Raw genomic sequence first — 56,864 nt, 5'->3', positions numbered from 1 at the left:
GACCGAGAGATTTTTCGGGAACGTCACTGCACCGAGTTCGGCGACAAAAAACCGACCACCTTACCGGCCAGCGCCACAAGGTCAGGCAGTTCCAGTGCGGCGACCTCCTGCTCGGTCAGCATCGGTGCCGTCATGCGCGGCAGCACTTTAATCAGTGCATCGACTTCGGAGTTTGCGACCGCAGCCAGACTGACACCGCGCAGCGTCCCGGCATTAGGTTTCATCAGCGTGACCTGTTCGATAACCTGCTCACCACGCTTGACCGGATTGTCCAGGGTAATCACATTTTCTTTGTTCATGGTTTTCTCACTTCTGAATCGGGGTTAACCGGTCAGCCAGGCTGACCGGATGAAAATCACAGGCCGATATTGCGGCGGTGTTGCTCCAGCCGGTCGACGCCGTTCACCTTCTCAATCATGTTGATGGTGTCGATTTCGACCAGCTCCTTACCGTCCATCGTCAGCCGGAAATAGGTGCAGACCACGGAGATTTTCGACTCGGTGTCTTCTCCCTGTTTGCCCTCGCCGGTGTCGATTTCTTTCTGACGTCCACGCATGACCACCTCGACGGCCACCGTTTCGCCGGTATCGTCGCGCTGGTAAGAGCCTGCAAAACGAATCGGTACGGCATCCACACCGGTTGCGGCGTAAAGCTCCCAGATAACCGAATCCGGGAAGCCACCGAGCGACCACTCCATTGACAGCGCATCGTCATCAAGGCCGAGGTCTACCGGTGCGCTGCCGTTCATCCCCGCACCGCGATAGTTTTCAAGCTTACGGGTCAGTTTTGGTAGCGTGACGGACTTCGCGACGCCCTGATAGCTGTAGCCGTTCAGAAAGACGTTCATTAACTTGAGTTTGCGCGGCATTGCCATCGGTCAGGCTCCTTAATTGCTGTTAACCGAAGTGACCAGACTTGCCAGGTATCTGGAAGTAATACGCTGGCGCAGGGTCAGATTTTCAAGAGGAGGCACCGGGGTATAGTCGTAGTCGATATACAGTTTTCCGGCCTTGAGGGTTTCCGCATCGTTGGATTCTTCGCTGAACCAGCATGTGCCATCCACGATATAACCGTTGTTTTTCAGCTCACGGAATTTGGCATTGATGCCGTCAATGATGTCGCGAATCAGCGTTGCGGTGATGGGCTTATCAATAGCCCACATGTGCGCCTCAGCCATAGTGTCGGCCAGTACCTGCGCGGTGCGGGTGTAGCTTTCAAAGAGGAACAGCGGGTCATCGGAGCAGGTACGGTTACCCCAGAATCGGAAACCGTCGCGGCGAACCAGCGTTGTGACGCCTGCCTCGTTCAACAGGTCAGCATCAGTGCCGGACTTCTGCAAATCCCAGAATACAGATGCGCTGATGCCGGTAACACCGTTTACCCCGACGTTGGACAGCGTTTTATGCCAGCCCTGCTCCTGGTCGATTTTAGCGCGCAGACCCAGCGCACGGGCGGTGGCATACGCGGTGGCGGTGGTACTGGTGACCGTATCCCATGCGAGGAAATCCGGCCAGATGACCATCAGCTCACGCTGGCTGAAATTCTGGCGGTAGGCTTTCACCTCGGAAATGGTTTTACAGCCCCATGCGCTGATATACCCGAATGCATTCAGTTCCTGGCATACCGATGCCAGTGCAACAGCCACCTCTTTGGTGTCCAGCCCCGGCACACCAAGAATGCGCGGTTTAACGCCGGTAACCGACTCAGCCCCCATCAGGGCTTTCAGTCCGGTGTACTGACCGTTTTCGTCGGTGGTGCCGATGATATTGGAAACGGTCTGCGCGAGTTTCGTTTCCTCGTCGTCGCCGGTGCCGTCTTCCACACGCACGACAACGGTGACCGGTTTTGACTGGTCGGCGATGGCCTGCAACGATGCCGCCAGCGTGCCTTTTTTACCAGCCTTTGCAATTGCGCTCTGCACATTGGTAATCAGCACCGGTTTATTGAGGGGGAAGGTTTCCGCATCCGCATCGCTGGCCGTGCAGACCATGCCGACAATGGCAGTGGATACGGTGGAAATGACGCGGGTGCCGTCGTTAATCTCCAGCACCTGCACGCCGTGATGATAGTCACTCATCCGTTTAACTCCGTGGTTAATGGGTGCAACTATTGTCTGTTGGGCAGTGCATGAGACGCTATTTGACCTGACTGGTCAGTGGATGAAACAACAGATAAAGAAAAGGCGGGCAATCAGCCCGCCTGCCTTGATTTGTACTCACTCAGTTTCCAACTGACAAATTACGTAACCAAAACCCTGTCAAATCTGACAGTCTGCTTTGAGCAAGAAGCGGAAGTTGGCAGTTTTGTGGACTGTCCCCACAAAAGTGACTACAGAAATAGTTGCAATTCATAATTGATCATGGGTTGTCAGTTAAACTCGTGGCGATGTAAATAGACTAATTGGGAGTGCGTCCATTACTTATATCTTGTAATGTTAACTATCAGAAATGATACAAAGATAATATGTCTTTAAAGAAAAGGCTGATGGCGAAAAGTGGCCCGATGAGGGCCACAATACGGCTGTCACTTAGACGTAAATATCAATGGTGCCAGCGGTATTTGTATCGTCTTTTTTCTCTTCTTTTTTATCAGGCTGAACTGTCGCGTCTTTATTCTTTTTCTCTGCCTGCTGCCTTAACAACTGCTCCAGTTGAGCCCTGAGGCTTTCAATTTGCTTCTGTACCAATGCAGCCATTTCTTTTTTCTGCTGTGTCGTCATCCCCTCTTCCGATGAGATTTTCCCAAGCTTTTCAGTCAGCACCTGAATTTGTCTTGTGATTTTGGCTATTTCTGATGTTCCTTCCGGGGCGGAGTTGTTTGAAATAACGGTTGAGGTATTCCCCTGAATTGTGACAGACATAGATTTCTCCTTTTAAAAAAGCACTATCGGCATGCACAAAAAAATCTTTAATCGTATTTCTTGTGTCATTAATTGTTTGATGTTCAGATTGTTTTCCTCGCGGGCTGGCGCGCCTCAGAAAGTAAAGCTTGTTGACAGGGGTAAACGTTCGGCAATAATTTTCTGCCGCATGCGGGTGTTGCATAAAACGTGCTACGTTCCTTTATCGACAGGTCAGGTCACCGCTCACCCGCCGACGAGAAAGCAACACTGACATGCTAAAGCAAAAAATAGATGAATAAGTTGAGTTGTGCATATGTAGCCTGACCGTCACAAAGTATATGGTGTCTGTACCAGTAAGATGATGGCCGGACTCTTTAAAAACGAGCTGACCTGCACAATACAGGATGGGCTTAGCAATGGCTGCTCCTGGCACAGAGCGGACTGTCAGATTAGTTTTTACTCTGTGCCATAGATGAGTAATCTCACACCAGATCTAATACGATTTATTGTGGCATTTCAGGCCATTCTATATCCGGAGCATCTTCCGGCTGAACGCGATTCAGTAGCACACGGTATTTTTTCCAGTGTGTCAGACTTAACTTTTCTTCCTCGGTAGCCATATCTAAATCGACAGCATCCTGCAGCGTGGCAATAATTTCACCGGCATATGCAATCTGCTCTTTCTTCTGAGACTCCGCCGCTCTGACAAGTGCATCACGCTCTGCATTCTCATCATTCACCCACGCATTTCCGTTCCATTTCTGATAATCCCCATCCGGGGAAATGGCTGTCACGTCAGGTGATAATGCACCAAGTTCAGAAATATATATGGCTGCTCCTGTTTTTGTTTCATAGACAGTTTTCCCACGATGATCCTCTATCAAATGCCATTTCATTTCGTCTGCATTGAAAACGGCAGCATAGCCAGCCGGAATATCTGGAGGTGCAATGTCTGTACTATTTGCAGGCAGACCAGTATGCGGCGGAATATATGCATCGCTTTCGCCAATAAATTCATTGCTTCCATCCAGTAAATTAAATACACGAATAGTTTGTGCCTCTGCACTCATTCTGAAAGTCATTATGCAAGCCTCACAATATAGTTAAATGCGATGTTTTTGACGGTGTTTTCCGCATTACCCGTGGCGTTAACCGTGATGGTATGTCCGTGCGCCCCCAATGCCACAGTGTGTGCATGGGCACCAATGCCAACCGTGTGGTTATGTTGACCAATGTCAACAGTATGAGCATGGTTCCCTGCTGCACTTGATGTTCCATTAAATGATGGATTATCAAAACCCGTATAACCGGTTTCACTGTTGGTTCTGGCATTACCCCTGTAAATAGTATGAGTATGGTTACCTGTTGTATTGGTGGTTTTGGTGCCATGGTTAAACGTACTGACTGTCTTCGTGCCGTAATCAAACGAACTGGTTGTTTTCGTCCCCAAATCCGTACTGGATGCACTGGCACTGTGGGTGTGAGATTTAATACCGTCCTGCTCCTGTGACAATACGGCGCGACCACTGGCGGGTTTGCCCTTGATTGTCCAGCCACGCATATCGGGAATCACTCCTGACGGATAAGCTCCTGCAAGCAGGGGATAGGCTGCCTTGTCAAAAGTCTGCCCCTGCATAATGGCATAGCCTGTAGGTACTGAATCAGAAGGCCACGGAATCGCCGCACCTACCGGAAATGAATCCTGCGGCGTCCATGGTGTCCAGCCACCCGTTGAGTACTGGCTGCGGATATAGCTTCTGGATGTGTTATACACATAGTAAATTTGTGTTATTCCGGCATTTTTAAGCACAACCAGAGTACCTGAAAGATTCTCCGGGTATTTCAGCACTGCGCTTGTATTGGCATTCAGTGGCTGATGGTACAGCCCCGGTGTTTTGTAATTATCCAGATTCTGGTTTGCACCAATCTCAATACTCTGACCGTTAAAAATATCCTGCGATGTAACATTGACATCATTGTTCAGTGGTTTGCCATTAACCTTACGTCCTGAAGGCACACGCCCGTTTGCATTGTCATTAGCAGCTTTCACTGCTTTCGGAGTCGCGGCAAGCGTTTCAGAATCGCTGTTGGTGGCACTACTTAGCTGGACAAGACCTTTTCGCGCTGTGGTGGCGTCCTGTGCGGTGTATTTGCCATTAGCAAGATCATATGCTGTCTTAACCGCCTTTGGCGTTGCTGCGAGCGTCTCAGATTCGCTGTTGATGGCACTACTTAGCTGAACAAGACCTTTGCGCCCCGTGCTCGCGTCCTGAGCGGTATATTTTCCGTTAGCAAGGTCATACGCTGCCTTAACCGCCTTCGGCGTTGCGGCCAGCGTTTCAGATTCACTATTGGTCGCGCTGCTTAACTGAGTAAAACCTTTTGCAGTCAGTGAGGCGTCCGGGTGGCGTCGTGACTGTTCGTGCTCTGCAATTTTGTCATCAACGTAATCCTGCGTCGCCATCACCGTTGTGGTGTCGATGGTCAGATCCACTGAGGCCACACTGCTGACGATGATGACCATGCGGCAGGTCTGCGAACGCCCTGAGCCTTCGGCAAGAGCGGGTTTATAACTTTCGGCCATGTTCGCCACGGCAATTAACGCACCGGTATCATCGTACAGACCAAGTTCACGCATCCAGAAACCGCCCACCTCCGGCGGGATGACCAGCTCTGCGATAATATAATTACTGTGTCGATTGTCCTGACTGATTTTATTCAGGGCATGTCGCCAGACCTCATTAACAAGTTTTGTCTGTCCGGCATCCGGCACCGGCAATTGACCGCCACCGTCCCCGACTGCCATCGTGGTAATGTTGACCTTCCTGCCTCCCGGTGCAGTCGCCGCTGCCAGCTTTGCTGCACCGGCAGTAGTGATAACGGTTTGGAACTTTGCGCTCATTATTCCTCACTTATCCTGGGTAAACCGTAATAACATCGCCGTCATAAGCCACACCACCGGCAAACAGATAACCGGGGATGTCCTGGGTAATATTCAGACCAATAAGGTGACGACTTGCAGGTTTGGCATCGGCAATCAGCCGTTCCATTTCCAGATACATCTCCTCCGTGATGCCGCTTTCCAGTACGCCGATATCAAGCCGGAAGGTGCCGGGCGGGTCGCTGTTTTCCCACCACTCCGTCACGTTGATGAGATAGCCCAGCGGCTCCACCACACGCCGGATTGCACCTATAGTGCCTTTATGACAGTGGATGAAATAGGCATCGCGAATAACGGCGCGTTTGGTCGCTTCCGGCCACTTTTCATCCCATCTGTCGACCGAAAACGCCCACGCCAGCCACGGCAGCAGATTTGCCGGGCAGGTGTCCGGGTTCCACAGCTCACGAATACTGACCGGCGTTTTTTCAATTTCCGCACAGGCTTTTGCAGCGGCGACTTCAAGCGGTGATGAGCCGGTCGGCAGCAGGCGCGAATCACTCATCCGAGCCTCCGGTCACGACGCGGTATTCGGTACAGAAAGACGCCTGCGTACTGTTGAGCACGATGTCGGCCAGCGGTGAAGCCAGTTCGACACGCTGCACGCCTTCCACATGCAAAGCGGCATAAATGGCAGACAGTCGGATGTCGCGCCCCAGCCGGTGCTGTGCCGTGATATACGCTTCCAGTTTTTTCACGGCGGCAGCGCGAATGGGTTCGCTTTCGGGGCCAGGGTAAAGGTAAAGCGTGGCATTTATCTGGTATTCAACAATGGCGGCAGACTGCACGGTCACACGGTCGGCCACCGGTCTGACGTCCTCGCCATTCAGGGCGTTGCGCACCACAGCCAGCAGGTCTTCAGATGCCACACCGTTATTTTCACGTGACAGCACAGAGATGGTGACACAGGCCGGAGACGGACTGGTGACAGAGATATCCGCGACACGCCCGTCGGCACTGCGACCATGATACTGATAGGCTCCCACCGACCCGGCGACGCTTAAGCCTTCAAACGCCTGCTGAATACGCAGACGATAATCGGTGTCAGACTCCATCACTGCCGGTGTCGGCGGGATAGTCGAATCATCTGCCGGGGTGATAGTCAGGCGCGTGGTGTTGTAATTGGCACCAATCACATCAAGGTCATTACCGGCTGCACAGGCCAGCATCACCGCCCGTGCAGCCTCATTCACACGCTGACGCCAGATAAGCTCGCGATACGCATTTTCCTCCAGCAGTTTGACGAGAGGCTCGGATTCCAGCGTCAGGGTACGGGCGACCGCCTCCTGCTGGTCTTCCGGGTAAAGGGAAATCAGTGTCGCCTTGCGTTCGGCAAGAATGGTTTCAAAATCCAGCTCCTCGACCACATCCGGTGCGGGTAGCTGGTTCAGGTCGATAATCGGCATGGTTTCAACTCACAGGGATGGTTAACGAAAGTGGCTGGCCGGTGTCGTTGTGCTGGCCGGTTAACGTAACTGTCATTCGCCCGTCAAAGCTGCGCGCCGTGGTAACGGATGACAGGGTGACGCGGGGTTCCCATTTCAGCACCGCCATGTAAGAGGCGACCTTAATCTGCAACTCAAGCGCCGGGGTCTGCGGCTGGTCAATCATTGATGCCAGCAACGAGCCGTAATCACGACGCATCGCCCGTGAGCCGACCGGTGTGCGCAGGATATCGCCGATACTCTGGCTGATATGCTCAAGGTCAGTGACAGTCAGGCCATCACTGCGATTCATTCCGAGATAACGCGCTGTCATAGAGGACTCCCGGTTGTGCCGCCGCTGTCGCCGGGGTGTTTATGGGTATGCAGTACCTTACCGTTTGATGAGAGTTCACCGCCGGTGTGTTCAATGTTGCCGCGCATCGTCCCGCCCTTCTGCACTTCCAGCGTGCCGGTAGTCAGTTTGTTAGTGCAGACCACTTCCGGTGTGTCCAGGGTGACACGGGTTGACGCTTTCACCGTGACCACCGGTACCGTGGCAGTAACAGAATCAGAAGCCGTCACGCTGGCCGTTTTAATTCCGCTTACCGTGAGTGCACTGGTTTCGGGTTCATACTCAATCACCGCCCCGTCAGGGAAACGGATGTACAGGGCATCCGCCGACGCAGACGGCGCGGGGTTATCACCGGAATAAATCCCCGGCAGAACAAACGCCGTGTCGAGTTCGCCGCCCACGGACAGAATCAGCACCTGTTCCCCCACGGAAGGTGCCCACCATGTGCGCGAACGCCCGGCACGATGTGTCAGCCACTGAAGCCAGTCGGTGCACATGCCGCCGGTCTGCACACGGCAACGACCGGCGTTAAGGTCGGTTTCGACGATAATGCCGGTGCGGATCATGTTGCGCAGTGCGCGCGCGAGTTCCTGAATATTTGCGAGAGTGTTCATAACGGGAAGGATGCCGCCGGGTCATACCGACGGCAATGTAACGATGAGGTGTCGGGAATGGCACAACTAACGGTCGAGGTGAGCCAGGATAATCTCTTCAATCATCTGCACATCCTCACCGGTAAAGCCGAGCAGAGGACGCGCCGGATAATCAATTTTCTTACCGTCTTTCCGGGTTTCTTCCGACAGACCGAACTGATGCACACTGGCTATTTTCGGTGACTTCCCGCCGTAAAACTCCATTGATGCCTGTTCAGGGCTGGCGCGGATATGCAAAAAACGACTGGTGATAAGTTTCGCAAACATTTTTCGCTTAACGCGACCGGTCTTTTTTCTGGCGCTCTGCTGCTGGCGTGGCGCGTAGGGGGTGCCGTCCGGGGCTTTCTGTGCCATCACACGATGCTGCTGACTCTGCCGCAGACGTTTCGCCAGTTCGGCACTCAGTCGCCGACGCCCTGATGGTGACAGCGACTCAATCAGTCCGGTCAGCCGGTCTTCAAAACGCTTAAACTCATTCATCCCACTTGCTCACCAGTTCGCCATTGATATACAGCTCCACCGGGCGGGTGACCGGCTCCGGCGGCGGGGGTTCCGGGATATTCTTCACATGCAGTGCGCCGTCCACCTCGCTGACCAGCGTGCGCTCGGTCAGCATCAGACTGATGCTGATATCAAAGCTGCTGTCATTGTTGATGTCTGCATAAAACGTGAAGCCCTTTTTCTGACCTTCATCAGTGGTCATGATGTCGGGCTGATTTTCCCGCAGCCACGCCAGCACCGGCACAATGAGCAGGTCAAAATCACCGGTAAAGTCGGTCACAATGACATTGAGCGTGTAACGCTTTTCGAACGACAGCGACGTCGCCAGCGTGGAGGCAATACTCCCGTTATCCACGAATATCCGCAGCATCTCTGGACTGGTTTTCAGCACCGTGACGGCATCAGTCAGCGCCCTGCGCAGGCTGTCGGGTTTGAGCATCGTTTTCGTCCTGACAGTGTTTAATCATTTTTACCTGGCTGGCACAGCGTGCCAGCGCGTTCTCAAGCTGCCGGATATCGGCACTTAAATCGCCGTTCTTCTGCGGGTCACTGCCCGGCATCGGGCAAAGACTCACTTTCGGGCAGGCGTTGTGGACAATCACTGGCGTCTGCGCAGGCCGGGCGCTGGTGCAACCGGCGCACAGCATCAGGCAGGTCAGCACCGTACCAGCGGCGAAAATCTTCGTTTTCATTGAGTAACCTCGTGATGGTTTTCTCGCGCTGTGCTTCACGCTTCGCGGCGTTCTCCAGTTCCTGACGCAGTGCCACCTGCGCCAGCTCGTTTTTTTCTGCCCTGGTGAGCGCAACATGAAGCTGATTTTTCAGCATGGTGATGGTCGTCTGCTGCCCGCTGGCGACGCTGTTCGCCCTGTCCAGTGAGGTGCGCAGGCTGGCGTTTTCATGCTTCGCCAGAAACAGACCGGCCACCGCCAGTGATAACAACACAACCAGCACAATCATCAGCTTTGACATGGTTCCCGCCCCTCAAAACGCTGACGACAGGCCGTACGTATCAGCCGGAAGAACACCGACGCCACGAGGTAAATCAGCGCAGTAAAAATCCACCCGGCAGCGACCAGCGAGATAAACGTCGCCACCATCACCACCAGAGCCGCCGCCCGTCTGCGCCACGGCACCGGCTGCAAAAACAGCGACGCGACAATCTTCACGGCCAGCGATTCCGGCGGCAGCTCCCGCCCGTAGCGTTCCAGCACATACTCAGTGGCATACACGCCGACACCACCGGCAACCACACAGATAACCGTCGCCAGAATCGCCCAGGCGGCGACAAAATTGACGGCCACGCTCTGCGGGTAAATCAGGGACAGTGCCAGCATCAGCGCCAGCGACACGTTCAGCATCAGTGAAAGGGATAATTTCTTCATGGTGTTTACTCCGTTTAAGCCGGTACGCCGCCAGCGGTACACCAGACGGTGACCAGTTTTTCCAGTGAATGCTCACGCTGACCGTAACCGGCACCCGGCAGGGACGCCCAGATATTGCGACAGCGTGAAATGGCTCGCTCAATGCGTCCCGCCCGGATGTCATCCAGTGCACCGCGTTCGCGGATCAACTGAATGGCGAGTCTGTCCTGTGACAACGGACTGAAATCAGGCAGGGCAAGCTGTTTACGGTAGTGCGGCCAGAACAGGTAAAGCTGCTGATAGCGACCGGAGGCCGTGGATTTTTCACCGCGACGGTTAAACACCTTCGCTGGTCGGCCATGTGCGAACGGGTGGTCACTGTAGTCGGTGAAAATTTCCGGCTTTCCGTCCAGTCCGGTGACTATCACGTCATAGCCCCGGTTTTTCGTCAGCGGATGATTCGCCGTCCCTTCGGACACGGCCAGCATGTCGAGAAAGGCGGCGATATTCTGATGCGTGTTAATTACCGGCATTACGGTTTCCCCCTGCCCTTAAAACGGCGCTGAATGGCAATCTCAATCACCTGATAGCCGGCGATGCCCAGCATGGAGCCGATGCCGCACACCGCAGGCAGTGACAGGTCAGGAAACTGCACCAGAACAACACCGGCAACCATCGAGACAAAACCACCGAGCAACATGCGCCCGATAAACAGACGCGGGGTGATGGGTTCACCACCGGCAAGCACCTTGCCGACAACAATCAGCACCCCAATCATGAAAAGCGACAGGACGCTTTTTTCTTCTGCTGTCATGCGTTACTCCCACAGATTGACAGTTTCAGCCACGGGCGCGGTCTGAACGTCGGGCAGTTCGACGGCGGTGCCGTGTGGCAGCACCGCACCCAGTTCAGCCAGTCCCGGATTTGCGGCGAGCACGGTCTCAACCACGCCCTCAGTGCGCCCGTAATACCGGACACAAATGGCGTCGAGCGTGTCGCCCTGTAGCGCAAAGGTCTTCATCAGATTTGACTCACGATGCAGCGCGGCTTGTCCTGGATACGCGCCACCGCCCAGCGCATATCCCGCCACAGTTCATCAATGGTGCTGTCAATGCTGTCAGCCTTCTTGTCGCCTTTCGCACTGGCATCCACGCCGCGATAACGCTCATAAAGCGACGCGGTCGCCATCGCGCACACGGCGCGCTCGTAGTAAAAAACTTTGATGCTTTCACCGTCGATGTCGTCCGCCGGGACTTCCGCCAGACGCGTAAAACCGGCGGCAATTTTCTGTTCGCGGTACTCGTACAGCTCCGCATTCGTCTCCGCCATGCCTGACTTGATGGCCTCACGCAGACGGGCGGGGGCGACGGTCTGCTCAAGGCGCATACGTTCCCGGACGCGCTTCGGGTCGATATCGGGAAAAAAGAACGTGTTTTTAATCACCGGCTCGTCGCCTGCCGGTTGCGGGATGACCACCGTACCCTCACCGGACACGGGAGCCTCCTTTCGCGGAATAATCAGCGTCATCATGACTACCTCTGAAAAGTCGGGCGGTGGACGCCGGTGCAGTGTCAGGTGATTCACCCTCACTGACCGGCGTGCCGCCCTGGCGCGGGGCGCATTCGGTTGTTAACTGGCTTTCTTTTTCGGGCGTCCACGTTTTGCCGGTGTCACGCTCCGGGTCTTACGCGGGGTGCGGGTGACCGCTTTGGGCTGCGGCTCCGGCTTCGGTTTCAGCTCCCGCTCCAGTCGTTCAATCTCTTTTTTAACGCCTGCCTGACAGTCGAGCTGTGTCGCACGTTGCAGGTGCGCCAGCGCACCGGCGGCATCACCAGCGTCACGCAGAAACAGACCGGTGATTTTGTGCAGCTTTGCGCGCACTTCATCAGGCATGTCAGCCGTGGCGGTCAGTTCAAGGGTGTCCGTCAGCAGGCGGGTATCCACGGATTCACCGGCAGCGTGGGCGCGCATGGCCGCAAGCGCCACCTCCTCGGTGAACATGTACGGCGGGGGGCGGCGGTGTTTGCCCGGCATGGTCAGACCGTACTTCAGGGCGTAACGGGCAATCTCCAGCGCACCGGCAATATCGCCGGTATCCAGACGCCACAGCATGACCGTCATCAGAATGTCATCCTGTGCACCTTTGCCCTGCTCCAGCACGCCGTTCACCCACGGCAACCAGAACGGCAGCAGTTCGCGTTTTTTCGCGGCCTTCAGCTCTTTTGAATAAATCGCTTTCAGTGTGCGCTGGTCTGCGGCGAGCTTAACCAGCATCTGCTCATAGACAGTTGCATGTCGCAGCGGGGCGGCTTCCCGCTGCGCGGTCATCGCTGCCGAGACCCGCATCATGTGGCGCTGTGCGGGACTCGTCATCGGTTACGCTCCCGGCTCTGCAGTCGCCTTAGCCGGTGTGGAAAAATCACCGACCTTAATTTTTTCCACCAGACAACCGGCGGCGTAGTCTTCCACCACGTAATCAATGTTCATTGACTCGTAGTTCTCCACGCGGTCGAGTTTCGGGTTTTCCTCAATCACGCGGCGATGGCTGTCATCCATGTAGTAGATGGACAGGTTTTCCAGCTTCGTGATGAGCATCGCATCCGCCGGGAAGTACGGGACGCGTACCGCCGGCAGGTTACCGATGCGTTTCTGGCTGATGATGACGTCAGCGGCCAGCATTTCGCTGTTGTCCTGCTCCTTGTTGACGATGGGGAAATATTTGTCTGCCAGTAGCTGACGCCCCACAATCACCACAAGGTCAGGGTCTTCCTGATACCACGGCTCAATCAGGTTGTTGGTCGCATCCATCACCAGTGCATCAAGGCTGGCATAATCACCGCCCTTACCCACGCGGATAACCTCAGAGGTGGTGCGGCCTTCCTCGTCAGTGACCTTGCTCATCACACGCGCCGGGGCTTCATTGCGGTATTTCTGCAGCCAGCCAACCGCCACATCCTGCAGCATCGGATTGCTGCTACGGTCAGAGGTTTCGGCACGCTTCACGCCGTTAAAACCGGCCATGATGAAATCAAGGGACTGACGTTTGATAATGGCGTTACGGATACGGAGCTGGAAATCCTGATAACGCGCCCACAGGTCAAGCGTTTTGTAGCGGATATAAAAATCGAAGTTAATCTGGTCGCATTCGTACTTGTTTGACGCCAGCTTCGAGAAGTCCTTCGGCTGACGCTCGGTGCCACCGGCGGTGTCGGTGGTGCTGGCGATGGAGCCGGTGACACCGATACCAATTTTTTCCCCTTTCATTTCGCTGACCGGCACAATATTGATGCGGGTCAGAAAGTCAGAGGACTCCTGCATGGTGTTCATCAGGGTCTGGGTGACCGACGGTTCAACGGTGAATTTTTTCGACACATCACCGGCGTCGATGCCGTTCAGTTCGGCAACACGGGACAGGTAGGCATTAAATTTAAAACGGGTTTCCTGGCGCATATTTGTTCCTGAAATTAAGGGTTAATCGTGAAGGTTTTCCCGGACTGACTGACGCCGGTCAGCAGTTCGTCATCAGGGCGTCTCCGCCACCGCCGGTGGCCTTGCTGCGGCGCTGCTGGGTCAGACTTTCGGTGTTGTCGAGACTGTTTTTCAGGCGGGTGAATGCCTGGCTGGTTTCATCCGCCCTGTCAGTCACCTCCTGCTTAAGTGCGGAAAAGGCGTTTTCCATCTCAGCGAGGCGCTGCTCAGTGGCGCTCAGTTTTTCCTGCACATGTTCAGCAACAGCGGTCACCGCTTCATGCACGTCATTCAGACGGGCGTCATCGCTGGCCTGTTTGCGGCCAAAAATGGATTTCACCTTTTCGGTCAGGGCGGTGAACACGGTTTCAGGCAGGTCTTCAAATTCCAGCTCAACGGGCGTTGCCACTGAAATCAGGTTTTCAGGGCTTAATTTGAAGCGGTTCAGGGGGTTGTGTTTTGCCGTGCGGCAGAATTCCAGGTATTCCGTGCCGAGGCTTGCCGGGTCATCGGTGACGGCCAGACCCACCAGATAACATTTGCCGGTATTGGCAAAGTTCGGCTGAATTTCCATTGAGGTGTAGACCTTCTGCGCGGCCTTGTTCATCGCGATAAGGTCATCGGTCGGGGTGATTTTCGCAAACAGCGCCCATTTGCCTTTCAGCGCCGAATCATCGTCAATCTTTTCGGCCTTCAGTTCGACCACATCGCCATAACGCTTAAAAATACCGTCAGGCAGGATGCCGCGCAGATGTTCCAGGTTAATGCGGCAACCATAGACTCGCGGGTCAAAGGTTTCGGCCATTTCCTGAATATCCTGCGCACTGATGACACGCCCGTCACAGGTGTCACCCTCAACGCCGATACGAAAGAATTTTGAGACTTTTTTTGCCATTGTCAGGAGTCCTGAATAGTGATTAGAGGAGTCACATGTCGGCATCAGTTTCCCGACGATGCGCATCCTCCGCCATCAGTCCCGGATGGCTTATCACTGACACAACAGCACCTTAGCGAATCGCGGGGCGCGACTCAGTAGCCTTGCCGTGTATTCATCACGGCGAGGTATTCATGACCATCACCACAGACACCACTCTTTTACACGACCCGCGTCGTCAGGCGGCGCTGCTGTACTGGCAGGGGTTTTCCGTGCCGCAGATTGCCGCCATGTTGCAGATGAAACGCCCGACGGTGCAGAGCTGGAAACAGCGCGACGGCTGGGACAGCGTTGCCCCCATCAGCCGTGTCGAAATGAGTCTGGAAGCGCGGCTGACCCAGCTCATCATCAAACCGCAGAAAACCGGCGGTGACTTCAAGGAAATTGACCTGCTGGGACGCCAGATTGAACGACTGGCACGGGTCAACCGCTACAGTCAGACCGGCAACGAGGCAGACCTTAATCCGAACGTCGCTAACCGCAACAAAGGCGGGCGCCGCAAACCGAAAAAGAATTTTTTCAGTGACGAGGCCATCGAAAAGCTGGAGCAGATTTTCTTTGAGCAGTCTTTCGACTATCAGTTGCACTGGTATCGCGCCGGGCTTGAGCACCGCATCCGCGATATCCTGAAATCCCGCCAGATTGGCGCGACGTTTTATTTTTCCCGCGAGGCGCTGCTGCGCGCCCTGAAAACCGGTCATAACCAGATTTTTCTGTCGGCCAGTAAAACGCAGGCGTATGTGTTCCGCGAATACATCATCGCCTTTGCCCGGCTGGTTGACGTTGACCTGACCGGTGACCCGATTGTCCTGGGCAATAACGGCGCAAAACTGATTTTTCTCGGCACCAACTCCAACACCGCGCAGAGCCATAACGGCGACCTGTACGTCGATGAGATTTTCTGGATCCCGAATTTTCAGGTACTGCGTAAGGTGGCATCAGGTATGGCCTCACAGAGTCACCTGCGCTCGACCTATTTCTCCACCCCGTCCACGCTGGCGCACGACGCCTACCCGTTCTGGTCGGGTGAACTGTTCAACCGGGGACGCGCCAGCGCCGCCGAACGCGTGGAAATCGACGTCAGTCATAACGCCCTTGCCGGTGGGCTTCTCTGTGCAGACGGCCAGTGGCGGCAGATTGTCACCATTGAGGACGCCCTGAAAGGTGGCTGCACGCTGTTCGACATTGAACAGCTCAAACGCGAAAACAGCGCCGACGATTTTAAAAACCTGTTCATGTGTGAATTTGTTGACGACAAGGCGTCGGTGTTCCCGTTCGAGGAGTTGCAACGCTGCATGGTCGACACGCTGGAAGAATGGGAAGACTATGCACCCTTTGCCGCCAATCCGTTCGGTTCCCGCCCGGTATGGATTGGTTACGACCCGTCACACCGTGGCGACAGCGCCGGATGCGTGGTGCTGGCACCGCCGGTGGTGGCCGGTGGCAAATTCAGAATACTTGAGCGTCACCAGTGGAAAGGCATGGACTTTGCCACTCAGGCTGAATCCATCCGCAAACTCACCGAAAAATATAACGTCGAATACATCGGTATTGATGCCACCGGCCTCGGCGTCGGCGTGTTCCAGCTCGTGCGCTCGTTCTATCCCGCCGCGCGCGACATCCGCTACACGCCGGAAATGAAAACCGCAATGGTGCTCAAGGCAAAAGACGTTATCCGCCGTGGCTGTCTGGAATATGACGTCAGCGCCACCGACATCACCAGCTCGTTTATGGCTATCCGCAAGACCATGACCAGCAGCGGACGCAGTGCCACCTATGAGGCCAGCCGCAGCGAGGAAGCCAGCCACGCCGACCTCGCCTGGGCGACCATGCATGCCCTGTTAAATGAGCCACTCACCGCCGGTATCAGCACCCCGCTGACATCCACCATTCTGGAGTTTTACTGATGAGCAAGAAAAAAGGGAAAACACCGCAACCTGCGGCAAAAACAATGACCGCCAGCGCCCCGAAAATGGAGGCATTCACCTTTGGTGAGCCGGTGCCGGTACTCGACCGCCGTGACATTCTGGATTACGTCGAGTGCATCAGTAACGGCAGATGGTATGAGCCGCCGGTCAGCTTTACCGGTCTGGCAAAAAGCCTGCGTGCTGCCGTGCATCACAGCTCACCGATTTACGTCAAACGTAATATTCTGGCTTCAACGTTTATCCCGCATCCGTGGCTTTCCCAGCAGGATTTCAGCCGCTTTGTGCTGGATTTTCTGGTGTTCGGTAATGCGTTTCTGGAAAAGCGTTACAGCACCACCGGTAAGGTCATCAGACTGGAAACCTCACCGGCAAAATATACCCGCCGTGGCGTGGAGGAGGATGTTTACTGGTGGGTGCCTTCCTTCAACGAGCCGACAGCCTTCGCACCTGGCTCCGTGTTTCATCTGCTGGAGCCGGATATTAATCAGGAGCTGTACGGCCTGCCGGAATATCTGAGCGCCCTTAATTCTGCCTGGCTGAATGAGTCGGCCACGCTGTTCCGCCGCAAGTATTACGAAAACGGCGCACATGCCGGATATATCATGTATATCACCGACGCATTGCAGGACCGCGATTACATTGACTCACTCCGCGAAAACATGGCTAATTCGAAAGGCCGCAATAACTTTAAAAATCTGTTTCTCTATGCCCCACAGGGAAAGCCAGACGGCATCAAAATTATCCCGCTCAGTGAAGTGGCAACGAAGGACGATTTTTTTAATATCAAAAAAGCCAGCGCCGCAGACCTGCTGGACGCGCACCGCATCCCTTTTCAGTTGATGGGCGGCAAGCCGGAGAACGTCGGGTCGCTGGGTGATATTGAGAAAGTGGCAAAGGTCTTTGTCCGCAATGAGCTTATCCCGTTACAGGACAGGATCCGCGAGATAAACGGCTGGCTCGGTCAGGAGGTCATCCGCTTTAAAAACTACTCACTGGACACTGACAACGGCTGAACATCGCCGCCTGCGGGCGGCTTTTTTACCCCCCGTCATCACGCCCTCACACGCTCACCACCGCACAAAACAGCCCGCAGGCAAACCAACGCCCCGGCGCACAATCTAAACGCTATCACGACACGCTCAGACGCTGAAAAAATAAAATCAGCACCACCGCCAGCGCGCAGTGCTTTCCCCGCCTCGCCCGCCCGCTTCATGGGGCGGTTTTAATGCAGGTGCATCATCCCCCCGGCAAGCGCCTGTTCTGGTGCTCGCTGTCAAAAGATATATTTGAAAATGAATGCAAATTTATGCACCTAATGCAGGCGAGGCTAAAAAGAACATCTTTAGTTTGTTTTTTTAACTCCACTGTATTCAGCTATCATCCTCTCAACCGCTGGAAGCAACTCAGCAGGAACGCAAATAGACCTATCTGCCTTTCCAACATCTTTTGGCGTTTTGTAAGTACCATTATAATTAAGGACGCATTCTTTAAGAATTTCAAAAAGAGAAACAATAGGGTCCACGCCATAGCTATCAATAAACTTTCGATAGCCATCATTATCAGATAACGATGAAATATCTCCATGAACAAACTTACACCTAAGCTCATAGATTATTCCTATTTTTGAATCAATATCAATAATTTTCGCCGCATCTCTGCAAACACCGCCAATAATTGAATTTTTATTACCATTATTGGTTCCATACATAGCATCCAATGCTATAAATTGATTCAAAAACCTTTCACGTTTGTCATCCCTCCACCCGTGCGCTATAAAGGAAAGAGCAGACAACATCCTTTTATCAGGTGATGAAAGTATTTTTGTAAGTATCGCCAAGGCTGAATCCGTTATATTTAAATTATATACAGACGGAATATTCACTCGAAACTCACTTTCATGATATTTCCCGACACCAAAAGACTCAACTAGATTATTAACAGCAACTCGATTAATCACAAAAGGATTATCAACTGCAAGACATAAAGCTCCAAACAAACTATCAAACATTTTCACCGCTTTATCCTCTGATGAAGCATATGCCACCACCAAGCAGGATTTTGACTGTCGAAAATATTTCCCAATTGGTTTATGCCGCATATATTCATCATCATAAAAATCAACAGGAATCTTGATGTCAGTTTTGTCTTTAATATCAGAAAGTAATTCCACCCCTAGCCCCGGGCCATATAAAAATAAATTTTCTCTAAGCTCAAGCTTCCCATCAAAGCCAGCACACCCAAGATTATAAATATATGGACAGGATTTTATTCGTGAACGTATATAATACTTAAACATCTCACTAAGATTTTTTCTATGAACTTGCGTTATAATATCATCAACACAAATCTTATCAGGATTAAGCGACAGAAAATCAGCATCAATGCGATTGAAGGCTTCAGAACAAAAACCTAACAATAATCTTTTCGCATTGTGAAGGTCACTTATACCTAATTGGGGACCATATGCTTTTAATAACCTGCTAGCACATTTTGCAATCTCCTCATCATTATATGCAAGCCAAAAAACAAAATCTTCTAATGCTTTACCGACTTGAATACAAGGCTGCTCCTTACCATGACTATAAAAAAAACTTTTGCATAATTTGTTTATCATGCCATTAGAGAACGCAACCTTCATAGATACTTCATCCCTTAACGCACTCATCGATAATAATTCCTTATAAGTTATTAATACACGACTACTAAAGTATTGCTTCAGATTTGTTAATGTATCATGATGCCATCAGTTTAAGAAAACATCACCCAATCGTCTTTTACAGCATAACTAAACCGCTCACCTTCATAAATTACTGTTGCCCCGCGCGCCAACGCCTCAAGCTCCCATCGCTGCGGCCTGATACCGTTCTGAGCAAGGTCAACACGGATACGGGTGATTTGCAATCGTTCAGACCGGGTCAATCTGGCCGATGGTGCAATTTCATGTGGTTTTAACGGGCTTCCGTTTCTTTGCTGACGGTTTGGTGTTCTCAGGTCGTGTTTTAATGCGCCCCTGAGCGCCCTCACGACCTCCGTGTCATTCCATTCGATAACACCGTCATCAACCAGATTAAGCACTGCTGCGGCGTGTTCAGAAGGTGTGGGAGCCGGTAACGAAGTATCATCACCGGTGAGCTTTCCACAGTTATTGACAGGACTCCGAGGCGCGGCGATGCCGCTTTTTAAAGTCAAAGGCTCAACGACCGGCACTTTCGGCACAATGCGCCAGTCCGTCGTTCTGGTGATATGAATATGACGCGCGCCGAGATGCGGCGCGTAAATGCCGACCACTCTCTCGACTTCTTCCTCGTACTCGTTCACGTCATCCGACGGGCTACGGGCGACCCTGACAGTCTGACAATCGCGCGGGACATTTGCCCCACCCTGCGCGCTGATATACAGCGCAAAATCGCCACTGTCTGCGGCGGCGCGTGCAGCCTCCACGCGTTCGTCAAATTCATCAGCAATGCTGACGCCGCGAGGCAATTTACGTAGCTCACGGTAAGCTCCCATTGTCGGCAGGCCAACCGTTTTAAATTGCGGGATGCGCCACGTTGACGCCCATGCGGTAACAGCCGCCGCAGTATCTTTCAGCGGTCTGCCGGTATCGTTATCGAGCTGACCATCCAGTGCATAGCCGTCGATATTTTTTGAAATGTATTTCGCGATATATCCCGCAGCACCGCCCCGGTTAAGGTGCTTTGCCTGAAAACGGTTTCGCGCGGCTCCTCTTTCGTCACCATCCTCTTTGAGCGCATAGCGACGCATGATTTCGATAATCTGGTTACGCTGGCGTGGATTACAAAAAAGCATCATATGCCAGTGCGGCGTTCCGTCGTGGTGTGGCTCGACGACACGCAAACCGTAGACCTGTAAATCATTATCCTTGAATGCCGTGCGCATCAGGCTCCAGATGCGGCAGAGATAACGCTGCGCATCCTTTGGATTAAATGCCTCATCGTTCCAGCCGTGATTAAGCTGAACGGTTTTACTTTCGCCTTTTCTGACCTGACGAGTCGGGTGATACTTTGACGGCGCGGTCAGCGTGATAAACATCCCCACATCACCCTCTGCGGCGGCGTAACGCTCAATACCGGCAATGGTGTTCATCAGCTCCATCCGGCGAATTTCAGGATTAGAAATACTGCCCATCACCTTACTGATAAGGTCGATGCGCTCGCCGGTTTCCCTGTTTTCAAGGTCACACGATTTAAGAAATTCCAGATTTGCCTGGCGGCGCGCACGCACATCACGAATGGCGTGTTTACTGGCATAAGGAGAACGGTCTTTATTGACCTCCCCGACAGCTATCAGTAACGCTTCATGCCAGCGCATACGCTGGCCTTTAAGCTGATGAGTCCACCACTCATCGTTAAACAGACGGGCAATGGCAGAATATGCCTGCCTCGTGGTCATCTGCCCTTTACGGTATTTTTTCCAGTAGAGAGGGGAAATATTGAAAGCACGTGCAGCGCCAGCAACATGACCATAGAGGTGAGCCTGCGCCTCATCCGTAAACAGCGATTCTTTTTCGCCATGCGCATCCACCCAGGCATCGCTGAGTTCCTCATACATCATGAAAAGCTGCGATGAGATACGGGCAGCAAACTTTTTCAGCTCCTTGTCATTCATTCCCGGCAGGCGCGCATAGTGGTCACGCTCTGCCAGAAACAGTAACGACGCGTCGGTGTTCATTTCATGGCGCTGATTCACACGCTCAATGCGCGGCCATAAACGACGCTGAAAAGTGGATGTGAGGAAATAAAACCCGTGCACCGGGCTTTTATTGTGCCGGATGTAGTCATAGCGTGAAGTAAACAGCGAGCGCAAAAAGTAAGGCAGGCGGTTAATCGTGGATAAAACACCTTGCACCTGACGCATCTCGTCACGTGTAAGGGGTCTTTCGCGCCCGACAGCCTCGCGTGGCGCGTTCCATGCATAAGCACCGGTAAACGCCTTACCGGTGCCTGCGGCAAATGCTGACGTAGTTACGCCGGTGTATTGCTCCTGGAAAGAATGACTCATTCACATACACCGGCATAGACACTACTGCAAACGGCTTTATCATTCGCCGAAGCCAGTAAATCAAACTGAGTACCCCCACGCGTTGTCATTGTCCAGTCATGGTAGGTTTCTATTCCGTATGCCTCGACTGTTACAATCTCAATACGACGTTCTGCGCGTAGCGGATCATGTGTGGATGGGAAAAAAGTGGAATTTCCCCGACGGGAGCACGACGCAACCAGTCGTTCCCATTCAGCAACCCGTTTTATTTCCTCCGGCCACCGGCGAAAAATTTCTGCCAGTTCAGATTTACGGACATGAATACATGGCATACAACCAACACGGCCACACCCCTGCTGATATAACGGATTTGGCTTAATGTCATGTCTTCTGGCTATTGCAAATACATCTTCATGCTTCCAGTGCAAAATCGGGCGATATACATGCAATCCGGGGGTGTTGTCTGCATCCTCTTCCCAGACAGGTAAAGCAGCGCGTGATGGCGATTCCTGAGCACGCACTCCCTGCCAGCTAATCACTTCCTCAAATTCATTGAGTAAAGGCAATATTACCTGAGAACGCACGGGCTCATGTTTCAGTTCAAATGTGCAAAATCTGGCTTTGGTTGATGGGAAACGCCCCTTCCACAGACACAAATCAAGAAACGGGATACCCGTTGGTTTGAGAATTTCCAGCGCACAACTGATGCGCTGGCGTGCTTCTTCTTCCGACATTCCACAATCGTTAACCAACAAATCAGGCCATTTGGTCTGGATAAACTTGCGCTTTGATTCAATCCGGCAGGAAAAATCAGCTCTGACTCTTTTAATTGGGCCAAGCCGTTTTTCCAGATAATCCAGATATTTCATTGTCTGTGGATGTTCATGTCCCGTATCAGCAAAAACCGGCAATATGGGTACATTTTCTTCAATAGCGACAAGCCACTGAGCAAGGCTGTCCTTTCCACCTGAAACAAAAATAACATTGATGGTATTTTCAGTATGGCAACGTGCATCAGTAATCATTCAGACGCTCCTCTGGAGAACGCCTCTGAACAACGCTTGCTGAGTTGCTCAACCTGCGCGTTTAAATCGGCAAAAGATTTTGCGCTTCCGGTCAGAATATCGTGATGCATCAGGCCGGAAACGAGCTGGCTTAATTTCGGGTAATAACCAACCACCGCCAGCCATTCCTGACCGGCGTTTTTACCGCTTTCCGCTCTCTTTTTCTCGTGGAGAATAAACTGAAAGCTGTCACTGGTAACGACATAACGTTCGCCAATTTCAATACGAATACTCATGCCGTTCTCCGGTAATGTTTGTTTTTTGCTTCAAAGACTGACTGACAGGAAACACAACGCGTGGCTGACGGATAAGCCGCACGACGGGCAGCAGGTATTGGCGCGTCACACTCTTCGCAAACCAGCGCAGAAGCACCGCAATGTTTTACCCTTGCCGCGTTAATCTGGCGCTCCAGTAATTCAGCCTGTTGTTCCTGAATAAAATCTACGTTGTCCGGCATTACCAGTTCCTTTTGTCGTTCAGTTTTTTAAATTCATCAGCGCAATAGCTGGCGATTTCTGTCGTTAATTTCGTCAGTTCATCCACGGAGGAAATTTGCTTGTGAAATACAGCGCGTTTAACAAGTAAATTGACCACATCAGACAGGAGATTTAATTTATCCGCATAAATGGCTATAGTTGATTCCACCATATCCCCAGTGTTTTTATCGCGTTTAATATCAGCTAGCGACAAATCACCATTTTTCATAACTGAAATCTTCAGCCAGTTATTAAGCAATATATTTTTCATTCGCTATATGCCCTCTCCGCAGAATCAATCATTTCCCGGCCATTATCGGTAATACAGAAACCTTCTCTTGATTTGGTCACAAGCCCCCATTTCCCCATTGCTATAAATGCTTTTTCCACACGACTAGGACAGGAGCGGAAGACATCGCTTGAAGGATGTAGTGGAGTCTTGTCATCTAATTTTTTAAGTAATGAAAGTTGATAATCTGTTAAGCGTTTCCTGAACCATTTTGTATTTGTCATCTCCAACTTTCCTGTTATTTATTGAGTCCTAGATTATGGAATTTGGCAGACTCCTGACTGAGCAACTCGACTATCTCCACGCGGGATAACTCCGCCTTTGTGATGTGGCGAATCATGGCATCAAGATGAGACGAAAAGCGCGTTGCTGCATCGGCCTGTGCTTCGGTTCTGGCCTGTTGCAGCATTAATGCGTATTTACCGCACTGATTTTCAGAAACTGTATGCATGACTTTCTCCAGGCAAAAAGAATCCCCGCACGATTAAGTGCGTTAAAAACTCTGGTTAATTATTTAATGCAGATATTGCTCTGGTTTTACCGACGTCAGAATTGTCGGTGCATACTCAAACAGGCTGAATAATTCACGTAATGCACGGAATAAAGCATCACGCCAGTAACATGATTCTTCATTAATTCGCCAGTATGGCTGGTTAAATTCTTTTTCTGTCAGTCGTGCGTGCATAAATAAAGTGCGACGCTGACTGACTGTTAAAAAACTAATATATGCATACTCACTCGCGCCAACCTGACGGCGTTTTGAGAATGCCCCACGCAATTCATCAATTGCACATACCAGTCGTTCACGTTCGACGTCGTTCATTTCTTCAAAACGCATCGTTGCGTGACGCTGTTTTAACTGAGCATGGAAGCAAACCGTTAACCGTTCGCGCTCCATCATCTGATTATAATAATCACATGTATCCTGCCAGCGAGGGACGGCCAGATGCTTACCAATTATCCGGCGCATAGCTGCTGGCTGTTTTTCAACGAGATTGAGCGTCATCACTGTCATTTCCAGACCCTCCGGCTTTTCAGAAAGGTCAGAGCCTTTTTTAACGGACTCTGTTTTTTGGTGCGGATAATGATTCCCTTACGCCCCTTACCGTGGGTGATGGTGAAGTCAATCGCCCTGGGGCTTTCGTTACGCAGTAACTGAGCAATACAACGAGGCTCGTTCATCCTTTCCACCTTAAGCCGCACGGCCATGTCTTGATTTGCTGTAACTAATGCGATTTTTCCAGTCATGCCATTCTGTCGGAGCTTCATCAACCAGTTGGGCTGCGTACTTGTCCCACTCACGGCGATTAATCCATAATTCAGCTTTCCCTCTTGGTTTTAATGGGTCTGTCATGTAGAAGGCTGGCAGCTTTCCTGCTTTAGCCATTTCAGCCACCGCGCGTGGTGTCTTACCGATGTAAAGAGCAAAACCTTCTTTCGACAGCAAATCAGATGGGCGCTCTGAAATCTGAATGCTTTTACGTTTGGCTTCATTTTCGAAACTTGCCTCATCGCTAGTTGGACAAGAAATTTCTACATTTGTCGTCACTTTGCTATCCTCCATAAGATTTGTGATTCACCAACTGGAGCCATCTAGAGCCTTTTTGAGTGAATCACAAATTGCCAAGTAACAATATAATTGGAGATTAGCAAAATTATGTCAAGTGAACAAAGTGAAAAACTAAAGCTCATCCGTGAATCCGAACGCCTTAAAACTAAGGAACTTGCTGAATTAATTGGAATTAATTACTACACATATCATGGATATGAATCAGGAAAATCAAAAATGCCTATGGAAGCAGGTATGAAGCTGTTTAAGCATCCACGCTTTCGCAAGTATCGTGACTGGTTCATGTTTGATGAAACAGATCCAGCAGCTGGACAAATAGCCCCGGCTCTCGCACACATTGGGCAAGACTCAACAACCTTGCACCACTCAGACCAGAAAACTGGCTGACGATTTATTCAGCATATGTGTGTAGTAAATGTACGAAAGAAAATTGCATTAATTTTCAAGTAGTAGAAGTAAATAGCGTCATCGGAGGGCTTTATGTCTATTAAAAAGCTCGATGATGGTCGTTATGAAGTGGACGTCAGACCGCAGGGTGCAGATGGAAAACGTATCAGGCGGAAATTTAAAACTAAAGGTGAAGCTCAAGCATTCGAACGTCATGTACTGGTTAACTACCACAACAAAGAGTGGCTGGAGAAACCAGCCGACCGCCGAACTCTTACAGAGTTGTTAGGCAGATGGTGGATATATCACGGAAAATCACATGAGCGTGGAGATATTGAACGGGGGCGTTTAACGACAATAATCGCCAAATTTGCAGAAATGGGAGTGTCCAGAGCTGACCAGCTAACAAAGAAAACGATAACTGATTATCGCGTTGTAATGATGAACGATGGTCTAAAACCAGCCAGCGTAAATCGGCATCTGGCAATAATGAGCGGGATGTTCACCAAGTTAATTGACGCCGGTGAATACCACTCTCACAACCCGTTCCGTGAGGTTAAGCGGTTACGTGAAGCTGTTACAGAAATGGCTTTTTTGTCCAGTGAAGAGATTACGCGGCTGTTATCCATGCTTGATGGTGATGAATTAAATGCGACTCTGGTCTGCCTTTCTACTGGTGGACGCTGGAGTGAAGTGTCTAATTTAAAAGCTGAACACATCATTAACCAGATGGTTACGTTTATGAAAACTAAAAACGGAAAGCGCAGGACAATTCCCGTTTCGCAGGACCTGATTAAACGGATCAAGACCAAAAATTCAGGCAGGCTTTTTAATGCCAGTTACTACAAAGTGCGTAACGCTCTCAGGGAAGTAAAACCCGATTTACCTGACGGACAGGCAGTGCATGTTTTGAGGCATACATTTGCCACACATTTTATAATGAATGGAGGTAACATAATCACATTGCAGCGCATCCTGGGTCATTCTAACATTCAGCAAACTATGACCTACGCACACTTTGCACCGGATTTCTTACAAGATGCAGTGACTCTTAACCCGGTGTCAGGAATGTCCATAATGCGTCCATAAACCAGAGTTAACTAGAGCCAATTGAAGCGATATGAGTAATTTAACTAATTGTAATACAACAGAAAATACCGCTACGGCGGGGGCTACCAAGTCAGTTATTGGTCGCATTCACTCCTTTGAATCCTGTGGAACCGTAGACGGCCCAGGTATTCGCTTTATTACTTTTTTCCAGGGCTGCCTGATGCGCTGCCTGTATTGTCATAACCGCGACACTTGGGACACGCATGGTGGTAAAGAAGTTACCGTTGAAGATTTAATGAAAGAGGTGGTGACCTATCGCCACTTTATGAATGCATCTGGCGGTGGTGTTACCGCGTCCGGCGGCGAGGCAATCCTGCAAGCCGAGTTTGTTCGTGACTGGTTCCGCGCCTGCAAAAAAGAAGGTATTCATACCTGTCTGGACACCAACGGTTTTGTTCGTCGTTACGATCCGGTGATTGATGAACTGCTGGAAGTAACCGACCTGGTGATGCTCGATCTCAAACAGATGAACGACGAGATCCACCAAAATCTGGTTGGAGTTTCCAACCACCGCACGCTGGAGTTCGCCAAATATCTGGCGAACAAAAATGTGAAGGTTTGGATCCGCTACGTTGTTGTCCCTGGCTGGTCTGATGATGATGATTCTGCCCATCGTCTGGGTGAATTTACCCGCGATATGGGCAACGTCGAGAAAATCGAGCTTCTCCCCTACCACGAGCTGGGCAAACACAAATGGGTGGCAATGGGTGAAGAGTACAAACTCGACGGCGTGAAACCACCGAAAAAAGAGACCATGGAACGCGTGAAAGGCATTCTTGAGCAATATGGCCATAAGGTAATGTTCTAATTTCCCGGTAAAGCGGCAACTTTATTGAGTCGCCGCTTTGTTATTCCGCACTGCATAAATAATTCAGGGCTCTATTTCTTGCGCCCTTACAGCATAGCTTCCAGATCTATTACCCAAACCGCCAGTATATGTCCTGCGGCTTGCGTGCATTTCTCGATTATGTAAAAACGGGTCAGCTCTGCCCGACTTAGCAGAACTGACCACAACGATTATTCACTATTCGCTTTACGCGCCAACAACGGGAATATCAGCCCTAATCCTACCAGCACAAACGGTGTTGCAATGTTCAGCGCCAGCTGGAAAGTCCACTCGGTAGTGAAGGCTTCCATTTTCGGGAAGATCCCCGTCAAACAGGCAAAAGCGGTAAAGGCAAAACACCAAATCCCGACGGTCATCGCCAGCCATCTATTACGAATAAAGACATACTCTGGTTTATATTTCTGCGCCAGGCGAACGACTGCAATAAATGCAACAAACACCCACAAATAACGCAGTGGCATCACTACCGAGTTAAGATTCAACAACCATTTGTAGAGATTATTCATATCACCAATACCCAGCGTTGGCAGCATTATCAGGATCGCCACTAACACCAGCGTCAAAATATACCCGTTAACTGGTGTTCCTGAATCATTTGTACGGCACAATCTTGCAGGAATATATTTCCTGTCTGCATCCCCTAGTAAGACTTTCAGTGGCGCATCAATTGAGAATACCAGTGCAGCAACATGCCCAAGGGTATTGGCAATGGCGTAAATGACCATTAAGGAATTACCCATATTGTAATACTCTCCCAATTTCTGGAAGGCATAATACTGCCCATTGGTCATTAAATCATCCGGAATATGCCGCGAGTCAAACATCATCCCCATCGCCAGCGATCCCAGAATTGCACACACCGCAACCATTGCTGCTAAACATAGCATCCCTTTTGGAAACTCTTTTCCCGGATTACACGTTTGATTAACGTAAGGAGAAATCTTCTCAGCACCGCCCACTGCAAAAACTAACATCGAAATAGTCGTTATGTAGGTGAAATCTATATGAGGAATAAACGTTTCCGAGGTAATATTAGTGGTCGCAATATGAACTTCAGTTATAGCCGGTGCAGCTACTGCCATCGCCACATATAACAGCGACATTACAAACATCGCGATTCCCGCAATCGAACCGACGGTTTTCAGCGATTTCATACCGCGCGATGCGACCCACATAAAGAAGACAAACAATACCAATGTTAGCCCCTGTAATACTACCACCGAGTATTCTTTAATTAGTGAACCGTCACCTTTCACGGCCCAACCAAGAGCAATCAGAATTGTTTGAGGTTTTTGTGCCAGGTAAGGAATATGCACCACCCAATAGGTCCATGCGGCAAGATAAGCCAGTCCTGGCCCCATAGTATGCTTAATCCAGGTGCTAACTCCGCCCTTCCCATCTTTAAACGTTGAACCCAGTTGTCCGACAATAAGAGCATACGGAGTAAAATAAAGGATAAATATAAACAACCATGAGAAAACTACCACTAATCCCTGGTTTGCATAATTATTAACAACATTGCCAAATCCCCAGACTGTAATAAATGACATCAATGCAATATTGTACCATCGCAACTGTTTTTCCTGCCCATTACGCGCCATAAACAATCCTTCGCTAAAAATTGAATGCTATTGGAAAATCCGGGGATTATGCGCGATAAAAGAAAGAGACGGAAATAGTGAAATGCAAAAATATAACCTACTGCACAATTTATTTCTTAGAGAAAAAACTTCAGATAAATCAAGTTACGAAGAGAAAATACATATACAGAGTATGAAAAATCATGATCATACTCTGTCAGATTAACCTTACACGTGTGCCACAGGATTTGAGGTATGTCTGGCATTACGAAGTAACATGAGCAGGTAAATAAATGATACGCTGGCAATCATAATAAATAACAGATTATCGGAATAATGCTGCATTAACATCGCGGTAAATGACGGCCCCAGCAAACTGCCGATTGTGTAACTCAAAAGCAATGCCTGATTCATAGCAACTAATTGGTCTTGCGAAACTTTTTCGCAAGACCAGGCCATAGCGACAGGGTAAAGTGTAAACCCAGCAGCGCCGAGGATAAATAATGCAGGAGCCATTGCTGTATGTGTAAGCATGGCAATGCTTCCCAAAATCACCACAAAAATCTGAACACGCAAAACTAACAACCGGCCAAATTTATCAGCCAGGCGACCAATTGGCCACTGTCCTACAATTCCAGCACTCACTAACACCGCCATCCAAAAACCAATGTTGGAATTACTAATTCCCTGATGGTTCAGATAAAGTGGCATCAACCCGTATAAAGAGCCAAGCACTATGCCGGAAATAATACAGCCATTAACACCTAATCGCGCCTGGCGTAGTTTCAGCATTGAGGTAATAGATGTTGTTTTCCGAGATTCAGTTTGCTGACTCAGGATACGAGTAAATAACAGAGGCAGAATTCCAGCCAGAATCAGAGCTGTAACCCAGGGCAAAACATTCATTAGTTCGGTAGAAACTTTACTAACCAGCAACTGCCCCAGAAACGTTCCCACATAATAGATCATCATATATGCAGCGAGCAGACGGCCACGATTGCGCGATGTACCACTGCACATCAGAGCGCTTTCAACCACCACCCAAATCATGGCACAACCAACGCCCGCAACAAAACGCCAGGCCATCCAACTCCAGAAGCCAATCATTAAGCCCAGGCCCAGACATCCCGCAGCAAAAACCAAAGATGCAAGGTAGTAACTACGGTTAAATCCGAGGCGTTTGATCAAATACCCTGTCAACAATGTGCCCACCAGATTACCAGTGAAATAAGATGAGCTGACCATACCAACCTGCCATGTCGGTAGATGTTCATGAGCAAGCCATAGCGGTACAAGCGTGTTCAATACCGCTATCGCCAGGGTCAACAAAAGCAGGCCAGACAGCAAAAGCATGACAGGCCGGGTATAGATAGACATGGATAAAAACCGTGAGGAATTTCAAATTTCATGCGCATCATGCCACTGCTAAAACCAATGTCAATCATCGAAATATTAGCAAAGCGCATTTTTTACGGTTTCGATTTGTAATTCTGATTCTTAAAACAAAAAGTCATGGTAACTATGAATTCAGGTAATTGTTTTATTTGATCTATCTCAACGTCCTTACGTTTCGTACAGTCGAAAAATTTCATCGAGGCAGCAACACCTATTTTCCCGTCTATGCTTTTTGATGAAAACAAGTCACCTGAAATATTTCAGGTGACAGGCAAACTCTTACAGGAGAAATGAATGACCAGGCCCTATGTTCGTCTCGATAAAAATGACGCTGCGGTACTATTAGTTGATCATCAAGCTGGATTATTGTCACTTGTCAGGGATATTGAGCCTGACAAATTCAAAAATAATGTTCTGGCATTAGGCGATTTAGCAAAATATTTCAAACTCCCCACCATTCTCACTACCAGTTTCGAAACAGGTCCCAATGGTCCACTGGTTCCCGAACTTAAGGCACAGTTCCCGGATGCGCCTTATATTGCCCGTCCTGGCAATATCAATGCCTGGGATAATGAAGATTTTGTCAAAGCCGTAAAAGCTACGGGTAAAAAGCAGTTGATCATTGCAGGTGTAGTAACTGAAGTATGTGTTGCTTTCCCGGCACTTTCAGCCATAGAAGAAGGTTTTGATGTCTTCGTGGTGACCGATGCTTCAGGCACATTTAACGAGATCACACGCCATTCGGCATGGGATCGTATGTCGCAAGCAGGAGCGCAATTAATGACATGGTTTGGCGTCGCCTGCGAGTTGCACCGCGACTGGAGAAACGATATTGAGGGGCTGGCGACACTGTTCTCAAATCATATTCCTGACTATCGTAATCTGATGACGAGTTACGACACCTTAACGAAACAGAAATAAAAAAAGCTGGTTACTTCCTTGCAAGTAACCAGCTTTCAGATCAGCGTTAGCTGTTAATTAACCGATATATTCAAGGCCGTTCATGTACGGGCGTAAAACTTCCGGTACTTCGATACGACCATCAGCCTGCTGATAGTTTTCCATTACCGCAACCAGCGTACGACCAACAGCCAGACCAGAACCGTTCAGGGTATGAACCAGACGGGTTTTCTTGTCCGACTTGCTACGGCAACGTGCCTGCATACGACGCGCCTGGAAATCCCAAACGTTGGAGCAGGAAGAGATCTCGCGGTAGGTGTTCTGTGCCGGGATCCATACTTCCAGGTCGTAAGTTTTGCAAGCGCCAAAGCCCATGTCGCCGGTGCAAAGAATGATTTTACGGTACGGCAGGCCCAGCAACTGCAGGACTTTTTCCGCATGACCGGTCATCTCTTCCAGCGCCGCCATTGAGTCTTCCGGGCGAACGATCTGCACCATTTCAACTTTGTCGAACTGGTGCATACGGATCAGACCACGGGTGTCACGACCATATGAACCGGCTTCAGAACGGAAGCATGGGGTGTGGGCGGTCATCTTAATTGGCAGATCATCTTCATCAATGATTTCACCGCGTACCAGGTTAGTCAGCGGAACTTCTGCCGTTGGGATCAGTGCGTAGTTACTGGTATCTGCTTCTTCTTCCAGCGGACGAGTATGGAACAGATCGCCAGCAAACTTCGGCAACTGCCCTGTACCGTACAGCGTGTCCTGGTTAACCAGATACGGAACATAGTTTTCACTATAACCGTGCTGTTCGGTATGCAGATCTAGCATAAACTGCGCCAGTGCGCGGTGCATACGAGCAATCTGCCCTTTCATCACCACAAAGCGCGAACCGGTCAGCTTAACTGCGGCTGCAAAGTCCAGGCCAGAGTGCATTTCACCCAGCGTCACGTGGTCACGAACTTCGAAGTCAAACTCACGCGGGGTACCCCAGCGGCTGACTTCAACGTTGTCATTTTCATCTTTACCTACCGGCACTTCATCTGCAGGCAGGTTAGGGATTGTCAGCGCGATATCGCGAATTTCAGCCTGTAAAGCATCCAGCTCGGCTTTTGCTGCATCCAGCTCTTCGCCCAGTTTGTTCACTTCCAGACGTAAAGGCTCGATATCTTCCCCCCGCGCTTTCGCCTGGCCAATGGATTTCGATCGGGAGTTACGCTCCGCTTGCAGGTTTTCCGTTTTGACCTGCAATACTTTACGACGCTCCTCAAGAGCGCCCAACTTATCTACATCCAGCTTAAAGCCCCGGCGTGCCAGTTTTTCAGCGACTGCGTCTGGCTCATTACGCAGCAGATTGGGATCGAGCATGCTTATCCTGTGCTTATCGAATTAAATGGGAGATGTGGCCACAGCCTGCGGCCACAGAGAAACAGTAACAACATTACCGCAACGATAACATTAACGGTAGCGTTTTATGGGGCTATTTTGATCCTGTTCAGCCAGCCAGGCGAGCTTTTCGCCAATCTTGCCTTCAAGGCCCCTGTTTGTAGGGAAATAATAGCGTGTTTGTGCTATTTCCGGCGGGAAGTAAACCTCACCGGCAGCATAAGCGTTTGCTTCATCATGAGCATAACGATATTCCTGACCGTAGCCCATTTCCTTCATCAGTTTGGTCGGCGCATTGCGCAAATGAACCGGTACGTCATAATCCGGACGTTCGCGAGCATCGGCCAGCGCGGCTTTAAACGCAGTGTAGACAGCGTTGCTTTTTGGCGCGCAGGCCAGGTAAACAATCGCCTGAGCAATGGCGCGTTCACCTTCCGCCGGACCAACTCGCGTAAAGCAATCCCAGGCCGCAATTGCCACCTGCATCGCTCGTGGGTCAGCATTACCCACATCTTCCGACGCTATCGCCAGACAGCGACGCGCGACATATAACGGATCGCCACCGGCGGTAATAATTCGCGCATACCAATACAGCGCTGCATCGGGTGCGCTACCACGTACCGACTTATGCAGTGCGGAAATGAGATCGTAAAAGCGATCGCCTTTGTTATCAAAGCGGGCGCTACGTTCACCGGCGATTTCGGTCAGTAATTCAGGCTTGAGGACCCGCTTACCGCTATCATCGACTTCGGCCATATCCGCCATCATTTCCAGCGTATTCAACGCCCGGCGCGCGTCGCCATTCACCAGTTCAGCAATGGCGCGTCGTGTTTCATCTGGCAGAACAATATCCTGACCACCATAGCCACGGGTTTTGTCTTCCATGGCCTGAGTTAGTACTTGCTCAATATCCTCTGTACTCAAGGATTTCAGCAGATAGACACGGGCACGGGAAAGCAGTGCCGAGTTAAGTTCAAACGACGGGTTTTCAGTGGTTGCGCCAATAAAAGTGATGGTACCGTCTTCAATATGTGGCAGGAATGCATCCTGCTGGCTTTTGTTGAAACGGTGAACTTCGTCAACAAAAAGAATAGTGCGGCGACCAGCATTGCGGTTTTGCCGAGCGCGCTCGATCGCCTCGCGAATCTCTTTCACGCCAGAGGTAACGGCAGAAATACGTTCCACATCAGCGTTCGCATAGCGGGCAATCACTTCAGCGAGGGTTGTTTTGCCAGTACCCGGCGGCCCCCAGAGGATCATAGAATGCAAATGCCCGGCTTCGATAGCGCGCGGCAACGGCTTCCCCGCGGCCAGCAAATGTTGCTGGCCGATATACTGTGCTAAATTTTCTGGCCGCATACGCGCGGCCAGAGGTTGAAAAGTATTATCCGAAAAATCGAGCGACAGATTGCTCACTCAGGTGCCTCTACTTACGTTGATCATCTACCGTGACGCCTTGCGGCGGGGTGAAGGTAAATTTCGCTGCATCCACAGCCCCATTTTGCTGAGATTTCAGTTGATAACTGCTGCGCTGATCGTCCTGCTCCACCGCGCTAAACTGATGGATTGTGCCATCACGTCCCACGTTAATGGTGAACTGCTTCAGATTGCCATTGCTGGCTTTCGGCGTCAGGACAAAGTCATCGCCATTCTGTTTGATATTGTACTGCTGCCAGTCGCTGGACTGGTTGCGGGCAATCAGCATAAACGGCGTATTACCGGTGGCATCTTTCAGCCAGGTTGCCGTAGCTTGCTCAACGAACGGGTTATAGAACCACAGTGTTTTACCGTCAGAAACCAGAATGCTTTCATCAGGTTGAGTCATATGCCAGTTGAATAAATTTGGACGTTTCACCCACAGATCGCCCTGACCTTCCTGCACCGCCGCGCCGCTACCGTCAGTTACTTTTTGTGTGAAACTGGCGTGGAAGCTGCTGACTTTATCCAGACGGCTTTTCAGATCGCTTGCGGCATCAGCCCAAACGCTGCTTGCTACTAAGCTTGAGAGTAATGCACAGGTGATGGCAATTTTTTTCATCATTATTCCTCAAATTACGTCACTCCCGACCGGGAGCTCCCTCTACTCTCTATTCCAGGCTAATAATCAGCTTGAGGAAAGAAGAAAATACTGAATTTTCAGTTACCAGAGTGCCGGATGCGACGCTATCGCGCCTTATCCGGCCTACGATGCATTAATTAGTCAAACGGCGGTGGGGCCAGCACTTCACGATTACCGTTGTGCCCCTGTTCGCTGACAATCCCCTGCGCTTCCATCTGTTCGATAATACGCGCCGCACGGTTATAACCAATGCGGAACTGACGCTGTACACCTGAAATTGACGCTTTGCGTTTTTCAGTGACAAACTGCACTGCCTGATCGAACAACGGATCCAGTTCTTCAGCGCCATCGAAACCACCCGCGCCACCTTCGCTTTCACTGTCGGAGGTGATGCCATCAACATACTGTGGGCGACCACGTGCTTTCCAGTCTTGCACCACGGCATGAACTTCCTGATCACGAACAAAAGCACCATGGACACGCACCGGTATGGTTGAGTTAGGCCCCGAGTAGAGCATATCGCCCATTCCCAATAATGATTCTGCGCCAGCTTGATCGAGGATAGTTCTTGAGTCGATCTTACTGGAAACGGTAAAGGCAATTCGGGTCGGAATGTTGGCTTTAATCAATCCGGTAATTACATCAACTGACGGACGTTGGGTTGCCAGAACAAGGTGGATACCGGCAGCACGCGCTTTTTGGGCCAACCGTGCAATAAGTTCTTCAACTTTTTTACCCACCGTCATCATCAGATCGGCAAATTCATCAACCAGCACAACAATATACGGTTCTTTTGTCAGTACCGGATGCTCAACATCCATGCTGTCACCGGGTTTCCAGAATGGATCCGGGATTGGACGCCCCATTTGAGCGGCTTCTGCAATCTTCTCGTTGTAGCCAGCAAGGTTACGAACACCCAGCGCAGACATGCGTTTATAGCGTTTCTCCATTTCATTAACGCACCAGCGTAAAGCATTGGCGGCGTCTTTCATATCGGTGACCACTTCTGTTAATAAATGAGGGATACCTTCATAAACCGAAAGCTCCAGCATTTTCGGGTCAATCATAATGAAACGGACATCCTCTGGTTGCGCTTTATACAACATACTGAGGATCATGGCGTTCACTCCCACAGACTTACCGGAGCCTGTTGTACCAGCTACCAGCAAATGGGGCATTTTGGCCAGGTCAGCAACAACCGGCTCACCAGCGATATCTTTACCTAACACAACTGTCAGTGGCGATGGATTATCAAGAAACTTCGCATTATCCAGCACTTCACGCAGATAAACGGTCTGGCGTTTCTTATTCGGCAACTCGAGGCCTACATAAGGTTTGCCTGGAATAACTTCAACTACACGAACCGCCACTGTTGACAATGAACGGGCAAGATCGCGAGACAAGTTAGAAATACGTGCAGCTTTTACACCCGGCGCAAGATTCAGCTCAAAACGGGTAATTACCGGACCTGGCGAATAATTCACCACCTCGGCTTTAATGCGGAAGTCCGCCAGACGAGCTTCTACCAGACGAGCCATCTGCTCCAGTGCAAAGGTATCAACAGGTTCCACTTCACTCGGTGGAGGCGTCAGAAGATCCAATGACGGCAAAGGTGTGGTCGGTTTTTGCAATGGGCGGTTATCACCATTACGCATTAATAGTGGGTGAAGCAGTGTATCCTGAGGCTGTGATACAGACTGCTGCGGTTGTTGATACTGCTGCTGCGGCGCTACAAGTTGCTGTGGCTGCTGGTACTGCTGCTGCGGCGCTACAGGTTGCTGTGGCTGCTGGTACTGCTGTTGCGGCGCTACAGGTTGCTGTGGCTGCTGGTACTGCTGTTGCGGCGCTACAGGTTGCTGTGGCTGTTGGTACTGCTGCTGCTGCGCTACAGGTTGCTGTGGCTGCTGGTACTGCTGTTGCGGCGCTACAGGTTCTGGCTCTACGCTCGGCGTGAATAATGGCTCATGTGGACCATCATCCAGCATTACTTTCATTGGTGAAAACTCAAAATCATCAAGTGTAAACGGATTCGCTCCGGCGGGTTGTTCTCCGGAGTATCGTTGCTGCTGGGTTTGAGCAAACTGGCGAGCCAGTTCGGCCTCTGCTGCTACGTCTTCATCTTGTTGATTATCAGCAGAATCATGTTGGTATTGTTCGCCATAGCGTTGCTGTTGCGTTTGTGCGAACTGACGAGCCAACTCATCCTGCTGCATAGCATCGATTTCGTCATCGCTATATTGCTCATTGCCTTCGTACTGTCGACGCTGTGCTTCGCGAGCTTTTTCTTCGGCAGCTCTTTGTGATGGTAGTTTAATACCATAGGATGCCAGCTCACGCCTTGTCGGCACGCGCACGCGCTTCGGTCGAGGTAGTTGTGGGCCAATCCCTTCTTTAACCTGTGGACGCGGAGCTCCACTGTTTGCAAGACTGAAAATGGGTGCTGCAACGGTTGCCGCCTCCCCTGTCGCCAGCGTGGCTTTTTTCACGCCAGATGCCAGAGAAGTGACCGCAACTGCAGGTTCCACGGGCAGTACAGAAGATGACACAGGTGCAACAGAAGCTGATTTAATCGGTTGCGGTTCTTTTACTGGTTCAGGAATTGGCTGATACCAGGCCGCAAGTTGCTCTCGTTCACGCGCTCGTTTCTCTTCCACTTCTTCAAAATAGTAAAGAGGAGGACGTGAAGGTTTTGTTTCATCACTAGTAGGCTGAAGCCCTACATCGGGATGTGGTGCCACGTGCCCAACATCAGGCTGATAATTTTGCTCGACCTGCGAGGTTTGCTCTGCCTGATATGTTGAATGCGGAGCATAAGCGGATTTTTGTGGTTCCGCCTGCCAGTTATTTTCAGCCACTGATTGTTCGGGGGCGGACGCATAAAAAGGCTGCTGAACAGGTGCAGTGGGCTGTGGCGGCTCATTATAGTGCACTGCAGGTTGCGCATATTGTGGCTGCTGCGGATAACCGTCAGGCGCAGTCGCTATCACCGGTTCGCCCGTTTGCGATCCTGGTACCGGTTGCCAGTCAATGCCTGGTTGCGCTGGTGAAATACCAGTGGCAGTAACGGGTGGAATTTGGTTAGTCGGCTCGACAGAAGCGGCCAAACTTTGTGTTGCAGTGGTTGCAGCTGCTGCTTGCGCAACAGGTTCAGTAATGGGGGTACCATTTAATAACGGATCGTATTCGTCATATTCTGGTTGTGTGGCGCGATTGCCAGAAAAGAGCACATCATCAGGATCAGCTGCTATGCCACGTGCTGTATAAGTGATTTCTTCTTCATCATCCATCCGTTTACCGGAGAACAATGCAGCATCAGTATGGCGTCCAACCGGGTTGATAAATTTATCAGCCAGACGTTTACGCCGCGCTAATGCACCACGAAGAATACGGGCACGACGTGATTCATGCTTCTTGCCGTGATTTTCATCTTCATATTCTTCGTCGTCTTCGTATTCATCCTCATCGACCCAGGTATCGTCACGACGGGTACGATTACTGGCGAAAGTGAGTAAGTTTAATATCCAGCCGCCAAGTTTTTCAGCAATAGTCACCCACGACCAGCCGGTGAATAACGTCAGACCAGCAGCCCAGACACAAAGTAATGCGATTGTCCCGCCACTACTATGCAGTAACGGTTTCAAAGTGGTGCTCAGTAAACTGCCTATCACACCACCGGAGGCAAAATACCAGATGTCATCAGCATTAATTGCTGCAAGTCCGCAAGACGTCAGGATTAAGGCCAACACACCTATAATGCGCAACGATACAGCAAAGTAGTCTATATATTCGTCACTACTCTGATGCCGCCATGCAAACCAGCAACCGCCAACGATAATGACAGGGATGGTGTAGGCCATCACACCAAAAATAAAGAATAGTGTGTCTGCCAGCCATGCACCTGGAGCGCCGCCCAGATTATGGATAGGCTCATGCCAGGCGGTCTGCGACCAACTGGGATCAGAAGGGTTGAAACTGAGTAAAGCCGCCATCAGCCAGACGGCAAAAAGCGCAATAAGAATGAGCAACGCCTCCAGAAGACGGCGCCCGCTGCTTAACTTAGTCAATGTGACTTCTTTGTCTTCAGTGTATTCCTGGCTCAAGAAAGGCTCTCCAGGTTACAGGCTTTTCCTGCCCGATGCTAAAACGGACAACAGCACCGGGTTTCCCCGGCACTGTTGCTGTATGGATTAACAGGAGTGTAATCAAAATACGCCGATTTTGCACCTGTTCCGTGTTAGCGTGTCTTAATGACCAGACGATTACTCTGCTTGACTTCTTCCATTACCACGTACGTACGCGTGTCATTTACGCCAGGCAAGCGCAACAGGGTTTCCCCAAGGAGTTTACGATACGCTGACATATCCGGTACGCGTGTTTTCAACAGATAGTCAAAATCACCGGATACTAGATGACACTCTTGAATTTCTTCAAGTTTTTGCACTGCGGTGTTAAATTGTTCAAACACATCCGGCGCACCACGATTCAGAGTAATCTCAACAAAGACCAGAAGTGATGCATCAAGATAATGTGGGTTTAACAACGCAGTGTAACCCTGAATAAAACCTTGTCTTTCCAGACGGCGCACACGCTCAAGGCAAGGCGTCGGAGAAAGTCCCACTCTTTTAGAAAGCTCGACGTTAGAAATACGCCCATCCTTTTGCAACTCATTAAGAATGTTACGATCAATGCGGTCGAGATCTTTACCAGGGCGCTTCTTGCTATCTACCATTATTATTGTCTCTCTGTATTCCTTCCCTACTCCTGTCTGACTCTTCTGACATCAATGTCCAGAGTCGCTGCCCACCGCAATGAACCGAAATTATGAATTAACGGCGCAAATTGCCTGGGGAATGGTGAGAAGACCGTTGCTTAAGAGCTGCTATCGACATCACGAATGGCGTCTGTCCACACCATACGTAGATTTCGCTAGCACGGTAAACATGGTGATTACATGCATGGTTATGCAGTATCAACCTGATGTTATTTTTTTCTTCCTCGAATGTTTTCGCAAAACAGCAGCGGATTGTCAAAGCAAAACATCGATTTTTAGTACAACATGCCAGATATTCATTACGTACAGTACTGAAGCATCATATTGTCGCCACCTTAATCGACGATTTAATTCATATGAATTATGAAAAACGCAATTTAATTGATTGTGACTATTGCACAAATTGTTAACAAAATCGTCATACTCTTTTTTTACGTCTGTAAATTCCCTACAATCCTGTCCATTGTCTGCCAACAACTATGGGGATCTCATGGGCACGACCAAACACAGTAAACTGCTTATCCTGGGTTCAGGCCCGGCGGGATACACCGCTGCTGTCTACGCGGCGCGCGCCAACCTGCAACCCGTGCTGATTACCGGCATGGAAAAAGGCGGCCAACTGACCACCACCACGGAAGTGGAAAACTGGCCAGGCGATCCAAACGATCTGACCGGTCCGTTATTAATGGAGCGCATGCACGAACATGCCGCTAAATTTGAAACTGAAATCATTTTTGATCACATCAGCAAAGTAGATTTGCAGAATCGACCGTTCCGTCTGACTGGCGATAGCGGCGAATACACTTGCGATGCGCTGATTATTGCCACTGGAGCTTCTGCTCGCTATCTCGGCCTGCCCTCTGAAGAAGCCTTTAAAGGGCGTGGGGTTTCTGCCTGTGCAACCTGCGACGGTTTCTTCTATCGTAACCAGAAAGTTGCGGTCATCGGCGGCGGCAATACCGCGGTTGAAGAGGCGCTGTATCTGTCTAACATCGCTTCGGAAGTGCATCTTATCCACCGTCGTGACAGTTTCCGCGCGGAAAAAATCCTCATTAAACGTCTGATGGATAAAGTGGAAAACGGCAACATCATTCTGCACACCAACCGTACGCTGGAAGAAGTGACCGGCGATCAGATGGGCGTCACTGGCGTTCGTCTGCGCGATACACAAAACAGCGATAACATCGAGTCACTCGACGTTGCCGGTCTGTTTGTGGCTATCGGCCACAGCCCGAACACGGCTATTTTCGAAGGGCAGCTGGAACTGGAAAACGGCTATATCAAAGTGCAGTCGGGTATTCATGGTAATGCCACCCAGACCAGCATCCCTGGCGTATTTGCCGCAGGCGACGTGATGGATCATATTTATCGCCAGGCTATTACCTCGGCCGGTACAGGCTGCATGGCGGCACTTGATGCGGAACGCTACCTCGATGGTTTAGCTGACGCAAAATAATTTTACAAATCAGTAACAAAAGTAAAGAAGGCGACACCATGCGACTATGGGTCGCCTTTATTTTTTCCCCGTTGTAACATTGCTCTGCAAATAATTCTGATAACTCACCTGCTAAGCGTGCAATGAATAAATCCCGTCAAAAAGAGTTAACCCGCTGGTTAAAACAGCAAAGCGTCATCTCCCAACGTTGGCTGAATATTTCTCGTCTGCTGGGCTTTGTGAGCGGCATATTGATCATTGCCCAGGCCTGGTTCATGGCGCGAATTCTGCAACATATGATTATGGAGAATATTCCCCGTGAAGCCCTGCTGCTTCCCTTTACGTTACTGGTTCTGACCTTTGTACTGCGCGCATGGGTGGTCTGGTTACGAGAACGGGTGGGTTATCACGCCGGGCAGCATATCCGCTTTGCCATCCGCCGTCAGGTTCTCGACCGTCTGCAACAAGCAGGGCCAGCATGGATTCAGGGGAAACCGGCAGGGAGTTGGGCGACGCTGGTACTCGAGCAAATTGACGATATGCATGATTACTATGCACGCTACCTGCCACAAATGGCGCTGGCGGTATCGGTGCCGCTGCTGATTGTGGTGGCTATCTTCCCCTCTAACTGGGCTGCGGCACTCATTCTGTTGGGTACTGCACCGTTAATTCCCTTGTTTATGGCGCTGGTTGGAATGGGGGCTGCCGATGCTAACCGACGTAACTTTCTCGCTCTTGCTCGCTTAAGTGGGCATTTTCTTGATCGCCTGCGCGGCATGGAAACATTGCGTATTTTTGGTCGTGGCGAAGCTGAAATTGAAAGTATTCGTTCTGCTTCGGAAGATTTCCGCCAACGGACAATGGAAGTGCTACGGCTGGCGTTTTTATCCTCCGGCATTCTTGAATTTTTTACCTCGCTGTCAATTGCTCTGGTCGCGGTCTACTTTGGTTTTTCCTATCTCGGTGAGCTGGATTTTGGGCACTACGATACTGGCGTGACGCTGGCTGCGGGGTTTCTGGCCCTGATCCTTGCGCCGGAGTTTTTCCAGCCATTGCGCGATCTGGGTACGTTTTATCATGCTAAAGCCCAGGCTGTTGGCGCGGCAGACAGTCTGAAAACGTTTATGGAAACCCCGCTCGCCCATCCGCAGCGCGGTGAGGCTGAATTAACGTCGGCCGATCCGGTGACCATTGAAGCCGAGGATCTGTTTATCACGTCGCCGGAAGGTAAAACGCTGGCAGGTCCGTTGAACTTTACTTTGCCAGCAGGCCAACGAGCGGTGTTGGTTGGTCGTAGCGGTTCAGGTAAAAGCTCACTACTGAATGCGCTTTCCGGTTTTCTTTCATATCAGGGATCGCTACGAATCAACGGAATAGAATTACGTGATTTATCACCAGAATCATGGCGTAAGCATCTCTCCTGGGTTGGTCAAAATCCACAATTACCAGCAGCAACACTACGAGATAACGTACTGCTGGCACGACCTGATGCCAGCGAACAAGAGTTACAAACAGCACTGGATAACGCGTGGGTCAGTGAGTTTCTACCGCTCCTGCCACAAGGAGTTGATACGCCTGTTGGCGACCAGGCTGCCCGCCTTTCCGTAGGCCAGGCACAACGTGTGGCGGTGGCGCGTGCATTACTGAATCCCTGTTCGCTATTACTGTTGGATGAACCCGCAGCAAGCCTTGATGCTCACAGTGAACAGCGCGTAATGGAGGCGCTGAATGCCGCCTCTCTGCGCCAGACAACGTTAATGGTCACCCACCAGTTAGAAGATCTTGCGGACTGGGATGTCATTTGGGTAATGCAGGATGGTCAGATTATCGAGCAAGGACGTTACGCGGAATTAAGCGTGGCTAACGGTCCTTTTGCCACATTGCTGGCCCATCGTCAGGAGGAGATTTAAATGCGCGCTTTGCTACCCTATCTGGCACTGTATAAACGCCATAAATGGATGTTAAGCCTTGGCATCGTACTGGCAATTCTCACACTGCTCGCCAGTATCGGTCTGTTGACACTTTCCGGCTGGTTCCTCTCCGCCTCAGCAGTGGCGGGCGTTGCAGGACTGTACAGCTTCAACTATATGCTACCCGCTGCGGGCGTGCGTGGCGCAGCAATCACCCGTACTGCCGGGCGCTATTTTGAACGTCTGGTGAGCCATGACGCGACTTTCCGCGTGTTGCAGCATCTGCGCATTTACACCTTCAGCAAATTGCTCCCCCTCTCCCCAGCCGGACTGGCGCGCTATCGTCAGGGCGAATTGCTCAACCGCGTCGTGGCGGATGTTGATACGCTCGATCATCTTTACCTGCGCGTTATCTCGCCGCTGGTGGGCGCTTTTGTAGTGATTATGGTGGTGACTATCGGGTTAAGTTTTCTTGATTTCACCCTCGCCTTTACGCTGGGTGGCATTATGTTACTGACGCTTTTCCTGATGCCACCGCTGTTTTATCGTGCGGGAAAAAGCACCGGGCAAAATCTGACTCATCTTCGCGGGCAGTATCGCCAACAACTAACAGCCTGGCTGCAAGGGCAAGCTGAGCTGACCATTTTTGGTGCCAGCGATCGTTATCGCACGCAATTAGAGAATACTGAAATTCAGTGGCTGGAAGCGCAACGCCGTCAATCTGAACTGACAGCTTTGTCGCAAGCAATAATGCTGTTAATTGGCGCGTTAGCGGTGATCCTGATGCTGTGGATGGCGTCTGGCGGCGTTGGCGGCAATTCTCAACCAGGCGCGTTAATTGCCCTGTTTGTCTTCTGTGCGTTAGCCGCGTTTGAAGCACTGGCACCAGTAACGGGTGCATTTCAGCATCTGGGGCAAGTCATTGCCTCTGCCGTACGGATCACCGATTTAACGGATCAAAAACCTGAAGTCACCTTCCCTGATACCCAAACTCGTGTTGCCGATTGCGTTTCGCTGACGTTACGGGATGTTCAGTTCACTTATCCGGAGCAGTCCCAACAGGCACTTAAAGGGATTTCTCTTCAGGTAAACGCTGGAGAACATATGGCGATTCTCGGGCGAACCGGATGCGGTAAATCAACATTGTTACAACTGCTGACCCGCGCATGGGACCCGCAACAGGGCGAGATTTTAATTAACGATAGCCCCATAGCCAGCCTGAACGAAGCAACTCTACGACAGACCATCAGCGTTGTGCCACAGCGAGTGCATCTGTTTAGCGCCACACTGCGTGATAATCTGTTACTCGCCTCCCCTGGCAGTAGTGATGAAGTTTTGGCGGAGATCTTGCGTCGAGTTGGTCTGGAGAAGCTGCTCGAGGATGCAGGTCTCAACAGTTGGTTAGGTGAAGGCGGACGCCAGCTCTCCGGTGGTGAACTGCGCCGTCTGGCTATCGCCCGTGCGCTGTTACATGATGCGCCACTGGTATTGCTGGATGAACCTACCGAAGGCTTAGATGCCACAACTGAAAGTCAGATCCTTGAATTACTTGCAGAAATGATGCGTGAGAAAACGGTGTTAATGGTCACCCATCGACTTCGCGGGCTCTCTCGTTTCCAGCAAATAATAGTGATGGACAACGGGCAAATTATTGAGCAAGGTACTCACGCAGAACTGCTTGCCCGACAGGGGCGTTATTACCAGTTTAAGCAGGGTTTGTAAGCTATTATTGAACGATCCGACTTGCGTGGAGTTTTGCGGTCATGCGCCTGGTTCAGCTTTCTCGCCATTCAATAGCCTTCCCTTCCCCGGAAGGCGCATTACGTGAGCCTAACGGCCTGCTGGCACTGGGGGGCGATCTTAGCCCTGCGCGCCTGTTAATGGCGTATCAGCGTGGTATTTTCCCGTGGTTTTCTCCAGGCGACCCCATCCTCTGGTGGTCGCCCGATCCCCGCGCGGTGCTATGGCCTGAATCATTACATATCAGCCGTAGTATGAAACGATTTCATAAACGCTCGCCCTATCGCGTCACGATGAATTACGCCTTTGGTCAGGTCATTGAAGGCTGTGCCAGCGATCGCGAAGAAGGAACCTGGATCACGCGTGGCGTGGTCGAAGCCTACCATCGCCTTCACGAACTCGGTCATGCCCACTCCATTGAAGTCTGGCGTAAAGATGAGCTTGTCGGCGGTATGTACGGCGTGGCCCAGGGAACGCTATTTTGTGGCGAGTCCATGTTCAGCCGGATGGAAAACGCGTCCAAAACGGCGCTACTGGTCTTCTGTGATGAATTTATCCGTCACGGTGGCAAACTTATCGACTGCCAGGTCCTTAACGATCACACAGCTTCGCTTGGTGCCTGCGAAATTCCCCGCCGGGATTATCTAAATTATCTCAATCAAATGCGCCTCGGACGATTGCCGAATAATTTCTGGGTACCACGGTGCTTGTTTTCACCACAAGAATGAATGTTTTCGGCACATTTCTCCCCAGAGTGTTATAATTGCGGTCGCAGAGTTGGTTACGCTCATTACCCCGCTGCCGATAAGGAATTTTTCGCGTCAGGTAACGCCCATCGTTTATCTCACCGCTCCCTTATACGTTGCGCTTTTGGTGCGACTTAGCCGTGTGTTTTCGGAGTAATGTGCCGAACCTGTTTGTTGCGATTTAGCGCGCAAATCTTTACTTATTTACAGAACTTCGGCATTATCTTGCCGGTTCAAATTACGGTAGTGATACCCCAGAGGATTAGATGGCCAAAGAAGACAATATTGAAATGCAAGGTACCGTTCTTGAAACGTTGCCTAATACCATGTTCCGCGTAGAGTTAGAAAACGGTCACGTGGTTACTGCACACATCTCCGGTAAAATGCGTAAAAACTACATCCGCATCCTGACGGGCGACAAAGTGACTGTTGAGCTGACCCCGTACGACCTGAGCAAAGGCCGCATTGTCTTCCGTAGTCGCTGATTGTTTTACCGCCTGATGGGCGAAGAGAAAGAATGCGTAAAAGGTCGGTTTAACCGACCTTTTTATTTTGTGATATGTATGAAGTACTTTGCAAGTATAAGTCCGTAACTTGTCTCGATGTAGATATACTGCACAACTTGTTTACAGTATGAGCAAACAATAATTATCATTAAAATTCTTCTTGACCGTTTTACTCCAACTCCCTATAGTAGCGCCCCGTTGCCACCCATGAGGTTTGGCAGCCAAACAATTTGGTGAGGTGTCCGAGTGGCTGAAGGAGCACGCCTGGAAAGTGTGTATACGGCAACGTATCGGGGGTTCGAATCCCCCCCTCACCGCCATATTTAAAGAAGAGCTCGTACGAAAGTACGAGCTTTTTTTTCGCATTTTATCTGCCTGTACGGCAGTGAACATGGTGGGCGGGTGGAGTATGTTACCAGTGAATTTCTAAGCTGCCTGTACGGCAGTGAACTCAAATACTACACGTTTAGCCCGTTGTTAATAAAGCAAAACCATCTCATTTTCCTGCTGCAACCCTTTTTTATCCTTACCTTCCCGCAGCATTAATTATCAACAACTTACTATCATCATCAAAAAAAAGGTCTGGACCACCTCCCCCCATAAACAAAAAGTCCGTAACCCCTGACGAGATTACGGACTTCATCATCCTACCTGACAATCAGATTAATGCGCTGCTTCCGGTTTGTGCTTTTGCGCACTCTGGAACCCGTAGGTCAGCTCATTTTTCTCTTTATCCAGCGCGACGGTGACCTGACCGCCATCCACCAGCGAACCAAACAGCAGTTCGTTAGCGAGCGGTTTTTTCAGGTTGTCCTGGATGACACGTGCCATCGGACGTGCGCCCATCGCCCGGTCGTAACCTTTCTCAGCAAGCCAGTTACGCGCTTCCTGACTCACTTCCAGGGAAACCCCTTTCTGATCCAACTGAACCTGTAACTCGACGATGAACTTATCCACTACCTGATGGATCACGTCGGTTGACAGATGATCGAACCAGATAATGTTGTCGAGACGGTTACGGAATTCCGGCGTAAAGATCTTCTTGATCTCTTCCATCGCATCGGTGCTGTTGTCCTGGTGGATAAGACCAATCGATTTACGCTCAGTTTCTCGTACCCCAGCGTTGGTGGTCATCACCAATACCACGTTACGGAAGTCTGCTTTGCGTCCGTTGTTATCGGTCAGCGTACCGTTATCCATCACCTGCAACAGAATGTTGAACACGTCTGGATGCGCTTTCTCGATTTCGTCCAGCAGGAGTACCGCGTGCGGATGCTTGATTACCGCATCGGTCAGCAGACCACCCTGATCAAAACCAACGTATCCCGGAGGCGCACCAATCAGACGGCTAACAGTATGACGTTCCATATACTCGGACATATCAAACCGCAGCAGCTCAATCCCCAGCGCTTTAGCCAACTGCACCGTTACTTCGGTTTTCCCTACCCCGGTTGGCCCGGCAAAGAGAAACGAGCCAACGGGTTTATGATCATGCCCCAGACCTGCACGGGACATTTTGATCGCCTCTGTTAACGCTTCTATCGCTTTGTCCTGACCAAACACCAGCATTTTCAGGCGATCACCCAGGCTCTTCAGCGTGTCACGATCACTCTGAGAAACACTCTTCTCTGGTATACGGGCAATACGCGCGACCACAGACTCAATATCTGCAACATTAACCGTTTTCTTGCGTTTGCTCACTGGCATCAGACGTGCACGAGCGCCCGCTTCATCGATAACGTCAATGGCTTTATCCGGCAGATGACGGTCGTTAATGTATTTCACCGCCAGTTCCACCGCCGCACGAATCGCTTTTGCGGTATACCGCACATCGTGGTGCGCTTCATATTTCGGCTTCAGGCCATTAATGATTTGTACCGTTTCGTCAATGGACGGCTCGGTAATATCAATTTTCTGGAAGCGACGCGCCAGAGCACGGTCTTTTTCGAAAATATTGCTGAATTCCTGATAAGTTGTGGAGCCGATCACCCGGATCTTGCCGCTGGAAAGCAAAGGTTTGATCAGGTTAGCTGCATCCACCTGGCCACCGGAAGCTGCGCCCGCACCAATGATCGTATGGATCTCATCGATAAACAGAATGCTGTTGGTATCCTGCTCCAGTTGTTTGAGCAACGCTTTAAAGCGTTTTTCAAAGTCACCACGATATTTGGTGCCAGCCAGTAACGAACCGATATCCAGTGAATAGATAGTGCAATCGGCCATTACTTCCGGTACGTCGCCCTGAACGATACGCCAGGCCAACCCTTCGGCGATTGCAGTTTTACCGACACCAGATTCCCCCACCAGCAGCGGGTTATTTTTCCGTCTACGGCAAAGAACCTGAATCGCGCGCTCCAGCTCTTTTTCGCGACCAATCAGAGGGTCGATCCCCCCTACGCGAGCAAGTTGGTTGAGATTAGTCGTGAAATTCTCCATCCGATCCTCCCCGCCCGTTTGCTCTTCGCTACCTGGCTGGCTTGCGGAATCAGAAGAGGACTGACTCGGCTCATCTTTACGCGTCCCGTGGGAAATAAAGTTAACCACGTCAAGGCGGCTGACTTCATGTTTACGCAGCAGGTAAGCCGCCTGAGATTCCTGTTCGCTAAAGATGGCAACCAGCACATTAGCACCGGTAACTTCACTACGCCCGGAGGACTGAACATGGAAGACGGCGCGTTGCAGCACACGCTGAAAACTTAGCGTCGGCTGGGTATCACGCTCTTCTTCACTGGCAGGCAGTACGGGTGTGGTTTGTTCAATAAAGGCTTCTAACTCCTGACGGAGCGCTACCAGATCGACAGAACACGCTTCCAGCGCTTCACGCGCAGAAGGGTTACTGAGCAGCGCCAGTAACAAGTGCTCGACGGTCATAAACTCATGACGGTGCTCGCGCGCTCTGGCGAAAGCCATGTTTAAACTGAGTTCCAGTTCTTGATTGAGCATAGGCACCTCCCCCAATTTTTATGCCTGCATTCAGGCTTTTTCCAGCGTACACAACAATGGATGCTCGTTCTCCCTCGCATAGTTGTTCACCATCGCCACTTTGGTTTCCGCGACTTCAGCAGTAAAGACGCCGCAAATGGCTTTGCCTTGATAGTGAACAGTAAGCATCAGTTGTGTTGCACGTTCTACATCATAAGAAAAGAATTTTTGTAACACGTCAATAACAAACTCCATCGGAGTGTAATCATCATTGACTAATATCACTTTATACATAGATGGCGGTTTTAGCGCGTCGCGAACTTTGTCTTCCGCCAGTTGGTCAAAATCGAGCCAGTCGTTAGTTTTACTCATTGTCAGTGATCATCTTCAGTTACGGTTATCGGCAGCGCCTGCACCTGACATGAGCGGATAAGAATTATCAATTTACTCCATCTAATAGATAACTATCATCTATCATTGGCATCCGCGACATCTGTCACATTCCCGGCAATAGCGTTAACTGCTTCAAATTTTTGATTCTTTTTTACCCTTTCTACGTTGTATCCCGCTTGACGCAACGCCTTATTTCTCTAAATTGTATCACGAGAGCTGGCGAGGTTTTGCACATCCCCCTCCACTCCACCACTGATTCATTCCATCTTACCTGTATAAGATTTACGAAGGATGTCGAAGCATGGAAAAGGGTACTGTTAAGTGGTTCAACAATGCAAAAGGGTTCGGTTTTATTTGCCCTGAAGGTGGAGGCGAAGATATTTTCGCGCATTACTCCACAATAAAAATGGATGGTTACAGAACGTTAAAAGCTGGCCAACCAGTCCAGTTTGATGTTACTCAGGGACCAAAAGGCAATCATGCCAGCGTCATTGTACCCTATGAAGCTGAAGCCATTGCATAGGTGATCAGTTTCATTGTGTACATCACTCAAACAAAATGCCAGCCCCATCGGCTGGCATTTTTATTTCTGGTTCTTGCATACTCTAAGTAATTCGCGTTGCAGGAGCCTGGCTGCCGTAAGCGGCTGGGGTGAAAGACAAATCCGCAGGCACAGCACATGCAGCCTGAAGTATGATGAGTGTAGCTCTTCCTGCTATAGATCTGACCTCTTCCGACATGACTCATTCGCGGGCCAACGCTTCTACCGGGTCCAGTCGTGAGGCATTTCGTGCCGGTAACCAGCCGAACAATATACCGGTAATTGTAGAACACAAAAATGCCGTTAAGAGCGCCACTGGCGAGAAGCCAATTTCCCAACCAGGCAGGAAGAGTTGCAATGTGAACGCGATCAATAACGATAAACAGATCCCCAGTGCACCACCAACCAGACATACCATGACAGCCTCTATCAGAAACTGCTGGAGAACATCACTGGCACGCGCGCCTACTGCCATTCGGATACCGATTTCACGCGTTCGCTCGGTAACAGAAACCAGCATAATGTTCATCACACCAATCCCACCGACAACCAGTGAAATGACCGCCACCAGAGTTAAAAAGAGTTGTAAAGTGCGAGTGGTTTTTTCAGCGGTTTTAAGAATGCCGTCCATGTTCCAGGTAAAGAAATCTTTTTTACCATGGCGCAAAGTCATTAAGCGCGTTAATTGCTGTTCTGCCTGAGCGCTGTCATAGCCCTCTTTCACTCTTACAGTAATGGAGTTCAGCCAGGACTGCCCCATCACCCGGCTTGCCATTGTGCTATAGGGCAACCACACACGAAGTATTTTACTGCTGCCAAACATCGACTGCTTTTCTTCAGCGACCCCAATCACCGTAGCAGGCATGTTACCGACCAGGATGACCTCCCCCACAACGTTTGCTTTATGGGGAAAAAGTTGTCGGCGGGTATTATTGTCGAGTACCACAACTTGCGCCCTGGCATTGAGTTGTTCTTTGTTAAAGGTATTCCCTTCACTGAACGTCATGCCGTAAACATTAAAATAATCGCCACTGACACCATTAGCTGCAGCCGCCACATCGATATTGCCATAACGCAGTCGAACATTTTGCGATACTGCTGGCGTCGCGGAAGCAACCCATGATTGTTTTTGGATGGCCGCCAGATCGTCATATTTTAATGCCTGTTGATACTGAGGATCGTCATCCCCAAAATCCTTTCCCGGATAGATATCAATTGTATTTGTACCAATGGAGCGGATATCCGCTAACACCATTTGCTTTGCTGCATCTCCGACCACCACAATCGATACGACCGACGCAATACCAATAATAATGCCGAGCATTGTGAGTAAAGTGCGCATTTTATTGGTTGCTAATGCCAGCCAGGCCATAGTCAGAGCTTCGCGAAAGCCAGCAATAAACTGTCGCCAGCCAGAACGGGGTTGTGCTGATGAGTCTGAAAAAGTTTGTGCAATAGCGCTATTTTTCGCTGGGGGATTACTCACGATTTCGCCATCACGAATTTCGATCACCCGTTCAGCCTGTGCCGCAACATGGGGATCATGGGTGACAATAATCACCGTATGCCCACGCTCACGCAGTTGGTGAAGAATCGCCATTACTTCTTCACCTGAATGGCTGTCCAACGCCCCGGTAGGTTCGTCGGCTAAAATAACCTGACCGCCATTCATCAGCGCACGGGCAATACTGACTCGCTGCTGTTGCCCGCCAGAAAGTTGTGCCGGACGATAATCCACGCGTTCGCCTAATCCGAGGCGTTGCAATAATGCCTGCGCCCGCGCTTCTCGCTGTTTACGCTCAATACCAGCATAGACAGCGGGTACTTCCACGTTTTGAAGCGCCGTAAGGTGTGACAACAAATGATAACGCTGGAAAATAAAGCCAAAATGTTCGCGGCGAAGTTGCGCCAGTGAGTCACTATCCAGTGTGGAAACATCCTGACCCGCCACTTTATAAATACCGCTGGTGGGTTTATCCAGACAACCGAGGATATTCATCAGTGTTGACTTGCCGGAACCAGACGCACCAACAATCGCCACCATCTCCCCGGCATTGATTGTCAGGTTGATCCCTTTAAGCACCTCAACCACGTCTTCGCCTGATGGGAAGCTGCGGCGGATATTACTGAGTTCAAGCAGTGGCGTCATTTTGCTGCTCCGGGATTCCCTTCACCGATCACCACTTCGTCGCCCGCTTCCAGTCCTTTAACAATTTCCACATCGGTGTCGTTACGGGCACCAATAACCACTTCCCGTTCCCGGGTTTCGCCATTGCGTAACAAAGTGACTTTATAACGGTTATCTCCCACGGGATCGCCCAGTGCAGACAGCGGAATAGTCAGTACATTTTTTACTTCGGCAAGCTGAATATGCACCTGGGCTGTCATATCGAGACGCAGCACGCCTTGCGGATTTGGCACCTCAAAACGGGCGTAATAAAAAATAGCATCGTTAACTTTTTCTGGGGTCGGCAGAACATCTTTGATTCGCCCCTCGTAACGTGTTTGTGGATCGCCCAACACAGTGAACCATGCCTTTTGCCCCGGTTTTAGATGAATAACATCCGCTTCTGAAACCTGAGCCTTTACCAACATAGTGCTCATATCTGCCAGCGTCAGAATGTTTGGAGCCTGCTGAGCAGCAATGACCGTCTGGCCTTGAAGCGTGGTGATTTGCGTCACTTCGCCAGCCATCGGGGCCACAATTCGGGTGTAATCGAGATTAGTTTTAGCGGTATCCAGTGATGCCTGATTACGTTTGATTTGCGCATCGATAGTGCCAATCTGAGCCTGCTTCACCGCCAACTCTGTCACTGCGGTATCCAGATCCTGTTGTGAGATTGCCTGGGTTTGCGCCAGTTTCTGTTGGCGGGATAACGTTACCCGTGCCAGTTTCAGTTCGGCCTCGGCCTGCTGACGTTGCGCCCGCAGCTCCATTAGCGTCGCTTCCACTTCTTTAATCTGGTTTTGCGCCTGTTCAGGATCGATAATCCCCAGTAGCTGATCTTTTTTGACTTTGTCACCAATAGCTACCGACAGCGTTTTCAACTGACCGCTCACCTGTGCACCAACATCGACTTTACGTAATGCATCCAGCTTTCCGGTGGCCAGCACACTTTGCTGTAGCTCTCCTGGGCGCACAATTAATGTCTGATATTTCGGCTCTGGCGCATTCAGCGTTTTCCAGAGCACCATAAGCCCACCCAAAATAACAATGGCTGCTATCAGATAACGTTTTTTAAACCTTTCCCTCATTCGCATACAGCTCCTGAATTCATCGTCGTTCTCACCTGTATGAACAGTAAAACTTCAACCAAACATCAACAAAACCACAAAGTCACGGTGAGTAATCGCTTTATTGATTTTTGGTTAAGTTTGTCAATGCTGGAATTGGGCTACGACTTTATATTGGACTGGTGAATATGTCGCAGCTAACTGAAAATACCTTTTCTCCTGGCAAATCTCTAAACAGTCGGACCCTTTTCTTCCGTCTGGCAAGCGGCGAATTGCGTCCTGGTAAATTTTGGCATCGACGCAAATTCCGCCAAAAATTTTTGCTGCGGTCATTGCTTATGCCACGACTTAGCATTGAGTGGATGAATGAACTCTGCCAGATGCCGCATATTAACGCGTTACTGGTGCGCCAGCCACGGCTACCTGTTCGTCTCCATCGTCCCTATCTGACGGTGAGTTTTAACCGTCAACAATTGCTTGCGGCGTTGCGCTATCACTATGCCTTATTACGTAACGTAATGTCAGCCGAAGAATTCAATTGCTATCTGAATACTCCAGGCCTGCAACTGGCGCAGCTGGAAGGCAAAAATGGCGAACGCTATACGCTGGAATTGACCATGATGATCTCTATGGACAAAGAAGGCGACAGTACGATCCTCTTGCGAAATGATGAAGGTATTCCGCTGGCAGAAATCACGTTTACACTGTGTGAGTACCAGGGCAAAAGAACGCTGTTTATTGGTGGGCTGCAAGGCGCGAAACCAGAAATTCCTCATCAGGCAATTCAGGATGCGACAAAAGCCTGCTCGGGGCTATTTCCTAAACGTCTGGTTCTGGAAGCTGCGTGTCGCCTTGCGAATCGCCTGAGAGTTGAACAAATTCTCGCGGTCAGCAACGAAACACATATTTACCGCAGCCTGCGTTACCGGGATAAAGATGAAAAAATTCATGCTGATTACAATGCATTCTGGGCCGCGGTGGGCGGTGAGTGCGATAAACAGCATTTTTACCATATCCCGGCGAAAATACCGCGCAAAGATATGGCAGAAATAGCGAGCAAAAAACGTGCGGAATACCGTCGGCGCTATCTTTTGCTCGATACCATTGAAGAACAGATGTCGATGCTATTTCATGCTTAATCTGCCCGGCCGCGTGCCAGCCATACCACCCTGGAGAACATTTTCTTAAACAATACTGGCACTGCATCAACACCACGTCGTCCGGCTTCCATAGCCACTTCGATGGCAAGATCGGGTTTCGAAGAGCGATGGATCGCCTTCGAGATAATTTTGCGCATATTCATCGGTACATTTTGCGGAATTTGCGCCACCCGATGAAAGACATCAGAAAAGCCCTGCCGATACATAAAATGTTCCATATCCAGTGCGGGCAATGCAGTCAAATGTTCATGTTCGGCATCACGATCATTGTTAAGCAAGCTGCGCACTGTAGCGGCATATTTTTTCCCGGCCTCATCACCATCAACCAGAACATGCCATTCGATCCCCATTCGACGGGCAAATTTTACCAACGGTTTTAGACCTGACTGAGCAAACTCAATCACTTTAATCCCCTCAGCGTCAAAGTGATGACCACACTGACGGGCCAGTTCATTGATGACCCAGGTTTCTGTTTCCCCCTCCACCAGCAACCAGCAGCGGGCAAACAGTGAAGAAGCACGGTTAAAGCGAATATGAAAAGCAATCCGTCGGCCATCTTCAGCACTCAATCCCCCTGGCCCCAGACGCCATGCAGCGACACGTGAAGACTCACGCACCAGGCGGCACACGTGTTCAACAGGTGTAAGAGAAAGCAACTCACCAGAGTTCGTGGTGGTAATACGCTGCAGAGGCAACAAGTTTAGTAACTGCCAGGCGACCGAGAGCATAATTGGATGCAAGCGCGTTTCAGGATCTTCCACCAGCAGCAAGGGTCTGGCATCTCTGTCCAGCCGTATTGTTCCTTTCGCCTGCAATAAAGTGGAGAACAGCCCCAACAAAATCACCCGATGCGTTCGCCCACCGGGGCGGTCAATCATGCGGTTAATGATGTCGAGATAACGCCAACTACGCTGATCATTATTGCCCCGACGACGCATCAGGCGATAGCGCGCCTGCCCTGCGCCTTGCTCGGAAAAATAGTGCTCCAGCAGTTGCACCATTGCCGACAACCCCTGTCGAATCTGCGCATCAGTAAGGTTTTGCGGGCGCGTAGCCAGTTCACGAGCCAGATAATCCAGTTCCCGCGCTGTAACTTCCACATTGGGAACGTTTGGCACCGTGCCATTACGAATGCGCCGCATAAAGCGGGCATCACGCAAACGAAGCACTGGCATTAACCGTACCAGATGCCTCGCCTGCTCATTAATATCAGCAATCGCCAACGGATGTCCGTCGCCATCGAGGAAGCTACGCAAGGTCATTACGCTACCATCATCGTGGCTTTCCCCTTCAAGTCGATAGAAAACCCGGTGATAGCCATCACGACATGGCGTCCAACACTCAGCCAATGGCTGATAACGGCGCACACGATGCCGTCCCGGTAATGATTCACGAAAAGTAAGGATGATTTGCAGATGATGTTCCCGCCCACCAACATCCCCTGGCGGAAACCAAAAATCATCGCGGTCAAAGTGGTAAAGATCTGATTCAGGAGATAATAAAAGAGTCAGCGCATCCAGCAGGCTGGATTTACCCCATGCGTTCTCGCCGATCAGCACATTATTTTGTTCCAGCATCAGCGACAGACGATTGATACCACGAAAGCCAACTATTTCAACGCGTTCAAGAATCATGTATCCCCCAAATAAAATCCCTCTCCTTAACGCTACCAGCAGTATACCTGGAAAAAATCATCTTCAACGTGACGGCAGTACAGTTATGCGAGCCAACCGACTGAAAAATGTACAATTATATTTTTCAGTCATTCAGACTATTCTCATAATTTACTTTTTCCAGGTAGATTACCCCAGATGGTTTATTTATTTTTCAGCTATTCATTGTTTACATAAAGACAAACTACAATTGTGATTAAGATAAATCAGTTCAATGAACTCGATCACTATGCTCTAAATCAAACTTAGTGGTTTTATTTAACTGGTTAAGTGATAAATCATGTTTCTACAATAATGTTGAATTATACGTATCTTCTGCGTAAATGTTAAAAAACAATTACCTTAAACTTCTTGTGGTTAATTTTATCTATTGAGGCAAATATGTTCAGAAAATTAGCAGCTGAATGTTTTGGTACTTTCTGGCTTGTTTTTGGTGGCTGCGGTAGTGCTGTACTGGCCGCAGGCTTCCCGGAATTAGGCATTGGTTTTGCCGGCGTGGCGCTGGCATTCGGTTTAACCGTTCTGACGATGGCCTTCGCTGTTGGTCATATTTCTGGTGGTCATTTTAACCCGGCGGTCACTATTGGCTTATGGGCTGGCGGACGTTTTCCGGCAAAAGAAGTCGTTGGCTACGTAATTGCCCAGGTTGTCGGCGGTATTGTTGCAGCAGCGCTGCTGTATTTAATTGCCAGTGGTAAAACGGGTTTTGACGCGGCAGCCAGTGGTTTTGCGTCTAACGGTTATGGCGAGCATTCACCAGGCGGTTATTCCATGCTTTCCGCGCTGGTAGTTGAACTGGTATTGAGTGCAGGTTTCTTGCTGGTGATCCACGGCGCAACCGACAAATTCGCTCCGGTGGGTTTTGCACCAATTGCCATTGGTCTGGCATTAACGCTGATTCACTTAATCAGTATTCCGGTGACTAACACTTCCGTTAACCCGGCGCGCAGTACTGCGGTTGCCATCTTCCAGGGCGGCTGGGCGTTAGAACAACTGTGGTTCTTCTGGGTGGTGCCAATTGTCGGCGGCATTATCGGTGGTCTGATTTACCGGACTCTGCTGGAAAAGCGTGATTAATTAACGCAGAAGGCCTGGCGCAATGTCAGGCCTTTTTTAAATATATTGATTCATCTTCCTGTTGCGCTCCTTGATGTGTTAAGCCACATATAGTCACTGGCGCAAGGAGCGCGCAGGGGGCGGCCAATCGCCGCCGCCCCCTGCACCCCGGGCTCTGGCGAACAAAATCGCCGCTGCGCGGTGCCCTCGACTTATCCCTTGCGGCTACCGGGTCGGGCGCGAGGTAACATATATGGACGCTCCCGGAATGCAATGCTTTCTTCAGTTATGTAATAAAACGGGTAG

General features: G+C 50.4%; 61 protein-coding genes, 1 tRNA gene and 4 pseudogenes (1 of these 66 running past the window's edge). 18 read left to right on the top strand and 48 right to left on the bottom strand.

Features of this window, described 5'->3' with window-relative positions; genetic code table 11:
• The 24 genes from K0335_RS00310 to K0335_RS00200 form a co-directional block, all read right to left on the bottom strand.
• Positions 1–27: the beginning of a GpE family phage tail protein gene (locus K0335_RS00310; protein WP_000143830.1), read on the bottom strand. Its footprint begins 129 nt before the window's first position; the window shows 27 of its 156 coding nt (coding positions 1–27); its start codon is at positions 25–27; its stop codon lies beyond the left edge, outside the window.
• Positions 24–299, bottom strand: a complete 276-nt coding sequence (locus K0335_RS00305) for a phage tail assembly protein (RefSeq protein WP_001031303.1) — start codon at positions 297–299, stop codon at positions 24–26. Before K0335_RS00305 ends, K0335_RS00310 begins: the two co-directional genes overlap by 4 nt.
• Positions 300–355: 56 nt before the next feature.
• The gene (locus K0335_RS00300; RefSeq protein WP_001251408.1) at positions 356–874 is read right to left on the bottom strand and encodes a phage major tail tube protein; all 519 of its coding nucleotides are present in this window, start codon (positions 872–874) and stop codon (positions 356–358) included.
• A 12-nt stretch (positions 875–886) separates the two neighbouring features.
• A complete protein-coding gene (locus K0335_RS00295; RefSeq protein WP_001286725.1) occupies positions 887–2,077 on the bottom strand; it encodes a phage tail sheath protein in 1,191 nt (396 codons plus the stop codon).
• Between the two features lie 450 nt (positions 2,078–2,527).
• Positions 2,528–2,860: a FlxA-like family protein gene (locus K0335_RS00290; protein WP_001317460.1), complete on the bottom strand. Its 333-nt coding sequence runs from the start codon at positions 2,858–2,860 to the stop codon at positions 2,528–2,530.
• A 202-nt stretch (positions 2,861–3,062) separates the two neighbouring features.
• Entirely contained in the window at positions 3,063–3,335 is a 273-nt protein-coding gene (locus K0335_RS00285; RefSeq protein ID WP_104919614.1) for a hypothetical protein, read from the bottom strand.
• 10 nt (positions 3,336–3,345) lie between these two features.
• Positions 3,346–3,924, bottom strand: a complete 579-nt coding sequence (locus tag K0335_RS00280) for a tail fiber assembly protein (RefSeq protein ID WP_104919613.1) — start codon at positions 3,922–3,924, stop codon at positions 3,346–3,348.
• Entirely contained in the window at positions 3,924–5,744 is a 1,821-nt protein-coding gene (locus tag K0335_RS00275; RefSeq protein ID WP_181673002.1) for a phage tail protein, read from the bottom strand. The genes K0335_RS00280 and K0335_RS00275 overlap by 1 nt, the downstream gene beginning before the upstream one ends.
• A 10-nt stretch (positions 5,745–5,754) precedes the next feature.
• A complete protein-coding gene (locus tag K0335_RS00270) occupies positions 5,755–6,285 on the bottom strand; it encodes a phage tail protein I (protein WP_104919611.1) in 531 nt (176 codons plus the stop codon).
• Positions 6,278–7,186, bottom strand: a complete 909-nt coding sequence (locus tag K0335_RS00265) for a baseplate assembly protein (protein WP_069916140.1) — start codon at positions 7,184–7,186, stop codon at positions 6,278–6,280. The genes K0335_RS00270 and K0335_RS00265 overlap by 8 nt, the downstream gene beginning before the upstream one ends.
• Positions 7,187–7,190: 4 nt before the next feature.
• On the bottom strand, positions 7,191–7,538 hold the full coding sequence (locus K0335_RS00260) for a GPW/gp25 family protein (RefSeq protein WP_104919610.1): 348 nt from the start codon (positions 7,536–7,538) through the stop codon (positions 7,191–7,193).
• Complete coding sequence (locus K0335_RS00255; RefSeq protein ID WP_104919609.1) at positions 7,535–8,170, bottom strand: phage baseplate assembly protein V; 636 nt, start codon at positions 8,168–8,170, stop codon at positions 7,535–7,537. Before K0335_RS00255 ends, K0335_RS00260 begins: the two co-directional genes overlap by 4 nt.
• A 66-nt stretch (positions 8,171–8,236) precedes the next feature.
• The gene (locus K0335_RS00250; RefSeq protein ID WP_104919608.1) at positions 8,237–8,689 is read right to left on the bottom strand and encodes a phage virion morphogenesis protein; all 453 of its coding nucleotides are present in this window, start codon (positions 8,687–8,689) and stop codon (positions 8,237–8,239) included.
• A complete protein-coding gene (locus K0335_RS00245; RefSeq protein ID WP_000917188.1) occupies positions 8,682–9,149 on the bottom strand; it encodes a phage tail protein in 468 nt (155 codons plus the stop codon). Before K0335_RS00245 ends, K0335_RS00250 begins: the two co-directional genes overlap by 8 nt.
• Complete coding sequence (gene lysC, locus K0335_RS00240; RefSeq protein WP_106494216.1) at positions 9,112–9,357, bottom strand: Rz1-like lysis system protein LysC; 246 nt, start codon at positions 9,355–9,357, stop codon at positions 9,112–9,114. Before lysC ends, K0335_RS00245 begins: the two co-directional genes overlap by 38 nt.
• Positions 9,257–9,682 carry an Rz-like lysis system protein LysB gene (lysB, locus tag K0335_RS22395; protein ID WP_076797578.1) on the bottom strand — a complete coding sequence of 142 codons (426 nt, stop codon included), beginning with the start codon at positions 9,680–9,682 and terminating at the stop codon, positions 9,257–9,259. Before lysB ends, lysC begins: the two co-directional genes overlap by 101 nt.
• On the bottom strand, positions 9,670–10,095 hold the full coding sequence (locus K0335_RS00235) for a DNZ54_00345 family protein (RefSeq protein ID WP_000736563.1): 426 nt from the start codon (positions 10,093–10,095) through the stop codon (positions 9,670–9,672). The genes lysB and K0335_RS00235 overlap by 13 nt, the downstream gene beginning before the upstream one ends.
• A gap of 14 nt (positions 10,096–10,109) precedes the next feature.
• On the bottom strand, positions 10,110–10,607 hold the full coding sequence (locus tag K0335_RS00230; protein ID WP_064638216.1) for a glycoside hydrolase family 104 protein: 498 nt from the start codon (positions 10,605–10,607) through the stop codon (positions 10,110–10,112).
• Positions 10,607–10,888, bottom strand: a complete 282-nt coding sequence (locus K0335_RS00225; protein ID WP_000123123.1) for a phage holin family protein — start codon at positions 10,886–10,888, stop codon at positions 10,607–10,609. The genes K0335_RS00230 and K0335_RS00225 overlap by 1 nt, the downstream gene beginning before the upstream one ends.
• A gap of 3 nt (positions 10,889–10,891) precedes the next feature.
• Complete coding sequence (locus tag K0335_RS00220) at positions 10,892–11,095, bottom strand: tail protein X (RefSeq protein ID WP_000846409.1); 204 nt, start codon at positions 11,093–11,095, stop codon at positions 10,892–10,894.
• On the bottom strand, positions 11,095–11,604 hold the full coding sequence (locus K0335_RS00215; RefSeq protein WP_000988642.1) for a head completion/stabilization protein: 510 nt from the start codon (positions 11,602–11,604) through the stop codon (positions 11,095–11,097). Before K0335_RS00215 ends, K0335_RS00220 begins: the two co-directional genes overlap by 1 nt.
• A 99-nt stretch (positions 11,605–11,703) precedes the next feature.
• Positions 11,704–12,447, bottom strand: a complete 744-nt coding sequence (locus K0335_RS00210) for a terminase endonuclease subunit (RefSeq protein WP_104919607.1) — start codon at positions 12,445–12,447, stop codon at positions 11,704–11,706.
• A 3-nt stretch (positions 12,448–12,450) separates the two neighbouring features.
• Complete coding sequence (locus tag K0335_RS00205; RefSeq protein ID WP_001248558.1) at positions 12,451–13,524, bottom strand: phage major capsid protein, P2 family; 1,074 nt, start codon at positions 13,522–13,524, stop codon at positions 12,451–12,453.
• A gap of 58 nt (positions 13,525–13,582) precedes the next feature.
• Complete coding sequence (locus K0335_RS00200; protein WP_001085970.1) at positions 13,583–14,437, bottom strand: GPO family capsid scaffolding protein; 855 nt, start codon at positions 14,435–14,437, stop codon at positions 13,583–13,585.
• A 173-nt stretch (positions 14,438–14,610) separates the two neighbouring features.
• On the opposite strand from K0335_RS00200, the gene K0335_RS00195 reads away from it, so the two are divergent.
• Both K0335_RS00195 and K0335_RS00190 read left to right on the top strand, forming a co-directional pair.
• Positions 14,611–16,383, top strand: coding sequence for a terminase ATPase subunit family protein (locus K0335_RS00195; protein ID WP_000156861.1), 1,773 nt, complete (start codon positions 14,611–14,613; stop codon positions 16,381–16,383).
• Complete coding sequence (locus tag K0335_RS00190) at positions 16,383–17,417, top strand: phage portal protein (protein WP_104919606.1); 1,035 nt, start codon at positions 16,383–16,385, stop codon at positions 17,415–17,417. Before K0335_RS00195 ends, K0335_RS00190 begins: the two co-directional genes overlap by 1 nt.
• 329 nt (positions 17,418–17,746) lie before the next feature.
• Here the strand turns inward: K0335_RS00190 and K0335_RS00185 are convergent, their stop codons facing one another.
• From K0335_RS00185 to K0335_RS00135, 11 genes are all read right to left on the bottom strand, one after another.
• Positions 17,747–19,069, bottom strand: a complete 1,323-nt coding sequence (locus K0335_RS00185; protein WP_219393684.1) for a HEPN domain-containing protein — start codon at positions 19,067–19,069, stop codon at positions 17,747–17,749.
• Positions 19,070–19,152: 83 nt separating this feature from the next.
• Entirely contained in the window at positions 19,153–21,426 is a 2,274-nt protein-coding gene (locus tag K0335_RS00180; RefSeq protein ID WP_219393683.1) for a replication endonuclease, read from the bottom strand.
• Positions 21,423–22,430, bottom strand: a complete 1,008-nt coding sequence (locus K0335_RS00175; protein WP_105288654.1) for a phosphoadenosine phosphosulfate reductase family protein — start codon at positions 22,428–22,430, stop codon at positions 21,423–21,425. Before K0335_RS00175 ends, K0335_RS00180 begins: the two co-directional genes overlap by 4 nt.
• Positions 22,427–22,705, bottom strand: a complete 279-nt coding sequence (locus tag K0335_RS00170; protein ID WP_001600143.1) for a DUF5405 family protein — start codon at positions 22,703–22,705, stop codon at positions 22,427–22,429. The genes K0335_RS00175 and K0335_RS00170 overlap by 4 nt, the downstream gene beginning before the upstream one ends.
• Positions 22,702–22,926 (bottom strand): TraR/DksA C4-type zinc finger protein, encoded by a 225-nt coding sequence (locus K0335_RS00165; RefSeq protein ID WP_001113264.1) that lies wholly within the window; start codon positions 22,924–22,926, stop codon positions 22,702–22,704. The genes K0335_RS00170 and K0335_RS00165 overlap by 4 nt, the downstream gene beginning before the upstream one ends.
• Positions 22,926–23,216: a DUF5405 family protein gene (locus K0335_RS00160; protein WP_021536410.1), complete on the bottom strand. Its 291-nt coding sequence runs from the start codon at positions 23,214–23,216 to the stop codon at positions 22,926–22,928. Before K0335_RS00160 ends, K0335_RS00165 begins: the two co-directional genes overlap by 1 nt.
• The gene (locus K0335_RS00155) at positions 23,213–23,458 is read right to left on the bottom strand and encodes a hypothetical protein (RefSeq protein ID WP_000185625.1); all 246 of its coding nucleotides are present in this window, start codon (positions 23,456–23,458) and stop codon (positions 23,213–23,215) included. Before K0335_RS00155 ends, K0335_RS00160 begins: the two co-directional genes overlap by 4 nt.
• Before the next feature lie 14 nt (positions 23,459–23,472).
• Complete coding sequence (locus tag K0335_RS00150) at positions 23,473–23,685, bottom strand: DUF2732 family protein (protein ID WP_000557709.1); 213 nt, start codon at positions 23,683–23,685, stop codon at positions 23,473–23,475.
• A gap of 63 nt (positions 23,686–23,748) precedes the next feature.
• Complete coding sequence (locus K0335_RS00145; protein ID WP_000217671.1) at positions 23,749–24,249, bottom strand: hypothetical protein; 501 nt, start codon at positions 24,247–24,249, stop codon at positions 23,749–23,751.
• Positions 24,246–24,416, bottom strand: coding sequence for a hypothetical protein (locus K0335_RS00140; RefSeq protein ID WP_001005162.1), 171 nt, complete (start codon positions 24,414–24,416; stop codon positions 24,246–24,248). The genes K0335_RS00145 and K0335_RS00140 overlap by 4 nt, the downstream gene beginning before the upstream one ends.
• Before the next feature lie 10 nt (positions 24,417–24,426).
• Positions 24,427–24,798 (bottom strand): Cox family DNA-binding protein, encoded by a 372-nt coding sequence (locus K0335_RS00135; RefSeq protein ID WP_000390230.1) that lies wholly within the window; start codon positions 24,796–24,798, stop codon positions 24,427–24,429.
• Between the two features lie 93 nt (positions 24,799–24,891).
• On the opposite strand from K0335_RS00135, the gene K0335_RS00130 reads away from it, so the two are divergent.
• The 4 genes and pseudogenes from K0335_RS00130 to K0335_RS00115 all read left to right on the top strand — a co-directional run.
• Positions 24,892–25,191 (top strand): helix-turn-helix transcriptional regulator, encoded by a 300-nt coding sequence (locus K0335_RS00130; protein WP_001389238.1) that lies wholly within the window; start codon positions 24,892–24,894, stop codon positions 25,189–25,191.
• A 93-nt stretch (positions 25,192–25,284) separates the two neighbouring features.
• Positions 25,285–26,280 carry a tyrosine-type recombinase/integrase gene (locus K0335_RS00125; protein ID WP_000023391.1) on the top strand — a complete coding sequence of 332 codons (996 nt, stop codon included), beginning with the start codon at positions 25,285–25,287 and terminating at the stop codon, positions 26,278–26,280.
• Positions 26,281–26,311: 31 nt separating this feature from the next.
• Positions 26,312–27,109, top strand: coding sequence for a pyruvate formate lyase 1-activating protein (pflA, locus tag K0335_RS00120; protein WP_000067979.1), 798 nt, complete (start codon positions 26,312–26,314; stop codon positions 27,107–27,109).
• A gap of 98 nt (positions 27,110–27,207) precedes the next feature.
• Positions 27,208–27,300: pseudogene (locus tag K0335_RS00115) on the top strand (LysR family transcriptional regulator); the annotation flags it as partial.
• An 18-nt stretch (positions 27,301–27,318) separates the two neighbouring features.
• On the opposite strand, the gene K0335_RS00110 reads toward K0335_RS00115, so the two are convergent.
• Together K0335_RS00110 and K0335_RS00105 are read right to left on the bottom strand one after the other, a co-directional pair.
• On the bottom strand, positions 27,319–28,749 hold the full coding sequence (locus K0335_RS00110) for an amino acid permease (RefSeq protein ID WP_000113474.1): 1,431 nt from the start codon (positions 28,747–28,749) through the stop codon (positions 27,319–27,321).
• A gap of 207 nt (positions 28,750–28,956) precedes the next feature.
• A complete protein-coding gene (locus tag K0335_RS00105) occupies positions 28,957–30,105 on the bottom strand; it encodes an MFS transporter (RefSeq protein WP_000029922.1) in 1,149 nt (382 codons plus the stop codon).
• 312 nt (positions 30,106–30,417) lie between these two features.
• Here K0335_RS00105 and ycaC point away from each other — a divergent pair, with 312 nt between their 5' ends.
• The gene (ycaC, locus tag K0335_RS00100) at positions 30,418–31,044 is read left to right on the top strand and encodes an isochorismate family cysteine hydrolase YcaC (protein ID WP_000198078.1); all 627 of its coding nucleotides are present in this window, start codon (positions 30,418–30,420) and stop codon (positions 31,042–31,044) included.
• Positions 31,045–31,101: 57 nt separating this feature from the next.
• On the opposite strand, the gene serS is transcribed toward ycaC, so the two are convergent.
• The 5 genes from serS to lrp form a co-directional block, all read right to left on the bottom strand.
• Positions 31,102–32,394 (bottom strand): serine--tRNA ligase, encoded by a 1,293-nt coding sequence (gene serS / locus K0335_RS00095; RefSeq protein WP_000886674.1) that lies wholly within the window; start codon positions 32,392–32,394, stop codon positions 31,102–31,104.
• A 90-nt stretch (positions 32,395–32,484) separates the two neighbouring features.
• Positions 32,485–33,828, bottom strand: a complete 1,344-nt coding sequence (rarA, locus tag K0335_RS00090) for a replication-associated recombination protein RarA (protein ID WP_000067755.1) — start codon at positions 33,826–33,828, stop codon at positions 32,485–32,487.
• A 10-nt stretch (positions 33,829–33,838) separates the two neighbouring features.
• Positions 33,839–34,450, bottom strand: coding sequence for an outer membrane lipoprotein chaperone LolA (gene lolA, locus K0335_RS00085; RefSeq protein ID WP_001295343.1), 612 nt, complete (start codon positions 34,448–34,450; stop codon positions 33,839–33,841).
• A 158-nt stretch (positions 34,451–34,608) separates the two neighbouring features.
• Positions 34,609–38,571: a DNA translocase FtsK gene (ftsK, locus tag K0335_RS00080; RefSeq protein ID WP_104919603.1), complete on the bottom strand. Its 3,963-nt coding sequence runs from the start codon at positions 38,569–38,571 to the stop codon at positions 34,609–34,611.
• 134 nt (positions 38,572–38,705) lie between these two features.
• Positions 38,706–39,200 carry a leucine-responsive transcriptional regulator Lrp gene (gene lrp / locus K0335_RS00075; protein ID WP_000228473.1) on the bottom strand — a complete coding sequence of 165 codons (495 nt, stop codon included), beginning with the start codon at positions 39,198–39,200 and terminating at the stop codon, positions 38,706–38,708.
• A gap of 532 nt (positions 39,201–39,732) precedes the next feature.
• Here lrp and trxB point away from each other — a divergent pair.
• From trxB to K0335_RS00045, 8 genes and pseudogenes are all read left to right on the top strand, one after another.
• Positions 39,733–40,698, top strand: a complete 966-nt coding sequence (trxB, locus tag K0335_RS00070; protein WP_000537408.1) for a thioredoxin-disulfide reductase — start codon at positions 39,733–39,735, stop codon at positions 40,696–40,698.
• Between the two features lie 122 nt (positions 40,699–40,820).
• Complete coding sequence (gene cydD, locus K0335_RS00065) at positions 40,821–42,587, top strand: cysteine/glutathione ABC transporter permease/ATP-binding protein CydD (RefSeq protein WP_039020465.1); 1,767 nt, start codon at positions 40,821–40,823, stop codon at positions 42,585–42,587.
• Positions 42,588–44,309 (top strand): cysteine/glutathione ABC transporter ATP-binding protein/permease CydC, encoded by a 1,722-nt coding sequence (cydC, locus tag K0335_RS00060; RefSeq protein ID WP_104919602.1) that lies wholly within the window; start codon positions 42,588–42,590, stop codon positions 44,307–44,309.
• Between the two features lie 41 nt (positions 44,310–44,350).
• Positions 44,351–45,055 carry a leucyl/phenylalanyl-tRNA--protein transferase gene (aat, locus tag K0335_RS00055; RefSeq protein WP_001241690.1) on the top strand — a complete coding sequence of 235 codons (705 nt, stop codon included), beginning with the start codon at positions 44,351–44,353 and terminating at the stop codon, positions 45,053–45,055.
• Positions 45,056–45,200: pseudogene (locus K0335_RS22670) on the top strand (hypothetical protein); the annotation flags it as partial. It abuts the gene before it with no gap.
• Positions 45,201–45,259: 59 nt separating this feature from the next.
• Positions 45,260–45,412 (top strand): annotated as a pseudogene (locus K0335_RS22665) (hypothetical protein); the annotation flags it as partial.
• A complete protein-coding gene (gene infA, locus K0335_RS00050; protein ID WP_001040187.1) occupies positions 45,340–45,558 on the top strand; it encodes a translation initiation factor IF-1 in 219 nt (72 codons plus the stop codon). The pseudogene K0335_RS22665 and the gene infA, both read left to right, overlap by 73 nt.
• Positions 45,559–45,811: 253 nt before the next feature.
• Positions 45,812–45,899, top strand: a tRNA-Ser gene (locus K0335_RS00045).
• Between the two features lie 343 nt (positions 45,900–46,242).
• Here K0335_RS00045 and clpA read toward each other — a convergent pair.
• The 3 genes and pseudogenes from clpA to K0335_RS22390 all read right to left on the bottom strand — a co-directional run.
• The gene (clpA, locus tag K0335_RS00040) at positions 46,243–48,522 is read right to left on the bottom strand and encodes an ATP-dependent Clp protease ATP-binding subunit ClpA (RefSeq protein ID WP_000934073.1); all 2,280 of its coding nucleotides are present in this window, start codon (positions 48,520–48,522) and stop codon (positions 46,243–46,245) included.
• A 30-nt stretch (positions 48,523–48,552) separates the two neighbouring features.
• Positions 48,553–48,873 carry an ATP-dependent Clp protease adapter ClpS gene (gene clpS / locus K0335_RS00035; protein ID WP_000047741.1) on the bottom strand — a complete coding sequence of 107 codons (321 nt, stop codon included), beginning with the start codon at positions 48,871–48,873 and terminating at the stop codon, positions 48,553–48,555.
• 95 nt (positions 48,874–48,968) lie between these two features.
• Positions 48,969–49,040, bottom strand: a pseudogene (locus K0335_RS22390) (hypothetical protein); the annotation flags it as partial.
• A gap of 155 nt (positions 49,041–49,195) precedes the next feature.
• Here K0335_RS22390 and cspD point away from each other — a divergent pair.
• The gene (gene cspD, locus K0335_RS00030) at positions 49,196–49,417 is read left to right on the top strand and encodes a cold shock-like protein CspD (RefSeq protein ID WP_000410783.1); all 222 of its coding nucleotides are present in this window, start codon (positions 49,196–49,198) and stop codon (positions 49,415–49,417) included.
• Between the two features lie 220 nt (positions 49,418–49,637).
• Here the strand turns inward: cspD and macB are convergent, their stop codons facing one another.
• Together macB and macA are read right to left on the bottom strand one after the other, a co-directional pair.
• Positions 49,638–51,584, bottom strand: a complete 1,947-nt coding sequence (gene macB / locus K0335_RS00025; RefSeq protein WP_046077412.1) for a macrolide ABC transporter ATP-binding protein/permease MacB — start codon at positions 51,582–51,584, stop codon at positions 49,638–49,640.
• On the bottom strand, positions 51,581–52,696 hold the full coding sequence (gene macA / locus K0335_RS00020; RefSeq protein ID WP_001242896.1) for a macrolide transporter subunit MacA: 1,116 nt from the start codon (positions 52,694–52,696) through the stop codon (positions 51,581–51,583). Before macA ends, macB begins: the two co-directional genes overlap by 4 nt.
• A 161-nt stretch (positions 52,697–52,857) precedes the next feature.
• On the opposite strand from macA, the gene K0335_RS00015 reads away from it, so the two are divergent.
• The gene (locus K0335_RS00015; RefSeq protein WP_002431630.1) at positions 52,858–53,808 is read left to right on the top strand and encodes a VirK/YbjX family protein; all 951 of its coding nucleotides are present in this window, start codon (positions 52,858–52,860) and stop codon (positions 53,806–53,808) included.
• On the opposite strand, the gene K0335_RS00010 is transcribed toward K0335_RS00015, so the two are convergent.
• On the bottom strand, positions 53,805–55,463 hold the full coding sequence (locus tag K0335_RS00010; RefSeq protein ID WP_000599778.1) for an ATP-dependent endonuclease: 1,659 nt from the start codon (positions 55,461–55,463) through the stop codon (positions 53,805–53,807). The two genes, K0335_RS00015 and K0335_RS00010, sit on opposite strands and share 4 nt — an antisense overlap.
• 420 nt (positions 55,464–55,883) lie before the next feature.
• Here K0335_RS00010 and aqpZ point away from each other — a divergent pair, with 420 nt between their 5' ends.
• Complete coding sequence (aqpZ, locus tag K0335_RS00005) at positions 55,884–56,579, top strand: aquaporin Z (protein ID WP_219393682.1); 696 nt, start codon at positions 55,884–55,886, stop codon at positions 56,577–56,579.
• Positions 56,580–56,864: the final 285 nt, after the last annotated feature.

Source organism: Escherichia sp. GZ89, from assembly GCF_019366485.1.
Classification (GTDB): domain Bacteria; phylum Pseudomonadota; class Gammaproteobacteria; order Enterobacterales; family Enterobacteriaceae; genus Escherichia; species Escherichia fergusonii.
The sequence above is the reverse complement of the archived record's forward strand: the minus strand, read 5'-3'. Positions and strand labels throughout refer to the sequence as shown.

Coding starts and splice junctions, on each gene's coding strand:
- K0335_RS00305 (WP_001031303.1), bottom strand. CDS start 299: ATGAACAAAGAAAATGTGATTACCCTGGACAATCCGGTCAAGCGTGGT.
- K0335_RS00300 (WP_001251408.1), bottom strand. CDS start 874: ATGGCAATGCCGCGCAAACTCAAGTTAATGAACGTCTTTCTGAACGGC.
- K0335_RS00295 (WP_001286725.1), bottom strand. CDS start 2,077: ATGAGTGACTATCATCACGGCGTGCAGGTGCTGGAGATTAACGACGGC.
- K0335_RS00290 (WP_001317460.1), bottom strand. CDS start 2,860: ATGTCTGTCACAATTCAGGGGAATACCTCAACCGTTATTTCAAACAAC.
- K0335_RS00280 (WP_104919613.1), bottom strand. CDS start 3,924: ATGACTTTCAGAATGAGTGCAGAGGCACAAACTATTCGTGTATTTAAT.
- K0335_RS00275 (WP_181673002.1), bottom strand. CDS start 5,744: ATGAGCGCAAAGTTCCAAACCGTTATCACTACTGCCGGTGCAGCAAAG.
- K0335_RS00270 (WP_104919611.1), bottom strand. CDS start 6,285: ATGAGTGATTCGCGCCTGCTGCCGACCGGCTCATCACCGCTTGAAGTC.
- K0335_RS00265 (WP_069916140.1), bottom strand. CDS start 7,186: ATGCCGATTATCGACCTGAACCAGCTACCCGCACCGGATGTGGTCGAG.
- K0335_RS00260 (WP_104919610.1), bottom strand. CDS start 7,538: ATGACAGCGCGTTATCTCGGAATGAATCGCAGTGATGGCCTGACTGTC.
- K0335_RS00255 (WP_104919609.1), bottom strand. CDS start 8,170: ATGAACACTCTCGCAAATATTCAGGAACTCGCGCGCGCACTGCGCAAC.
- K0335_RS00250 (WP_104919608.1), bottom strand. CDS start 8,689: ATGAATGAGTTTAAGCGTTTTGAAGACCGGCTGACCGGACTGATTGAG.
- K0335_RS00245 (WP_000917188.1), bottom strand. CDS start 9,149: ATGCTCAAACCCGACAGCCTGCGCAGGGCGCTGACTGATGCCGTCACG.
- lysC (WP_106494216.1), bottom strand. CDS start 9,357: ATGCTGTGCGCCGGTTGCACCAGCGCCCGGCCTGCGCAGACGCCAGTG.
- lysB (WP_076797578.1), bottom strand. CDS start 9,682: ATGTCAAAGCTGATGATTGTGCTGGTTGTGTTGTTATCACTGGCGGTG.
- K0335_RS00235 (WP_000736563.1), bottom strand. CDS start 10,095: ATGAAGAAATTATCCCTTTCACTGATGCTGAACGTGTCGCTGGCGCTG.
- K0335_RS00230 (WP_064638216.1), bottom strand. CDS start 10,607: ATGCCGGTAATTAACACGCATCAGAATATCGCCGCCTTTCTCGACATG.
- K0335_RS00225 (WP_000123123.1), bottom strand. CDS start 10,888: ATGACAGCAGAAGAAAAAAGCGTCCTGTCGCTTTTCATGATTGGGGTG.
- K0335_RS00220 (WP_000846409.1), bottom strand. CDS start 11,095: ATGAAGACCTTTGCGCTACAGGGCGACACGCTCGACGCCATTTGTGTC.
- K0335_RS00215 (WP_000988642.1), bottom strand. CDS start 11,604: ATGATGACGCTGATTATTCCGCGAAAGGAGGCTCCCGTGTCCGGTGAG.
- K0335_RS00210 (WP_104919607.1), bottom strand. CDS start 12,447: ATGACGAGTCCCGCACAGCGCCACATGATGCGGGTCTCGGCAGCGATG.
- K0335_RS00205 (WP_001248558.1), bottom strand. CDS start 13,524: ATGCGCCAGGAAACCCGTTTTAAATTTAATGCCTACCTGTCCCGTGTT.
- K0335_RS00200 (WP_001085970.1), bottom strand. CDS start 14,437: ATGGCAAAAAAAGTCTCAAAATTCTTTCGTATCGGCGTTGAGGGTGAC.
- K0335_RS00195 (WP_000156861.1), top strand. CDS start 14,611: ATGACCATCACCACAGACACCACTCTTTTACACGACCCGCGTCGTCAG.
- K0335_RS00190 (WP_104919606.1), top strand. CDS start 16,383: ATGAGCAAGAAAAAAGGGAAAACACCGCAACCTGCGGCAAAAACAATG.
- K0335_RS00185 (WP_219393684.1), bottom strand. CDS start 19,069: ATGAGTGCGTTAAGGGATGAAGTATCTATGAAGGTTGCGTTCTCTAAT.
- K0335_RS00180 (WP_219393683.1), bottom strand. CDS start 21,426: ATGAGTCATTCTTTCCAGGAGCAATACACCGGCGTAACTACGTCAGCA.
- K0335_RS00175 (WP_105288654.1), bottom strand. CDS start 22,430: ATGATTACTGATGCACGTTGCCATACTGAAAATACCATCAATGTTATT.
- K0335_RS00170 (WP_001600143.1), bottom strand. CDS start 22,705: ATGAGTATTCGTATTGAAATTGGCGAACGTTATGTCGTTACCAGTGAC.
- K0335_RS00165 (WP_001113264.1), bottom strand. CDS start 22,926: ATGCCGGACAACGTAGATTTTATTCAGGAACAACAGGCTGAATTACTG.
- K0335_RS00160 (WP_021536410.1), bottom strand. CDS start 23,216: ATGAAAAATATATTGCTTAATAACTGGCTGAAGATTTCAGTTATGAAA.
- K0335_RS00155 (WP_000185625.1), bottom strand. CDS start 23,458: ATGACAAATACAAAATGGTTCAGGAAACGCTTAACAGATTATCAACTT.
- K0335_RS00150 (WP_000557709.1), bottom strand. CDS start 23,685: ATGCATACAGTTTCTGAAAATCAGTGCGGTAAATACGCATTAATGCTG.
- K0335_RS00145 (WP_000217671.1), bottom strand. CDS start 24,249: ATGACAGTGATGACGCTCAATCTCGTTGAAAAACAGCCAGCAGCTATG.
- K0335_RS00140 (WP_001005162.1), bottom strand. CDS start 24,416: ATGAACGAGCCTCGTTGTATTGCTCAGTTACTGCGTAACGAAAGCCCC.
- K0335_RS00135 (WP_000390230.1), bottom strand. CDS start 24,798: ATGGAGGATAGCAAAGTGACGACAAATGTAGAAATTTCTTGTCCAACT.
- K0335_RS00130 (WP_001389238.1), top strand. CDS start 24,892: ATGTCAAGTGAACAAAGTGAAAAACTAAAGCTCATCCGTGAATCCGAA.
- K0335_RS00125 (WP_000023391.1), top strand. CDS start 25,285: ATGTCTATTAAAAAGCTCGATGATGGTCGTTATGAAGTGGACGTCAGA.
- pflA (WP_000067979.1), top strand. CDS start 26,312: ATGAGTAATTTAACTAATTGTAATACAACAGAAAATACCGCTACGGCG.
- K0335_RS00110 (WP_000113474.1), bottom strand. CDS start 28,749: ATGGCGCGTAATGGGCAGGAAAAACAGTTGCGATGGTACAATATTGCA.
- K0335_RS00105 (WP_000029922.1), bottom strand. CDS start 30,105: ATGTCTATCTATACCCGGCCTGTCATGCTTTTGCTGTCTGGCCTGCTT.
- ycaC (WP_000198078.1), top strand. CDS start 30,418: ATGACCAGGCCCTATGTTCGTCTCGATAAAAATGACGCTGCGGTACTA.
- serS (WP_000886674.1), bottom strand. CDS start 32,394: ATGCTCGATCCCAATCTGCTGCGTAATGAGCCAGACGCAGTCGCTGAA.
- lolA (WP_001295343.1), bottom strand. CDS start 34,450: ATGAAAAAAATTGCCATCACCTGTGCATTACTCTCAAGCTTAGTAGCA.
- lrp (WP_000228473.1), bottom strand. CDS start 39,200: ATGGTAGATAGCAAGAAGCGCCCTGGTAAAGATCTCGACCGCATTGAT.
- trxB (WP_000537408.1), top strand. CDS start 39,733: ATGGGCACGACCAAACACAGTAAACTGCTTATCCTGGGTTCAGGCCCG.
- cydD (WP_039020465.1), top strand. CDS start 40,821: ATGAATAAATCCCGTCAAAAAGAGTTAACCCGCTGGTTAAAACAGCAA.
- cydC (WP_104919602.1), top strand. CDS start 42,588: ATGCGCGCTTTGCTACCCTATCTGGCACTGTATAAACGCCATAAATGG.
- aat (WP_001241690.1), top strand. CDS start 44,351: ATGCGCCTGGTTCAGCTTTCTCGCCATTCAATAGCCTTCCCTTCCCCG.
- infA (WP_001040187.1), top strand. CDS start 45,340: ATGGCCAAAGAAGACAATATTGAAATGCAAGGTACCGTTCTTGAAACG.
- clpA (WP_000934073.1), bottom strand. CDS start 48,522: ATGCTCAATCAAGAACTGGAACTCAGTTTAAACATGGCTTTCGCCAGA.
- clpS (WP_000047741.1), bottom strand. CDS start 48,873: ATGAGTAAAACTAACGACTGGCTCGATTTTGACCAACTGGCGGAAGAC.
- cspD (WP_000410783.1), top strand. CDS start 49,196: ATGGAAAAGGGTACTGTTAAGTGGTTCAACAATGCAAAAGGGTTCGGT.
- macB (WP_046077412.1), bottom strand. CDS start 51,584: ATGACGCCACTGCTTGAACTCAGTAATATCCGCCGCAGCTTCCCATCA.
- macA (WP_001242896.1), bottom strand. CDS start 52,696: ATGCGAATGAGGGAAAGGTTTAAAAAACGTTATCTGATAGCAGCCATT.
- K0335_RS00015 (WP_002431630.1), top strand. CDS start 52,858: ATGTCGCAGCTAACTGAAAATACCTTTTCTCCTGGCAAATCTCTAAAC.
- K0335_RS00010 (WP_000599778.1), bottom strand. CDS start 55,463: ATGATTCTTGAACGCGTTGAAATAGTTGGCTTTCGTGGTATCAATCGT.
- aqpZ (WP_219393682.1), top strand. CDS start 55,884: ATGTTCAGAAAATTAGCAGCTGAATGTTTTGGTACTTTCTGGCTTGTT.